General features: G+C 70.2%; 50 protein-coding genes, 1 tRNA gene and 1 pseudogene (2 of these 52 only partly in view). 21 read left to right on the top strand and 31 right to left on the bottom strand.

The genetic code is table 11. The features are described 5' to 3' along the window. The 7 genes from ACIQTP_RS23155 to ACIQTP_RS23125 all read left to right on the top strand — a co-directional run. On the top strand, nt 1-786 hold the 3' portion of the coding sequence (locus ACIQTP_RS23155) for an NAD-dependent epimerase/dehydratase family protein (protein WP_403402423.1). 39 nt of this gene lie to the left of the window's left edge; the window shows 786 of its 825 coding nt (coding positions 40-825); its start codon lies beyond the left edge, outside the window; it ends in the stop codon at nt 784-786. A 331-nt stretch (nt 787-1,117) separates the two neighbouring features. Then, on the top strand, nt 1,118-1,879 hold the full coding sequence (locus tag ACIQTP_RS23150; protein ID WP_403402421.1) for a DeoR/GlpR family DNA-binding transcription regulator: 762 nt from the start codon (nt 1,118-1,120) through the stop codon (nt 1,877-1,879). A gap of 78 nt (nt 1,880-1,957) precedes the next feature. Further along, complete coding sequence (locus tag ACIQTP_RS23145; protein ID WP_403402418.1) at nt 1,958-3,325, top strand: ABC transporter substrate-binding protein; 1,368 nt, start codon at nt 1,958-1,960, stop codon at nt 3,323-3,325. After that, complete coding sequence (locus ACIQTP_RS23140; RefSeq protein ID WP_403402415.1) at nt 3,322-4,260, top strand: carbohydrate ABC transporter permease; 939 nt, start codon at nt 3,322-3,324, stop codon at nt 4,258-4,260. Before ACIQTP_RS23145 ends, ACIQTP_RS23140 begins: the two co-directional genes overlap by 4 nt. Beyond that, complete coding sequence (locus ACIQTP_RS23135) at nt 4,257-5,108, top strand: carbohydrate ABC transporter permease (RefSeq protein ID WP_403402412.1); 852 nt, start codon at nt 4,257-4,259, stop codon at nt 5,106-5,108. Before ACIQTP_RS23140 ends, ACIQTP_RS23135 begins: the two co-directional genes overlap by 4 nt. Next, on the top strand, nt 5,105-6,094 hold the full coding sequence (locus ACIQTP_RS23130) for a zinc-dependent alcohol dehydrogenase family protein (RefSeq protein ID WP_403402409.1): 990 nt from the start codon (nt 5,105-5,107) through the stop codon (nt 6,092-6,094). The genes ACIQTP_RS23135 and ACIQTP_RS23130 overlap by 4 nt, the downstream gene beginning before the upstream one ends. Before the next feature lie 101 nt (nt 6,095-6,195). Then, on the top strand, nt 6,196-7,407 hold the full coding sequence (locus tag ACIQTP_RS23125) for a TerD family protein (RefSeq protein WP_403402755.1): 1,212 nt from the start codon (nt 6,196-6,198) through the stop codon (nt 7,405-7,407). A gap of 198 nt (nt 7,408-7,605) precedes the next feature. On the opposite strand, the gene ACIQTP_RS23120 is transcribed toward ACIQTP_RS23125, so the two are convergent. After that, entirely contained in the window at nt 7,606-8,172 is a 567-nt protein-coding gene (locus ACIQTP_RS23120; protein WP_402043143.1) for a TetR/AcrR family transcriptional regulator, read from the bottom strand. Between the two features lie 137 nt (nt 8,173-8,309). Between ACIQTP_RS23120 and ACIQTP_RS23115 the strand changes: the two genes are divergently transcribed. Beyond that, a complete protein-coding gene (locus ACIQTP_RS23115; RefSeq protein WP_403402406.1) occupies nt 8,310-9,770 on the top strand; it encodes an MFS transporter in 1,461 nt (486 codons plus the stop codon). Between the two features lie 13 nt (nt 9,771-9,783). Here ACIQTP_RS23115 and ACIQTP_RS23110 read toward each other — a convergent pair whose 3' ends face one another. From ACIQTP_RS23110 to ACIQTP_RS23085, 6 genes are all read right to left on the bottom strand, one after another. Beyond that, complete coding sequence (locus ACIQTP_RS23110) at nt 9,784-10,800, bottom strand: 1-aminocyclopropane-1-carboxylate deaminase (RefSeq protein WP_403402404.1); 1,017 nt, start codon at nt 10,798-10,800, stop codon at nt 9,784-9,786. A 13-nt stretch (nt 10,801-10,813) separates the two neighbouring features. Beyond that, a complete protein-coding gene (locus ACIQTP_RS23105; RefSeq protein ID WP_403402401.1) occupies nt 10,814-11,464 on the bottom strand; it encodes a GntR family transcriptional regulator in 651 nt (216 codons plus the stop codon). An 84-nt stretch (nt 11,465-11,548) separates the two neighbouring features. Next, nucleotides 11,549-13,129: a TROVE domain-containing protein gene (locus ACIQTP_RS23100; protein WP_403402399.1), complete on the bottom strand. Its 1,581-nt coding sequence runs from the start codon at nt 13,127-13,129 to the stop codon at nt 11,549-11,551. 368 nt (nt 13,130-13,497) lie between these two features. Then, a tRNA-Ile gene (locus ACIQTP_RS23095) sits at nt 13,498-13,567 on the bottom strand. Between the two features lie 320 nt (nt 13,568-13,887). Then, nucleotides 13,888-15,336, bottom strand: a complete 1,449-nt coding sequence (locus ACIQTP_RS23090; protein WP_403402397.1) for an alkaline phosphatase PhoX — start codon at nt 15,334-15,336, stop codon at nt 13,888-13,890. Between the two features lie 752 nt (nt 15,337-16,088). Next, nucleotides 16,089-17,513 (bottom strand): hypothetical protein, encoded by a 1,425-nt coding sequence (locus ACIQTP_RS23085; protein ID WP_403402394.1) that lies wholly within the window; start codon nt 17,511-17,513, stop codon nt 16,089-16,091. A 751-nt stretch (nt 17,514-18,264) separates the two neighbouring features. Here ACIQTP_RS23085 and ACIQTP_RS23080 point away from each other — a divergent pair. After that, entirely contained in the window at nt 18,265-20,091 is a 1,827-nt protein-coding gene (locus tag ACIQTP_RS23080; protein ID WP_403402391.1) for an endonuclease/exonuclease/phosphatase family protein, read from the top strand. A 113-nt stretch (nt 20,092-20,204) separates the two neighbouring features. On the opposite strand, the gene ACIQTP_RS23075 is transcribed toward ACIQTP_RS23080, so the two are convergent. The 4 genes from ACIQTP_RS23075 to ACIQTP_RS23060 form a co-directional block, all read right to left on the bottom strand. Beyond that, the gene (locus ACIQTP_RS23075) at nt 20,205-20,939 is read right to left on the bottom strand and encodes an SRPBCC domain-containing protein (protein ID WP_403402388.1); all 735 of its coding nucleotides are present in this window, start codon (nt 20,937-20,939) and stop codon (nt 20,205-20,207) included. Nucleotides 20,940-20,959: 20 nt separating this feature from the next. Continuing rightward, complete coding sequence (locus ACIQTP_RS23070) at nt 20,960-21,640, bottom strand: ArsR/SmtB family transcription factor (protein WP_403402385.1); 681 nt, start codon at nt 21,638-21,640, stop codon at nt 20,960-20,962. Nucleotides 21,641-21,748: 108 nt separating this feature from the next. Continuing rightward, complete coding sequence (locus tag ACIQTP_RS23065; RefSeq protein WP_403402382.1) at nt 21,749-22,417, bottom strand: hypothetical protein; 669 nt, start codon at nt 22,415-22,417, stop codon at nt 21,749-21,751. Then, nucleotides 22,414-22,548, bottom strand: coding sequence for a hypothetical protein (locus tag ACIQTP_RS23060; RefSeq protein ID WP_403402379.1), 135 nt, complete (start codon nt 22,546-22,548; stop codon nt 22,414-22,416). Before ACIQTP_RS23060 ends, ACIQTP_RS23065 begins: the two co-directional genes overlap by 4 nt. A gap of 167 nt (nt 22,549-22,715) precedes the next feature. Here ACIQTP_RS23060 and dapA point away from each other — a divergent pair, with 167 nt between their 5' ends. Beyond that, nucleotides 22,716-23,642: a 4-hydroxy-tetrahydrodipicolinate synthase gene (gene dapA, locus ACIQTP_RS23055; RefSeq protein WP_403402376.1), complete on the top strand. Its 927-nt coding sequence runs from the start codon at nt 22,716-22,718 to the stop codon at nt 23,640-23,642. Here dapA and ACIQTP_RS23050 read toward each other — a convergent pair whose 3' ends face one another. Both ACIQTP_RS23050 and ACIQTP_RS23045 read right to left on the bottom strand, forming a co-directional pair. Beyond that, entirely contained in the window at nt 23,643-24,845 is a 1,203-nt protein-coding gene (locus tag ACIQTP_RS23050) for a WD40 repeat domain-containing protein (protein WP_403402374.1), read from the bottom strand. After that, the gene (locus ACIQTP_RS23045) at nt 24,842-25,402 is read right to left on the bottom strand and encodes a SigE family RNA polymerase sigma factor (protein ID WP_403402752.1); all 561 of its coding nucleotides are present in this window, start codon (nt 25,400-25,402) and stop codon (nt 24,842-24,844) included. Before ACIQTP_RS23045 ends, ACIQTP_RS23050 begins: the two co-directional genes overlap by 4 nt. Nucleotides 25,403-26,070: 668 nt before the next feature. Between ACIQTP_RS23045 and helR the strand changes: the two genes are divergently transcribed. After that, entirely contained in the window at nt 26,071-28,242 is a 2,172-nt protein-coding gene (gene helR, locus ACIQTP_RS23040; protein ID WP_403402372.1) for an RNA polymerase recycling motor ATPase HelR, read from the top strand. 88 nt (nt 28,243-28,330) lie between these two features. Here the strand turns inward: helR and dapD are convergent, their stop codons facing one another. The 3 genes from dapD to ACIQTP_RS23025 all read right to left on the bottom strand — a co-directional run bounded on the left by dapD (nt 28,331) and on the right by ACIQTP_RS23025 (nt 30,325). Beyond that, entirely contained in the window at nt 28,331-29,320 is a 990-nt protein-coding gene (gene dapD / locus ACIQTP_RS23035; protein ID WP_402043178.1) for a 2,3,4,5-tetrahydropyridine-2,6-dicarboxylate N-succinyltransferase, read from the bottom strand. A 145-nt stretch (nt 29,321-29,465) separates the two neighbouring features. Next, complete coding sequence (locus ACIQTP_RS23030) at nt 29,466-30,005, bottom strand: TetR/AcrR family transcriptional regulator (protein ID WP_403402369.1); 540 nt, start codon at nt 30,003-30,005, stop codon at nt 29,466-29,468. Beyond that, nucleotides 30,005-30,325 (bottom strand): DMT family transporter, encoded by a 321-nt coding sequence (locus ACIQTP_RS23025; RefSeq protein ID WP_403402366.1) that lies wholly within the window; start codon nt 30,323-30,325, stop codon nt 30,005-30,007. Before ACIQTP_RS23025 ends, ACIQTP_RS23030 begins: the two co-directional genes overlap by 1 nt. A 427-nt stretch (nt 30,326-30,752) precedes the next feature. Here ACIQTP_RS23025 and ACIQTP_RS23020 point away from each other — a divergent pair, with 427 nt between their 5' ends. Continuing rightward, nucleotides 30,753-31,736 (top strand): AbfB domain-containing protein, encoded by a 984-nt coding sequence (locus tag ACIQTP_RS23020; RefSeq protein ID WP_403402363.1) that lies wholly within the window; start codon nt 30,753-30,755, stop codon nt 31,734-31,736. Nucleotides 31,737-31,805: 69 nt separating this feature from the next. Here the strand turns inward: ACIQTP_RS23020 and ACIQTP_RS23015 are convergent, their stop codons facing one another. The 8 genes from ACIQTP_RS23015 to ACIQTP_RS22980 all read right to left on the bottom strand — a co-directional run bounded on the left by ACIQTP_RS23015 (nt 31,806) and on the right by ACIQTP_RS22980 (nt 38,439). Beyond that, complete coding sequence (locus tag ACIQTP_RS23015; RefSeq protein ID WP_402043187.1) at nt 31,806-32,159, bottom strand: metal-sulfur cluster assembly factor; 354 nt, start codon at nt 32,157-32,159, stop codon at nt 31,806-31,808. Beyond that, complete coding sequence (sufU, locus tag ACIQTP_RS23010) at nt 32,156-32,620, bottom strand: Fe-S cluster assembly sulfur transfer protein SufU (protein ID WP_054235893.1); 465 nt, start codon at nt 32,618-32,620, stop codon at nt 32,156-32,158. The genes ACIQTP_RS23015 and sufU overlap by 4 nt, the downstream gene beginning before the upstream one ends. A 15-nt stretch (nt 32,621-32,635) precedes the next feature. Beyond that, nucleotides 32,636-33,892 (bottom strand): cysteine desulfurase, encoded by a 1,257-nt coding sequence (locus ACIQTP_RS23005; protein WP_403402359.1) that lies wholly within the window; start codon nt 33,890-33,892, stop codon nt 32,636-32,638. Next, nucleotides 33,889-34,671, bottom strand: coding sequence for a Fe-S cluster assembly ATPase SufC (sufC, locus tag ACIQTP_RS23000; protein ID WP_403402356.1), 783 nt, complete (start codon nt 34,669-34,671; stop codon nt 33,889-33,891). The genes ACIQTP_RS23005 and sufC overlap by 4 nt, the downstream gene beginning before the upstream one ends. A 7-nt stretch (nt 34,672-34,678) precedes the next feature. Beyond that, nucleotides 34,679-35,002 (bottom strand): bifunctional 3-phenylpropionate/cinnamic acid dioxygenase ferredoxin subunit, encoded by a 324-nt coding sequence (locus ACIQTP_RS22995; protein WP_101405822.1) that lies wholly within the window; start codon nt 35,000-35,002, stop codon nt 34,679-34,681. Continuing rightward, nucleotides 35,002-36,183 (bottom strand): Fe-S cluster assembly protein SufD, encoded by a 1,182-nt coding sequence (sufD, locus tag ACIQTP_RS22990; RefSeq protein ID WP_390928380.1) that lies wholly within the window; start codon nt 36,181-36,183, stop codon nt 35,002-35,004. The genes ACIQTP_RS22995 and sufD overlap by 1 nt, the downstream gene beginning before the upstream one ends. Before the next feature lie 91 nt (nt 36,184-36,274). After that, the gene (gene sufB, locus ACIQTP_RS22985) at nt 36,275-37,699 is read right to left on the bottom strand and encodes a Fe-S cluster assembly protein SufB (RefSeq protein WP_101405820.1); all 1,425 of its coding nucleotides are present in this window, start codon (nt 37,697-37,699) and stop codon (nt 36,275-36,277) included. Next, nucleotides 37,696-38,439 carry a metalloregulator ArsR/SmtB family transcription factor gene (locus ACIQTP_RS22980; RefSeq protein WP_168508045.1) on the bottom strand — a complete coding sequence of 248 codons (744 nt, stop codon included), beginning with the start codon at nt 38,437-38,439 and terminating at the stop codon, nt 37,696-37,698. The genes sufB and ACIQTP_RS22980 overlap by 4 nt, the downstream gene beginning before the upstream one ends. A 161-nt stretch (nt 38,440-38,600) precedes the next feature. Between ACIQTP_RS22980 and ACIQTP_RS22975 the strand changes: the two are divergent. From ACIQTP_RS22975 to ACIQTP_RS22960, 4 genes and pseudogenes are all read left to right on the top strand, one after another. Then, nucleotides 38,601-39,364: pseudogene (locus ACIQTP_RS22975) on the top strand (aminoglycoside N(3)-acetyltransferase). A gap of 46 nt (nt 39,365-39,410) precedes the next feature. After that, entirely contained in the window at nt 39,411-40,334 is a 924-nt protein-coding gene (locus tag ACIQTP_RS22970) for an ABC transporter ATP-binding protein (RefSeq protein ID WP_403402351.1), read from the top strand. 50 nt (nt 40,335-40,384) lie between these two features. Further along, complete coding sequence (locus ACIQTP_RS22965) at nt 40,385-41,101, top strand: ABC transporter permease (RefSeq protein ID WP_403402749.1); 717 nt, start codon at nt 40,385-40,387, stop codon at nt 41,099-41,101. A gap of 133 nt (nt 41,102-41,234) precedes the next feature. Beyond that, nucleotides 41,235-42,242: a heme A synthase gene (locus ACIQTP_RS22960; RefSeq protein WP_403402348.1), complete on the top strand. Its 1,008-nt coding sequence runs from the start codon at nt 41,235-41,237 to the stop codon at nt 42,240-42,242. Between the two features lie 2 nt (nt 42,243-42,244). Here the strand turns inward: ACIQTP_RS22960 and ACIQTP_RS22955 are convergent, their stop codons facing one another. The 3 genes from ACIQTP_RS22955 to ACIQTP_RS22945 form a co-directional block, all read right to left on the bottom strand. Further along, on the bottom strand, nt 42,245-43,351 hold the full coding sequence (locus ACIQTP_RS22955) for an amidohydrolase family protein (RefSeq protein ID WP_403402345.1): 1,107 nt from the start codon (nt 43,349-43,351) through the stop codon (nt 42,245-42,247). A gap of 160 nt (nt 43,352-43,511) precedes the next feature. Continuing rightward, a complete protein-coding gene (locus ACIQTP_RS22950; protein WP_402043215.1) occupies nt 43,512-43,868 on the bottom strand; it encodes a hypothetical protein in 357 nt (118 codons plus the stop codon). 105 nt (nt 43,869-43,973) lie between these two features. Further along, nucleotides 43,974-44,927 (bottom strand): heme o synthase, encoded by a 954-nt coding sequence (locus ACIQTP_RS22945; protein WP_402043631.1) that lies wholly within the window; start codon nt 44,925-44,927, stop codon nt 43,974-43,976. Nucleotides 44,928-45,306: 379 nt separating this feature from the next. Between ACIQTP_RS22945 and tkt the strand changes: the two genes are divergently transcribed. The 5 genes from tkt to pgl are packed head-to-tail and all read left to right on the top strand — an operon-like array spanning nt 45,307 to nt 51,915. Further along, a complete protein-coding gene (tkt, locus tag ACIQTP_RS22940) occupies nt 45,307-47,409 on the top strand; it encodes a transketolase (protein ID WP_403402342.1) in 2,103 nt (700 codons plus the stop codon). 34 nt (nt 47,410-47,443) lie between these two features. Continuing rightward, nucleotides 47,444-48,562 (top strand): transaldolase, encoded by a 1,119-nt coding sequence (gene tal, locus ACIQTP_RS22935; protein ID WP_403402339.1) that lies wholly within the window; start codon nt 47,444-47,446, stop codon nt 48,560-48,562. 4 nt (nt 48,563-48,566) lie between these two features. Next, entirely contained in the window at nt 48,567-50,090 is a 1,524-nt protein-coding gene (zwf, locus tag ACIQTP_RS22930; RefSeq protein WP_403402338.1) for a glucose-6-phosphate dehydrogenase, read from the top strand. Beyond that, on the top strand, nt 50,087-51,136 hold the full coding sequence (gene opcA, locus ACIQTP_RS22925) for a glucose-6-phosphate dehydrogenase assembly protein OpcA (protein ID WP_403402335.1): 1,050 nt from the start codon (nt 50,087-50,089) through the stop codon (nt 51,134-51,136). The genes zwf and opcA overlap by 4 nt, the downstream gene beginning before the upstream one ends. After that, entirely contained in the window at nt 51,133-51,915 is a 783-nt protein-coding gene (gene pgl, locus ACIQTP_RS22920; RefSeq protein ID WP_402043227.1) for a 6-phosphogluconolactonase, read from the top strand. The genes opcA and pgl overlap by 4 nt, the downstream gene beginning before the upstream one ends. A gap of 89 nt (nt 51,916-52,004) precedes the next feature. Here the strand turns inward: pgl and ACIQTP_RS22915 are convergent, their stop codons facing one another. The 4 genes from ACIQTP_RS22915 to ACIQTP_RS22900 form a co-directional block, all read right to left on the bottom strand. Beyond that, nucleotides 52,005-52,844, bottom strand: coding sequence for a carbohydrate ABC transporter permease (locus ACIQTP_RS22915; protein WP_402043230.1), 840 nt, complete (start codon nt 52,842-52,844; stop codon nt 52,005-52,007). Continuing rightward, nucleotides 52,841-54,199 (bottom strand): ABC transporter permease subunit, encoded by a 1,359-nt coding sequence (locus ACIQTP_RS22910; RefSeq protein ID WP_403402331.1) that lies wholly within the window; start codon nt 54,197-54,199, stop codon nt 52,841-52,843. The genes ACIQTP_RS22915 and ACIQTP_RS22910 overlap by 4 nt, the downstream gene beginning before the upstream one ends. A 5-nt stretch (nt 54,200-54,204) precedes the next feature. Continuing rightward, on the bottom strand, nt 54,205-55,530 hold the full coding sequence (locus ACIQTP_RS22905; protein WP_402043236.1) for an ABC transporter substrate-binding protein: 1,326 nt from the start codon (nt 55,528-55,530) through the stop codon (nt 54,205-54,207). A 69-nt stretch (nt 55,531-55,599) separates the two neighbouring features. Further along, nucleotides 55,600-56,265, bottom strand: partial view of an alpha-amylase family glycosyl hydrolase gene (locus ACIQTP_RS22900; RefSeq protein ID WP_403402327.1) — the 3' portion only. 1,008 nt of this gene lie beyond the right edge of the window; 666 of the gene's 1,674 nt are visible here — the last part of the coding sequence; the start codon falls outside the window, past its right edge; its stop codon occupies nt 55,600-55,602.

Raw genomic sequence — 56,265 nt, 5'->3', positions numbered from 1 at the left:
GGCGGACTCGGCACCCTGATGCGGGGGCTGCTGCCGGACTACGGCTATGAGCTGCGCCTCCTCGACCTGCTGCCCGTCGAGGGCGAGCCGGACGCGCTCACCGCGGACCTCGCGGACAAGGCCGCGCTGCGCGAGGCCGTGCGGGGCGTCGACGCGATCATCCACCTCGCGGGCATCTCCCTGGAAGCCTCCTTCGACAAGATCCTCAAGGCGAACATCGAGGGGACGTACAACCTGTACGAGGCGGCGCGCGAGGAGGGCGTACGACGCATCGTCTTCGCCTCCTCCAACCACGCCGTCGGCTTCACCCCGCGCCCCCGGGGCGAGGCCCCCTTCGACGACGGCGCCCTGATCCCGATCGACACCCCGCGCCGCCCGGACACCTTCTACGGGCTCTCCAAGTCCTTCGGCGAGGACCTGGCGCAGTTCTACTGGGACAAGCACGGCCTGGAGACGGTCTCGGTCCGCATCGGCTCCTGCTTCGCGGAGCCCACCAGCGTGCGCATGCTCTCCGTCTGGATGAGCCCCGAGGACGGCGCCCGCCTCTTCCACGCGGCGCTGACCGCCGAGGACGTACGGCACACGGTCGTCTACGGCTCCTCCGCCAACACCCGGCTGTGGTGGGACCTCTCGACGGCCCGGGCGCTGGGCTATGAGCCGCGGGACGACTCCGAGCCCTACGCCGAGAAGCTCATCGCCGAGCAGGGCGAGCTCGACCCCGCCAACCCGGACCACGCCCACCTGGGCGGCCACTTCACGACGCACCCGCCGATCTGGCCGTACTGACGACCGGACGGCGTAATGACGATCGGCTGGCCGCACTGACGACCGGGCGGCCGGAAGACGACCGTGCGACGAGGGCGCGAAAGAGCGGGCGGGCACCGAACGGGCCCGCCCGCCGCCGTGTTCGGGCACGAACCCTGCCCGATCCCACCCCGCCCACCGCTCCGCCCCAGGTCCGGCACGGGCGCCCACCACGCCAAACGGTCACAGCCGGGCATCATCGGTCACGCAACAGGCCTGGTCAGTGCCGCGCACCCGCTGTAGAACTTCCCCCAAGGCCCACACCGGGCCCGAACGGGCAGTACGCACAGGACGCAGGGAGCAGGTGTCGGCCATGACCGCGGAAGAACGTCAGCGGGAGATCGTCAAGGCCGCCCGCCGTACCGGCGCCGTCGACGTCACCGCGCTCGCCGCCGAACTGGGCGTCGCCAAGGAGACCGTACGGCGTGACCTGCGCGCCCTGGAGGACCACGGCCTGGTCCGCCGCACCCATGGCGGCGCCTACCCCGTGGAGAGCGCCGGGTTCGAGACGACGCTCGCCTTCCGGGCCACCAGCCATGTGCCCGAGAAGCGCCGGATCGCGAGCGCCGCGGCCGAGCTGCTCGGGGACGCCGAGACCGTGTTCATCGACGAGGGGTTCACCCCGCAGCTCATCGCCGAGGCACTCCCCAAGGACCGGCACCTGACCGTGGTCACCGCCTCCCTGGCCACGGCGGGCGCGCTCGCCGAGGCCGACCACACCAGCGTCCTGCTGCTCGGCGGCCGGGTCCGCCCCGGCACGCTCGCGACCGTGGACCACTGGACGACGAAGATGCTCGCCGGTTTCGTCATAGACCTGGCGTACATCGGCGCCAACGGCATCTCCCGCGAACACGGCCTCACCACCCCCGACCCGGCGGTCAGCGAGGTCAAGGCCCAGGCGATCAGGGCCTCCCGGCGCACGGTCTTCGCGGGCGTGCACACCAAGTTCGGGGCGGTCAGCTTCTGCCGCTTCGCGGAGATCACCGCCCTGGAAACGATCGTCACGAGCACACTGCTTCCGACGTCCGAGGCGCACCGCTACACCTTGCAAGGCCCCCAGGTCATCCGAGTCTGAAAACCCAACTCACCCACTACAAGGGCACACCCACCCCTGAGAACGCCCTTTATCTCCCTATACGTCCAGGAGCGATCCATGCGAACCCAGAGCCGACGGAGGTCGCGCGCACTCGCCGCGGCCGCCGCAGGGACGCTGCTCGCCCCGCTGCTCTCCGGCTGTTGGGTCGGAGCGGGCGGGTCGGGGTCAGGCGGCGACTCCATCAACGTCCTGATGGTCAACAACCCGCAGATGGTGGAGCTGCAGAAGCTCACCAAGGCGCACTTCACCAAGGACACCGGCATCAAGGTGAACTTCACCGTGCTGCCGGAGAACGACGTCCGCGACAAGATCAGCCAGGACTTCGCCAACCAGGCCGGCCAGTACGACGTCGCCACGCTCTCCAACTACGAGATACCGATCTACGCCCGCAACGGCTGGCTGCACGACATGGACTCCTACGTACGCCAGGACAGCGGCTACGACGAGCAGGACATCCTCGCCCCCATGCGGCAGTCCCTGACGGCCGCCGACGGCAAGCTCTACGGGCAGCCGTTCTACGGCGAGTCGTCCTTCCTGATGTACCGCAAGGACGTCTTCGCCCAGAAGGGCCTGACGATGCCCGCCCACCCCACCTGGGAGCAGGTGGGGCAGTTGGCCGCCGAGGCCGACGGCGCCCGGTCCGGCATGAAGGGCATCTGTCTGCGCGGCCTGCCCGGCTGGGGCGAGCTCATGGCACCCCTCACCACCGTCGTGAACACCTTCGGCGGCACCTGGTTCGACAAGGACTGGAAGGCCCGTCTCGACTCCCCCGAGTTCGAGAAGGCGACGAAGTTCTACGTGGACCTCGTCCGGGGGCACGGCGAGTCCGGCGCCGCCCAGTCGGGCTTCGCCGAGTGCCTCAACAACATGACCCAGGGCAAGACGGCCATGTGGTACGACGCCACCTCCGCGGCGGGCTCCCTGGAGGCGTCCGACTCCCCGGTCAAGGGCAAGATCGGCTACGTACCCGCGCCCGTCGAGAAGACCAAGTCCTCCGGCTGGCTCTACACCTGGGCCTGGGGCCTGCAGAAGGCCTCCCACAACTCCGACAAGGCCTGGAAGTTCATCTCCTGGGCCTCCAGCAAGCAGTACGAGCAGCTGGTCGGGGACACGATCGGCTGGTCCAACGTGCCGGCCGGCAAGCGCGCCTCCACCTACACGAACCCCGCGTACACCAAGGAGGCCGCCGCCTTCCAGGAGATGACCCGCGAGGCCATCGAGGGCGCCCGGCCGCGTGACCCGGGGGTGCAGCCGCGCCCCGCGCCCGGCATCCAGTTCGTCGGCATCCCCGAGTTCACCGACCTCGGCACCAAGGTCTCGCAGGAGATCAGCGCGGCCATCGCCGGACGCCAGTCCGTCGACTCGGCCCTGAAGAAGTCCCAGAAACTCGCCGAGAAGATCTCCAAGGAGTACGAGGGACGATGACCGCCACGACAACGGCCCCCGTGGCCGCCACTCCCGTACGCACCCTGGGAAAGCCGTCCAACCGGCTGCGCGCCTGGGCCACCCGCGCCCCGCTGCTCCCCGCCCTCATCTTCATGATCGCCGTGACCCAGCTCCCCTTCGTGGCCACGCTGGTGATCTCCTTCTTCGACTGGAACGCGCTCTACCCCAAGGCCCGCCACTTCACCGGCCTCTCCAACTACTCGGACGTCCTGACCGACCCCGACCTGCGCCACTCCGTCTGGACGACGATCCTCCTGACGGCGGCCGTGGTCGTCGCCAGCCTGGTCATCGGCCTGGGCCTGGCCCTGCTCCTGGACCGCGGGTTCCGCGGCCGGGGCATCGTCAGAACCCTCCTCATCGCCCCCTTCCTGGTGGTCCCGGTCGCCGCGGCCCTGCTCTGGAAGCACGTGCTCTACAACCCGGAGTACGGCCTGCTCAACGGGCTGCTGCACTACGTGGGCGGCCCCCAGCCCGACTGGATCTCGGGCACTCCGCTCCTGGCGGTCGAGGCCTCCCTGGTCTGGCAGTGGACGCCGTTCATGATGCTGATCCTCCTGGCCGGCCTGCAGAGCCGTGACCACCAGCAGATCGAGGCCGCCCGGGTGGACGGCGCGAGCGACTGGCAGGTCTTCCGCTACCTCACCCTCCCCCACCTGCGCCGCTACCTCGAACTGGGCGCCCTGCTGGGCTCGATCTACATCGTCCAGAACTTCGACGCGGTCTTCACCCTCACGTCCGGCGGCCTGGGGACGGCGAACCTCCCCTACACCGTCTACCAGAGCTTCTACCAGGCCCACGAGAACGGCCTCGCCTCCGCCGCGGGCGTCCTGGTCGTCATCGGTTCGATCATCATCGCGACCTTCGCGCTGCGCGTGGTCTCGTCCCTGTTCCGCGAGGAGGTGTCCCGCGCATGAGCGCCACCACGATCCGCGTACGACCCCGGCGTGCCCGGGGAACGGGCCTGGGCCTGTTGGCCTGGCTGCTCGGTGTGCTGTTCTTCCTGCCCATCGCGTGGATGGCCCTGACGTCCTTCCACTCGGAGTCGGACGCGGCGACCAACCCGCCGTCCTTCGGCGCCGCCCTCACCCTCGACGGCTACCGCGACTTCTTCGGCACGGGCGGCGGGGCGAGCCCCTGGCCCGCGCTGATCAACTCGACAGTGGCCTCGGTGGTCTCCACCCTCTGCGTCCTCCTGCTGGCCTTCCCGGCGGCGTACGCACTGTCCATCCGCCCGGTGAGGAAGTGGACGGACGTCCTGTTCTTCTTCCTGTCGACGAAGATGCTGCCGGTCGTGGCCGGGCTGCTCCCGATCTACCTCTTCGCGAAGAACACCGGAATGCTGGACAACATCTGGCTCCTGGTCATCCTCTACACCTCCATGAACCTGCCGATCGCGGTGTGGATGATGCAGTCGTTCCTCGCCGAGGTACCGGTGGCGGTGATCGAGGCCGCCCAGATCGACGGCGCGAAACTGCCGACGATCCTGGCCCGCGTCGTGGCCCCCATAGCCCTCCCCGGCATCGCGGCCACGGCACTGATCTGCTTCATCTTCAGCTGGAACGAACTGCTGTTCGCCCGTGTGCTGACCGGTGTGGTCGCCGAGACGGCCCCCGTCTTCCTGACCGGCTTCATCACCAGCCAGGGCCTGTTCCTGGCCAAGGTGTGCGCCGCGTCGCTCGTCATCTCCCTGCCGGTGCTCGCCGCGGGGTTCGCCGCCCAGGACAAACTGGTCCAGGGCCTGTCCTTGGGAGCCGTCAAATGAAGGCCGCCGTCATCGAGTCCGTGGGCCGCGCCGTCGTCACCGAGGTCCCGGACCCGACGCCGGGCCCCCGCGAGGTCGTCGTCGAGGTCGCCGCCTGCGGCCTGTGCGGCACGGACCTGCACATCCTCCAGGGCGAGTTCGCGCCCAAGCTGCCGATCGTGCCGGGGCACGAGTTCGCGGGCGAGGTGGTCGGGGTGGGCACGCAGGTCACGGAGATCTCGATCGGCGACCGAGTGGCGGTGGACCCCTCCCTCTACTGCTACGAGTGCCGCTACTGCCGCGCCGGCCACAACAACCTCTGCGAACGCTGGGCCGCCATCGGTGTGACCACGGCGGGCGGGGCCGCGCAGTACGCGGTGGCCCCGGTCGCGAACTGCGTGAAGCTGCCCGAGCACGTGCGCACCCAGGACGCCGCACTCGTGGAGCCGCTGTCGTGCGCGGTGCGCGGCTACGACGTGCTCCAGTCCCGCCTGGGAGCCCATGTCCTGATCTACGGCTCCGGGACGATGGGCCTGATGATGCTGGAGCTGGCCAAGCGCACGGGCGCGGCGAGCGTGGACGTGGTGGACCTGAACCCGGCCCGTCTGGAGACGGCCCGCCTGCTCGGGGTCTCGGGATCGGCGGCGAACGCGGACGAGCTGGACCGGCCGCAGGGCTGGGACGTCGTCGTCGACGCCACCGGCAACGCGGCGGCGATCCAGGACGGCCTGGACCGGGTGGCGAAGGCGGGCACGTTCCTCCAGTTCGGGGTCGCCGACTACGCGACCCGCGTGACGATCGACCCGTACCGCATCTACAACCAGGAGATCACCATCACCGGTTCGATGGCGGTGCTGCACAGCTTCGAGCGGGCGGCGGAGCTGTTCGCGAACGGCGTGCTCGACCCGGAGATCTTCATCAGCGACCGGATCGAGCTGGAGCGGTATCCGCAGGCGTTGGAGCAGTTCGCGGCGGGCGTGGGCAGGAAGATCGTGGTGGTTCCGTAGGGAATCGGAGGGATTCGGGCCGGGGGCTCGGGGTTCAGCCAATTGGCCGCTTGGTAAGGGAACGGCAAAATGGTCTCGCTCGTTCACCAGGCATGACAGCTATGACCCCCGGCTCGAACATCCCTCTCTCCGCCGCGCGCGTGACGGTGGACGTCGCCGCCCCGGTGCGGCTCGACGTATCGGGCCTGCTGCTCACCGCCGACGGCAAGGTGCGCTCCGACGACGACTTCATCTTCTACAACCAGCCGACGGGACCGGGCGTGACGTACCGTTCGGGCGGCGGTACGGCCCCCGACGCGATCACCGTCGACACCGGCGCCGTCCCCCCGGGCATCGAGAAGATCGTGGTCACCGCGAGCCCGGACGCCGCGGGCCAGACCTTCCAGGGCATCGAACCGACGGCCACGATCCGCGACGCGGACGACAACAGCGTCCTGGGCACGTTCACGCCCCCGCAACTCGGCACCGAGACGGCGCTGGTGGTCGTGGAGATCTATCTGCGCAACGGCGCCTGGAAGGCCCGCGCGGTCGGCCAGGGATACGCCAACGGCCTCGCGGGCATCGCCACGGACTTCGGCGTCTCGGTGGAGGAACCGGCCCCGGCGCCGGCCCCTGTCGCCGCGCCCGCCCCGCCGGTGCAGGCCCCGGTGGCACCTGCGGCCCCGCCGGTCGCGGTGACTCCCGCACCGCCCGCCGCACCCCCGGCCCCGCCCGCCGCACCGCCGATCGGCGCCGGAAAGATCAACCTCGACAAGGGCCGCGTCAGCCTCCAGAAGAACCAGACGGTGTCCCTGGTCAAGGGCGGCCGCCCGTTCCTCTCCCAGGTCAAGATGGGCCTCGGCTGGGAGCCCGCGTTCCGCGGCAAGGACATCGACCTGGACGCCTCGGTCATCGCCTACGGCCCGCAGCGCAACCACATCGACAGCTGCTACTTCGGCAAGCTGTCCATCCTGAACGGCGCGATCAAGCACTCCGGCGACAACCTCACGGGCGAGGGCGGCGGTGACGACGAGGTGATCGTGGTCGACCTCGGCCGCCTCCCCCAGGAGGCGACCGGCCTCGTCTTCACGGTCAACTCCTTCTCCGGCCAGAAGTTCACCGAGGTCGCCAAGGCGTACTGCCGCCTCCTGGACGCCTCGACCGGCGAGGAACTCGTCCGCTTCGACCTCACCGGCGCCGAGCCGCAGACGGGCGTGATGATGGCGAAACTGATCAAGCAGTTCTCCGGCGAGTGGGAGATGACGGCGATGGGCGACTTCGTGAAGTCGCGTACGGTCCGCGGCATGGTGAAGCCCGCGGCCCAGTCCCTCTGACCCGCGGCCGCCCACCCTCCGAAGGGGCCGTGGCGGTACGTCGCAAGCCCGTCGCTCACGTTCGGATCGAGCAGCGGCTCCCTTGCCCGGCCCACGTCCGATCCAGCGGCGACGGGCTCGACGTACCGGCACGGCCCCGCCCCACCACAGCCGGACGGCGCGGCACCAGACAACACACCGCCGGACAGCACCCCGCCGCTACGGCCGCAGCCCGTCCGTCAGCAGGGAGAGATACCGGCGGATCTGCTTGCCCTGGCCGTTCGCCAGCTCCGAGGCCGTGGAAACCCCGTGGGCCAGCCTCAGGACCTCGATCGGCTCGATGTCCTGCCGCAGGGTTCCCTCCCGCTGCGCCGCCTCGACCAGCCGCGCCGCCGCCCCCTTCATGGACGTGCCACAGGCCGTGAGCGCGGCCTTGCTGCCGTCCGTGACGGCCGAGCCCAACAAGGCCTTCATCCCGCGTACCTGGATCGTGCCGACGCACAGCTCGTAGAGCCACTCCGCCAGCGCCTCGCCCGGAGGCAGCTCCTTCGCGATCTCGTCGGCCCGCGCCCCGAGCGCCTCGATCCGGTCGACGTAAGCCGCCTCCAACAGCGCCTGCCGCGTGGGGAAGTGGCGGTACAGCGTGCCCGACCCGACGCCCGCCCGCTTGGCGATGTCGTCGAGCGACGCGCCTTCCCCGTGCTCGGCGAACGCCTCGGCCGCCACCTTCAGCAACCGCTCATAGTTGCGCCGAGCGTCCGCGCGCATGGGCTTGACCTGCGTCATTCAGATACTCCTTGCGAACCGGGGACCCTCTCCGTATCTTAGCGAGGGTTAAACGGAGACAGTCCCCGCTTATTTCGCGGGCAGTCCGTGCTGCCCGTGTGCACCTTCGTCCGGGGACACCAGACCGGGAGAACACCGTGTCCACCTCGTCTACCCCGTCCGCACCGTCCACCACCAGTACCACCACCGACGCTCTCTCCGCACCACCCCAACCCGCCAGGCTCGGCGCCGTCCTGTTCGTCATCGTCACCGCCTACCTGATGGTCGGCGTGGACTCCACCGTCGTCAATGTCGCACTGCCCGACATCCAGAAGAACCTGCACTTCAGCCCGACCGGCCTGTCCTGGGTGCTCAACGCGTACACCCTCACCTTCGGCGGCCTGCTCCTCCTCGGCGGCCGGGTCGGCGACATCGCGGGCCGCCGCCGCACCCTGACCATCGGCGTCCTGCTCTTCGCCGGCTCCTCCCTGCTCGGCGGTCTCGCCACCGAAAGCGCCTGGCTGCTCACCGCCCGCGCCCTCCAGGGCGTCGGCGCCGCCCTCACCGCGCCCAGCACCCTCGCGCTGATCACCACGAACTTCCCCGACGGCCCGCGCCGCCACCACGCCCTGGGCATCTACGCGTCGATGGCGGGCATCGGCGCCTCCATCGGCCTGGTCCTCGGCGGCATGCTCACCTCCTGGGCGTCCTGGCGCTGGGCCCTGCTGATCAACGTACCGATCGGCATCGCGGTCGCCGTCGCCCTGCCCCGCTTCGTCACCGAGACCCCGCGCCACGCGGGCCGGTTCGACGCGGCGGGGGCACTCGCCGGCACGGCCGGGATGACCTCGCTGGTGTACGCGTTCATCCGGGTCTCGGAGGAGGGCTGGACCGACACCCAGGCGCTGCTGGGCTTCAGCTCGGCGGCGGCCCTGCTGGTGGGCTTCACGTTGATCGAGTCCCGCGCGGACCAGCCGATCATGCCGCTGCACCTGTTCGCGAACCGCAACCGCGCGGGCGGCTACGCGGGCGTACTGCTGCTGCCCGCGGGCATGTTCGGCGCGTTCTACTTCCTCACCCTGATCTGCCAGCAGGTCCTGGGGTACAGCCCGCTCCGCGCGGGATTCGCCTTCCTGCCCATGACCCTGGCGATGTTCACGGTCGTACGTTTCGTGCCCCGGCTGCTCGCGCGGCTCGGCGCCAAGCCGGTGCTTCTCACCGGTATGGCCCTGCTCGTCGTCGCGGCCGCGTGGCTGTGGCGGCTGCGACCCGACGACGGCTACCTCACCGGCCTGTTCGGCCCGCTGGTGCTGATGGGCGTGGGCGTCGGCCTGAGTTTCATGCCGCTCAACGCGACGATCCTCGCGGGCATCGAGCCACGGGAGGCGGGCGCCGCCTCCGGCCTGCTGCAGACCCTGCAGTGGCTCGGCGGCACCCTCGGCCTCTCCATCCTGGTCACCGTCTTCGGCACGGCGGCCCGGCACGCGCACGGCTCCCCGTCCGAGGTCCTCACCGAGGGTGCGGCCCGCGCGTTCGGCATCGGCTCACTGATCGCGCTGACCGCCCTGCTGGTGTCGGCGTTCGTGATCACCGACACCAGGCCGAAGCACACCACCTGAAGAAACCCACCACCTAGAACAACGCGCTGTACGCGTTCAGCGCCGGCTGTCCGCCCAGGTGGGCATAGAGCACGGTGGACTCCCGCCCGATCTCTCCCCGCGCCACCAGATCCACCATCCCGGCCATCGACTTGCCCTCGTAGACGGGGTCGGTGACCATCCCCTCGGTGCGCGCCACGAGCCGCATCGCCTCCAGCGTGGCCTCGTCCGGAATCCCGTACGTGCCCGCGTGGTACCGCTCGTCCAGCTCGACGTCCGCCTCCGTCAACTCCTTCCGTACGCCGATGAGCTGCCCGGTGCCGTGTGCGATCCGCGCGATCTGCTCCCGGGTGCGGGCGGGCGCCGCCGACGCGTCGATCCCGAGGACGCGCCGCGACCGCCCGCCCGCCTCCTCCAGGGCCGCGAACCCGGCGACCATGCCCGCCTGGGTCGACCCGGTCACCGAGCACACCACGACGGTGTCGAAGAAGACGCCCGACTCCGCCTCCTGCTCGGCCACTTCATAGGCCCACCCGGCGAAACCCAGGCCCCCCAGCGGATGGTCCGACGCCCCCGCCGGAATGGCGTACGGCTTGCCGCCGCCCTCCTCGACCTCCCGCAGCGCCTGCTCCCAGCTCTCCTTGAAACCGATCCCGAACCCGGCCCGCACGAGTCGTACGTCGGCCCCGGCGAGGCGGCTGATGAGGATGTTGCCGACCTTGTCGTACACGGAGTCGGGCCACTCCACCCAACTCTCCTGCACAAGCACGCACTTGAGTCCGGCGCGGGCGGCGACGGCCGCGACCTGGCGGGTGTGGTTGGACTGCACACCACCGATCGAGACGAGGGTGTCGCAGCCCTGGGCGAGCGCGTCGGCGACGAGGTACTCCAGCTTGCGGGTCTTGTTCCCGCCGTACGCGACACCGGAGTTGCAGTCCTCCCGCTTGGCCCAGAGCGAGGCTCCACCGAGGTGCTTCGTCAGCCGCTCCAGCGGATGCACGGGCGAGGGCCCGAAGAGCAGGGGGTAACGCTCGTACGAGGAAAGGGACATGGGTCCTCCCGCATCAGGGTTCGACATCGGCCAGGTCTTCGAGCGCGCCCCAGATCTCCGCGGTGACGCGGACGGCGGCGGCCACGTCCCGTTCGGCACAGGCGTAGATCAGCTCGTCGTGCAGGCCCGCCGAACGGCAGTTGCCGCCCTCACCGAAGCGGCGCCGTTCCAAACGGCGGATCAGCGGGGTGTAGCGGGCGACGGTGGCGGCGGCGGCACGATTGCCGCTCACCCGCACCAGTACGCCGTGCAACTCGTCGTCGGCCATCAGGGCGGCGTCCACGTCACCGGCGCGAACAGCGTCCGCGAAGCGCACGTTGGCCTCGCGCATGACCTCGATGTGCGGCGCTTCGAGCCGGGGCACCGCCGTGCGCGCGGCCAGCCCGTGCATGGCCCCGACCACGGCCGCCGCGTCCCTTACATCAGCGGTCACCAGGGGAGTCACCCGCGTGTAGCTCTGCGGCTTGGACTCCAGCAGCCCCTCGTCGACCAGCCGGGAGAAGGCCTCGCGCACCGGCGCCCGCGACAGCCCGAGCAGCTCGGCGAGCCCGGCGTCGCGCACCACCGCGCCCGGTGCGAGCTCACCGGCCACGATGGCGTCCCGTATCGCTTCGTACGCGCGGTCCCTCAGCAGGGTCCGGCGCACGGGTCGTATCGCCTCCATGAACTGAAATGTTAGATATCAGTTACTGTTCCGCACAAGAGTGCGGCCCGTACCGAAGTACGGGCCGCACTCACGCGCGATCGGCTATCCGGCCCACGGCCAGTCGGCGTCCCGCGCCGACTCCAGCAGGGGAACCATCCGGAACGCCGCGTCGGAAAGGCCCCCGAAGGTGTGCCTGTTCGCCTTCCCGGAGGGGCCGTGGCCCGCCCGGTAACCGGCCAGGTTCCAGGTGTAGACCGGGACGTGCGCCGGGACCTGCTCGGTCGGGTCGCCGTAGTGGCTGTAGGTGGCCTGCTCGTCGGTGACGATGAGCACCCGGTCGTGCTTCCTGTAGTGCGCGCGCACCGCCTCGCTCGTGTTGGTGCCGCCGAGGTCTCCGAAGCGCTCCAGCACCTTCAGTACCGACTCGCCCCTCTTGAACTCCACCCGGTTGCTGCTGGTGCCGAACTCGACGAGATCCGCGTCCGCCGCCCGCAGCGCGAGCGCCGTGCCGAAGATCGCCGCCGCGTCGGCCCGGTTGAGCTCCGAGCGCTCCGACAGCCGCGAGTAGAACATCGAGCCGGAGCGGTCGACCAGCACGAGAGTGCGTCCGGGCAACGCGGGCACGTTCACCAGCGAGTGGCCGAGCGCCTGCTCCAGCGGGTACGACCAGCGCAGCGAGGGCGCGTGCTGGTACGCGGCGAGGTAGCGGAAGGGGAACTGCCGCGAGCGCGCCACCTCCGCCGGGTCACTGATCCTGGCGGCGACCTGAGCCGCCACCTCGTCACTGACCCCCGCCTCGTCGAAGTTCCGCAGATTCCGTGCGAGCGCCATCACGCCCATGGACGGGATGACGGCCTCCCAGGCCGCCTTGTCCATCGGGCCCTGAAGCCAGCCGGCCAGTGCCTCCCAGGTCATCCCCGCGTCCGCGAGGCGCCGCGCGCCGTGCGCGCCGGTCACGACCTTGCGCCGCTTGGCGGGCCGCAGCGCCATCAGGTCGCGGTGGGCCATCACGACGGGCAGCGACTTGGGCACCACGGCCGTGTCCGGGTGGTGCCGCCGGTCGAGGGCGTACTGGAACAGGTCGCCCTGCCACGGCTTCGCCGGATCGGGCGCAGCGTGCACCAGGTTGAGGACGTCACCGAAGCGGTAGCCCTTGCCCGCCGTGTCGTACTTCAGCAGCGACTTCTCGCCGTAGAGCCGGCGTACGGCGTCGGCGATGCCCCGCTTGACGGGCTTGGGCACGTTGCGGCCGTACCGGGAGGTCCAGTAGGCGAGCAGCTCGCCGGGCTCGTCCGGGCGGCGCAGCACGGAGGCGATGACCTGGCGGTTGGCCGGGCCGTCGGTCGCGCCCGCGTCGAGGCGTGCCTTCACGTACTCGGCGGCGCCGACGAGCGAGGCCGTCCGCAGGTTGCCCTCGCCGCGCAGCCAGCCGAGCAGGGCGGCCGTCCACGAGGGGTCGGCGACGGCGAGCTCGCGCACGAGCGCGGCGAACCGGTCGTCGCGGTCGGTACGCGTCTCGTAGAACGTGTCCGCGAGGAAGTGCGCTACCGCCAGCAGGAAGAGCTCGGAGCGCGCGTCGCGCTCCTGTCCGCGGCCGCCCTGGTGGGTGCGCAGCACGCGGCCGGTGGACGTCACGCGAGAGGTCGGCTGTGCCTTCGCCGCACGGGTGTTGAAGCGTGCCATGGTGAATTCCCCCGAATTCATGAGTATTTCGGAGGGAGGCACAGCAAATGGAGAGTGTCCGAGATCAGGAGTCGGCGACGGTTCCTATTCACCCGGCGCGTCTACCAGTTCCGCCACATCGACCCGGAGTCGATGACGGGATTCGAACCCGCAACATACCGTGTCCCGAAGTATCCGCTGCCTGCGCACCGGGCACCCACCATGAGCTGCGCCTCCCGAGGTCAAGTCGGCGGCGGCGTGGATTCTTTGAAAGAGAAGTAGCCGCAGCCCGCGCACCGGGAGGTGCATGAAGTTGTGGTGTCCAGAGTTCAAGGCCGGCGGAACCGACGTAGGTGCTCTAACCCCTGAGCTACACCGGCGCGTTGTGCCGGTGGCGGGACTCGAACCCGCGGCCGCCCCATTATCAGTGGAAGTAGGTCCTGCCTTCGCACCTGGACATGCATCACTTTAAGTGGGCGGCCGCGAGCCGGGCGAGCGAATTTATCTCCGGCGCATTCGGCAGGAGTTCAACCGCTTCTGCCGCTTCCGGGGCCCCTAGGCCCTGTCGTCAAATTCCCTCCCCCAGCCTTCGGCCGGGGAGGTGCCCCCAGCCCCGCGACGCCATGCACGCACTCTCGCTGCCCTCTCAGCAGGACCAAGGCTTGGCGTAGCCGCCAGTCCGGGCTGCCGTCCTCCCTGGTTCCGCTGAGGGCGCCGCTCCACCGATCCGCAACGGAGGCACGGAGTGGGCGCTCCACGCCGCACAATGACGCGCCGTTCTATCGCTTCTGCCGCTTCCAGGGCCCTGTGATGGCGAGCATGATGCCCGGTTCCTGGATGTTGGCGAAGAGGGTCCTGCCGTCGGGCGAGAAGGTGACGCCGGTGAACTCGCTGTAGGCCGGCTCGGCTTCGGTCCCGATGTTCAGTTCGTTGCGGGCGATCGGGTAGGTACGCCCGCTGTCGGTGGCACCGAAGAGGTGCTGGACGCCCTCGCCGTCCTCGGCGATGACGAGGCCGCCGTAGGGCGAGACGGTGATGTTGTCGGGGCCGTCGAAGGCGCCGTCCTTGGACGGGTCGGGGTTCACGCCGAGCAGGACCTTGAGGGTCAGGGTGCGGCGCTTGGGGTCGTAGAACCAGACGGCGCCGTCGTGCTGGACGGGGCTCTCCTCGCGGGCGTACGAGGAGACGATGTACGTGCCGCCGTCGCCCCACCACATGCCTTCGAGCTTGCGGGCGCGGGTGACCTGGCCGTCGGTGAACTGCTTGCGGACGGAGACGGTCTTCGCGTCACGGTCCGGGACGTCGACCCAGTCCACGCCGTACACCGTGCCGGTCTTGGTGGCGCGGGAGAGGTCGTCGATGAACCGGCCGCCGGAGTCGAAGCACTTGAAGGCCTGGAGGGCGCCGGCGTCGTCGGCGAGGGTGGCGAGCTGTCCGTGGCCGTGTTCGAAGCCCTGCGGGGGCGTCCAGCGGTAGAGGAGGCCGTTGGGGCCCGAGGCGTCCTCGGTGAGGTAGAGGCGGCCACGCTTGGGGTCGACGACGACGGCCTCGTGGGCGTACCGGCCGAGTGCCTTGATCGGCTTGGGGTTCCGGTTGCGGCGGCGGTCGACGGGGTCGACCTCGAAGACGTAGCCGTGGTCCTTGGTCATGCCGTTCTGGCCGGCCTTGTCCTCGGTCTCCTCGCAGGTGAGCCAGGTGCCCCAGGGGGTGTTGCCGCCCGCACAGTTGGTGGAGGTGCCCGCGACGCCGACCCACTCGGCGACCTTGTCATGGCGCACCTCGACGACCGTGCAGCCGCCGGACGCGGCCGGGTCGTAGACCAGGCCCTCGGTGAGCGGCACCGGGTACTTCCAGCTGGCGCGGGGGCCCTTGAGCTCGTGGTTGTTGACAAGGAGGGTGGCGCCGCGCGGCCCGTCGAAGGTGGAGGTGCCGTCGTGGTTGGACGGCGTGAACTCACCCGAGTCCAGCTTGGTACGGCCGCTGTAGGTGATGACGCGGTAGGAGAATCCGGCAGGCAGCGCGAGCAGGCCCCTCGGGTCGGGGACCAGCGGTCCGTAGCCGACTCCGCCGTGCCGGTCCGTCGGCTTGCCGTCCTCCCCCACGCTCTCGGTGTCGGTGGACGCGAGGGCGTTCGGAGCGGTGGCGAGGGCGCCGACACTGCCGGTCAGGACGATACCGGCGCCGGTCAGCGCGGATCGACCGGCGAAGTCCCTGCGGGTGAGCGACATGGGTGTCTCCCGTGACGGTGGAGGATGACCGTGGAGGGTGGCCGAGGGCATTGCGGCCACACCGTCCCGCCCACGCCTGAACGACAGTTGAACACCGGGCGACTTCACCGCACTCGGTTCCATGAATCCGTAAGGACTCGGCCACAGCCACCAAAAGTCCTCCGGACCGGGGAACGGGCGAAGCCCTCCGGGAACGGGAACGAGCGCCACTGCCGAGGCCGGGGGACGAGGGAAGCCCCCCAGGCCGAGGAACGCGCGCCCCTCCCGGGACCGAGGGACCGGGAACGGGCGAAGACCTCCGGGACCGGGGGACGGGGAACGGGGAACGGGCAAAGCCTTCCGGGACCGAGGGACGGGGAACGGGCAAAGCCTTCCGGGACCGAGGAACGGGCGCCCCCTCGGGACCGGGGAACGAGCGACACCCCGCCGGGGCGAGGAATGGGCGAAGCCCCCCACGGCCGGAGAAGCGCCCCTCCCGGGGCCGGGATCGGACGAAGCCCCCCAAGGCCATCGAACGGGCGCCCCCCACCAGGGCCGAGGAATAGGCGACACCCCACCGGGGCCGGGGAGGCGTCCCTCCCGGGGCTGGAGAACGGGTGGAGCCCACCGGGTCGAGGAATGCGTGAAGCCCGCCCGGGGTCGAGGAACGAGCCCCCCGGAGCCGGGGCATGGGCGAAGCCCACCGGGGCCGAGGAACGGGCGCCCCTCGGGGCCGGGGGCAAGGGAAGCCCCTGCGACCGGCTCCGGCCCGCTCAACCCCCTTGCTGCGAGCGCGCCTTGAACGCGGCCTTGCGGGCCTCCTTGGCGACCTTCTTGTCGGGGTGGAGGCGGCCCATCGCCTCCAGGACGTCCGGGGTGGCCGGGTGGTCGACGCGCCAGGCCGTGGCGAAGAAGCCGCCGTGCTGCTGGGCGAGGCCCTCGACCAGTCCCTGCAGCTCGGCGGAGTTGCCCTCGGCAGCGAGCTGCGCGGCGATCGTGTCGATGGTGAGCCAGAAGATCATCGCCTCGGACGGCGGAGGCACGTCGGGGGCGCCGTGTTCGGAGAGCCAGACCCGGGCGAGTCCGCCCAGTTCGGCGTCGTCGAGGACCTCGCGCAGCGCGGGCTCGGCCTCCAGCCCGACGAGCGAGAGCGCCTGCTGACAGCGCAGCCGCCGCAGCGGCGCCCCGGCATCGCCGCCGCGCGCCGCGGCGAGCAACTCTCGTGCGGCGGGCAGGGGTTCACGCCGGGCGAGCCACTGCTCGGTCTCGGCCCGGGCGGCGGTCGGCGGGAAGGTTGCGGTGCCGTCCAGCAGCGCGTCCGCGCCCTTGTCCGCGAGGTCGCCCACCGCGGGGGCGGTGAGGCCGGACTCCAGCAGCCGCGCCCGCAGCCCGTACAGGCCGAGCGGTGTCAGCCGTACCATCCCGTACCGCGACACGTCGTCGTCGGCTGCGGCCGAGGACTCCTCGTCACTGTCCGCCATCAGAGTCTCGTCGACCGGCTGGAAGTCGACGAGGCCGACGGGTTCGAGGAGCCGGAACTGGTCGTCGAGCCGCATCATCGCGTCCGACACCTGCTCCAGTACGTCGTTGGTGGGCTCCCCCATGTCGTCGGGCACGATCATGGACGCGGCGAGGGCCGGCAGCGGTACCGGACCTTCGCCCGCCCCGCCCTCGCTCACGGTCAGCAGGTACAGATTGCCGAGCACTCCGTCCAGGAACTCGGCCTCGGCCTCGGGGTCCCAGTCCAGCGAGGACAGGTCGACCTCCCCGCCGCCGTCCATCGCGTCGACGAGCTCGTCGAGGTCGGGCACGCTCGCGTCGGCCAGTACGGTCTCCAGGGCGGTGAGCCACACCCCGAGGACGTCCTGCGGCGCTCCGGAGGTGAGCAGCGCGAGGTCCGCGCCCGCGGCGACCGTGCCCTCCTCCTCGTCCACGATCTCGACGAGCCCGGTGTCGACGGCCACCCGCCAGGCCTCGCCGGCCGTCGCCGCCGCGTCGTCGCCGGTGAGCCCGAGCGCGTCGGCCGCGCCGGGCAGCTCTTCCTCGACGAGTTCGCCCCCGGCACCGACCCGCGTGTCCGGGCCGGCCCAGCGGGCCAGCCGTGCGGCGCGGGAGAGCAGCGGCGTGGCGAGCGCGTCCCGCGCCAGCTCCGCTTCGGAAATCAGCCGCACCGGCGGCAAGGGGGAGCTCTCTGACATCGGCTGGGTTCTCCTCCGAACAATCAGGACCCGAACAGCGGGATCGAACGGCCCGAACGAGCGGAACCGGGCGACCCGACCGGCGGGACCGACCAAGCATGACAAGCGGGAAACGCAGTACAAGCAGAACAAGCATGACGAGCGGAACAAGCGTGACACTCACCGGGGTCCGGCAGCACACCTGCCGGGGCCCGACAGCAGACCCCCGGACCCGGCGGATCACCCACCGAGCGGCGGATCACCCCACCAAGACCCGACGGCACACCCCGAACCCGGCGAGACACCCACCAGGGCCCGGCGACGCGTCGCCCAGCCCCGGCAAGGACTCCCACCAGGACCCGGCAGCGCATCCGCCTGCCCCAGCAGTACGTCCACCGAGTCCGGCGGCGTCCACCCGGCCCGGCGGGCCGCCCACCGAGTCCGTAAGGACATCGTCCCGCAGGACATCCGGCGCGCCCCCGTGGACCGCCCCCGGACCCGAGGGTCCGGACGCCACACGGAAAGCCGCGTCGACGGCTCAGCCTAGACGGATTTCCACCCATGCCGCCCGGTTCATGTCCCTGTCAGGAGTTGTACATCACTCCATCCTTGACAACTCCCCATCCCACACACGAGATTGACGCGCGTAGAAGTTCAAAGGGGCACCCGTCTCACCAGCTTCTACGCGCGTCACCGGCCCGCACACAGGTCGCGCTCCCCCCACACGCTCCACCCTCGTCCCGGCGTTCATGTAGTCCCCGGAGGGATTCCCTTGCCGAGCAAGAGAACCGCGCGCATCGGCGCGCTGACCGTAGCCGCGGTCTGTTCCACCGTCTCCGCCGTGGTGCTGACCGCACCCGCCCACGCGGACACCGTCCACATCCACGACATCCAGGGCACCACCCGGACGTCCCCCTACGCGGGCCAGAAGGTCACGGACGTGGCGGGCATCGTCACGGCCCTGCGGACCTACGGTTCGTCCCGGGGTTTCTGGATCCAGGACCCGAACCCGGACAACAACCCGGCCACCAGTGAGGGCGTCTTCGTCTTCACCAGCTCCGCCCCCAAGGTCGCCGTCGGCGACTCGGTCACCGTCACCGGCACCGTCTCGGAGTACGTGCCCGGCGGCGTCTCCACCGGCAACCAGTCGGTGACGGAGATCACCAAGCCGACGATCACGGTGCTGTCGTCCGGCAACGCGGTCCCCGCGCCCACGGTCATCAACAGCCGTTCCGTGCCGTCCGCCTACGCCCCCGCCGGTGACACGGCCGCGAGCGGCTCGATCAACGCGCTCACCCTGGAGCCGACGAAGTACGCCCTGGACTACTACGAGTCCCTCGAGGGCATGAACGTCCAGGTCGCCGACACCCGCGTGGTCACCGCCACGGACCCGTACAGCGAGCTGTGGGTCACGGTGAAGCCGCACGAGAACGCCACCCGCCGCGGCGGCACGATCTACGGCGCGTACACCTCGCAGAACACCGGACGCCTGCAGATCCAGTCCCTCGGCGCGACCGCCGACTTCCCCGTCGCGAACGTCGGCGACAAGCTCGCCGGCACCACCGCGGGCCCGCTCGACTACAACCAGTTCGGCGGCTACACGCTCGTCGCGAGCCAGTTGGGCACCCTGGAGAAGGGCGACCTGAAGCGCGAGACGACCCGCAAGCAGTCGCGGAGCGAGCTGGCCGTGGCGACGTACAACGTCCAGAACCTGGACCCGGGTGACGGCACGTTCGCCGCCCACGCGGCCGCGATCGTGAACAACCTCCAGTCGCCCGACATCGTGTCCCTGGAGGAGATCCAGGACAACAACGGCGCCACGGACGACGGCACGGTCGCCGCCGACCAGACGGTGAACAAGCTGATCGACGCGATCGTCGCGGCGGGCGGCCCGAAGTACGACTGGCGTTCCATAGACCCGGTCAACGACAAGGACGGCGGCGAGCCCGGCGGCAACATCCGCCAGGTCTTCCTCTTCAACCCGGAGCGGGTCTCCTTCACCGACCGCGCGGGCGGCGACTCGACGACCGCCGTCGGTGTCACCAACGTGCACGGCAAGGCCCAGCTGACGGCCTCCCCCGGCCGCATCGACCCGGCCAACACGGCCTGGACGTCCAGCCGCAAGCCGCTGGCCGGCGAGTTCGTCTTCCGTGGCAAGACGGTCTTCGTGATCGCCAACCACCTCAACTCCAAGGGCGGTGACCAGGGGCTGACCGCGCAGTACCAGCCCCCGGCCCGCAGCTCGGAGACCCAGCGTCATCTGCAGGCGACGGCGGTGAACTCCTTCGTCAACGAGATCCTCAAGGCGCAGAAGAACGCCGACGTGCTCGCCCTCGGCGACATGAACGACTTCGAGTTCTCGGACACCACCAAGATCCTCGAGGGTGACGGCGAGCTCTGGTCGGCGATCAAGTCGCTGCCGAAGAGCGAGCGTTACACGTACGACTACCAGGGCAACCAGCAGGTCCTCGACCAGATCCTGGTCAGCCCGTCGATTCGCAAGGACTGCGACTTCGACTACGACAGCGTGCACATCAACTCGGAGTTCTCCGACCAGATCAGCGACCACGACCCGCAGGTACTGCGGTTCCGGCCGTAGGCCTGTAGGGGCTGTGGATGAGGCCACAGCCCTGAAAAGGGAAGAGCCCGGCCCCGTCGTCCGGGGGGCCGGGCTCTTCCCTTGCTTGGTGTCGGGCGGCGAACTGCTTGGTGTCAGGCGGCGAACGCCTCGTTCAGCCAGCCCTTCCAGGCGGTCTCGTTGTGCTGGGCGTCGGCGTCGGACGCGAAGTCGTGGACGCTCATGCCGACCGGGGCGCCCCAGTGGTTGCGCCCGAAGAAGCGGATGAGGGCGTTGTCGGTGCGCAGCCCGATGAAGTACGGGTTGCGGTAGTCGACCACGGCGTCGAGGAGCTTCCCCTCGGGCCCCCTGGCCTGCACCCGCGCACCCTCGGCCGTGTCGTCCGCGAGGCCGAGTGCCCGCCCGACGGCGGCGAAGGCGTCGGACGCCGTGGACGCGCCGGGCCCGTCGAAGGTGGCGAAGGCGACCGGGCGCCCCGCGAAGTGCGTCACGTACTCGCGCAGGGTGTGCAGATAGAAGTCCGTGTGCTTGCTCGCGCCGTCGTACTGGTTGTCCCAGTCGTCGACGAAGATGCCGCTGTGCACGTACCGCACCCACGACCGGCGGCCGTCGTCACGCGGCTCGATGGTCTCGTCGATCTGGTTGAGGATCTGCTGGCTGATGCCCTCGACGTCCTCGACCAGGCTGGTGAGGCGGTGCGGCGGGTCCCAGTTGGTGAGCGTGGAACCGAAGGGCCCGGTGCCGCCTTGGCGCGGCTCGAACTCCATCGGCCACAGCCAGCCGCCGGTACCGGTGGTGATCGCCTCCCACATCTGCTCCGGGGTGGCGTCGACCTCGAACTCGCGGGCGATCTCGAATTCCTTGGACATGGTGCTGGTTCTCCTGTGGGTCAGTCCTGGTCGGGCGGGGTCGGGGCCGCCGCGAGGACGGTCTCCGGCGTTGCGGCGACCGCCGGCTTGACGGTGGCTTCCGGTTTGACGGTGGCTTCCGGTTTGAGCGTCGGGTGGACGGCGAGGACGATCCGGTGGTCACGCCCGCCCTCCGCGCTCCCGTCGTGGTACTTGCGGATGAGCGCGCCGACCCCTTGCGTCAGCTCCTCGATGAACGCGGCGCGGTCGGCGGCGGAGGCGAAGGTCACCTCACCGTCGAGCGCGTAGGTGGCGAGCCGCTTGCGGGCCTTCGCCGCGCCGGTGATCAGCGAACCGACGTCCCGGACCAGCCGGGCACCGACGGCGAGCAGCCAGCGGGCCGAGAGCTGGTCCCGGAAGCGGTCCGGGTCGGGCTGCACGGCGGCGAGGGCGAGCGGCGAGATGACGTACGACGCCGCCGTCGCGCGCATCAGCCGCTCGGTGACATTCCCCTTGCGGCGCTCGCCCGCGAGCTCGACCAGTCCGTGCCGCTCCAGCGCCTTCAGGTGGTAGTTCACCTTCTGCCGCGGCAGCCCGACCTTTCCGGCCAGCATGGCGGCCGACGCGGGCCCGGCGGCGAGCTCGGCCAGCAGCCGGGCCCGTATGGGGTCCAGCGAGACGGCGGCTGCCTCGGCATCCTCGATCACGGTCACGTCCAACATGGCTCCACCGTCTCACCGAAAACTTTTTTTGTCCAGACGGGTCAAGTTGTCGGAGAAAGGGCCACGAGGACTCATTGGCTAGCGCGAGGACCCGTCGGCCGCCGCGCGTCAGCCCTGCGGGCCGCCCTCGTCGAGACGTGCCAGTTGGGTCTGGAACCAGTCCAGCCGGGCCTGCAACAGTGCCGCCTCGGCGACGAGTTCGGACACCCCGAGCCCGGCGGGCAGATCCCCGACCACGGCCCCGCTCCCGGCGCGGACCCGCAGCCCGTCACCGGCCAGCCGCGCGAACCCCGCCAATGACAGGGACGTACGACCGCGTACGCAGCCCGCGCAGGCCGCGGCGAGGGCACGCCAGCCGGGGCGCCCCCAGCCCGCGTCCGCGAGCGCGACGGCCGCCGCGCCGCACGCGCAGGGGCCGGCCGTCGCGCTCCGCACCCGCTGGCGGGCGTAGCGGAAGCCCTGTTCGAAGCGGATGTAGGCGCCGAGGACGGAGACCTCCAGGAGGACGGCCGCCCGGTGCTCGGCGGTGCAGAGCATGGCCTCGGCGGTGGCCGTGTCGTGCACGCAGTGGAAGCCGCAGTCGCAGCGGCGGTGCGGCGCCCGGTGCCGCAGCCCGTAGACGCAGCGCGCCTCGTCCAGCACTCCGTACGGCACCGCGCCGCCCAGCGAGACGCCGGTGAACCCGGCCCGGGTGCCGTCCTGGGACAGCACCGGGTGGGCGATCTTGTATCCGGTCGGCGGCTCCGTCGGGCGTTCCTCGGGGAGCCGCAGCCTCATCGGGCGACCGGGACCTCTTCGGGCACGGACGCCTCCAGCTCCTCGATTTCCTCGGGAAGCCGGGGATTGTCTTCGTCCGCGCGCGTCCGCTCTTCCGCGACTCCGGTGGCGAGTGCCTTGCCCAGCCTCATGGCGCCTCCCGCGATCTGCCGTCGACTTCCGTCCTCGCCATGGTGACGCATGAGGGGCGGGGTTGGCATCAGGGCCTCGCGAAAGCGGCAACCTGGTAGCAATGCTTTCCTTTACCTCGAAGAAAAATTAAGTGGAGCTTCACAGTGGAGCTGCCGAGACTACTCGCATGACGACCTCAGCCCGCTCCGCCCCTCCCTCCGCTTCTTCCCCCACTCCTCCCTTCGGCCGTGCGCTCTGCGCGATGGTCACGCCCTTCACCGAGGCGGGCGCGCTCGACCTCGACGGGGCGGGGCGGCTCGCCGACCGGCTGGTCCGCGCGGGCTGCGACGGCCTGGTCCTGTCCGGCACCACGGGCGAGTCCCCGACCACGACGGACGCCGAGAAGTCCGCGCTCGTACGCGCGGTGCGCGAGGCGGTCGGCGACCGGGCCGCGATCGTCGCGGGCGTCGGCACCGCCGACACGCGGCACACCGTCGAACTGGCCCTGGCGGCCGAAAAGTCGGGAGCCGACGGTCTGTTGGTCGTGACGCCGTACTACAGCAGGCCTCCGCAGGACGCCGTCGAGGCCCACTTCCGGGAGATCGCCGACGCCACCGGACTGCCGCTCACGCTGTACGACATTCCCGGCCGCACCGGCACCCGTATCGAGCCCGACACCCTGATCCGGCTCGCCGAGCACCCCCGGATCGTGGCCGTCAAGGACTGCGCGTACGACCTCCTCGGCACCCAGAAGGTGCTGGCCCGCACGGAGTTGGCGTACTACGCGGGCTGTGACGAGCAGGTGCTCGCGCTGCGGGCGGTCGGCGGGGCCGGGTACATCAGCACGGTGGCGAACGCCGCCCCGGGCCCCTTCCGCGCGATTCTCGACGCGTTCGAGGCGGGAGACACGGCGCAGGCGGCCCGTCGGCAGCAACGCGCCGTCCCGCTCATCGAGTTGATGATGTCGTCGGGCCTGCCCGGCACGGTCACGGCCAAGGCCCTGCTCGGCCGGCTCGGCCTGCCCGCGGGTCCGGTCCGCGCGCCGCTGCGGCCCGCCGGCCGCGAGGTGACCGACGGACTGCTTGCGGCGTACGAGGAGTTGGCGGCCGCCTGATCAGCGCCTGGCGAAGACCGGTGTCCAGCGCCCGGCGGCGCCGTCCTGGCCGCCGCGGAAGCCGCTCAGCGGTACCTCCTTGCCGCTGCCCAGGGCGACGACCACGAGCCGGTTGTGGAACTCGTTCGAGCCCGGCGTGATGTCCCAGGCGATCAGGCGCTTGTTGTCGACCCAGGCGAGCAGTTGCTGCCCGCGTACGGTCGTGATCCGCCTGCCGGTGACGGGGTCCAGGATCGCGGAGGCGGTGTTCTCCGCGCCGCCCGCGAAGTCGCCCGCGGCGTGCCTGCCGTCCGGGGACAGCCGCGCGCCGACGTACCAGGTCAGGTGCTTCTCGTTCGCGGGTGCCTGAACCTGGTGGCCCCGGAAGTCGTAGAAGTACTGGCCCGGTGTCGTGGTGAACCCCGTGTAGACCAGCTTGCCGTCGTGGCTGAAGCCGAAGTCCTGGCGGTCGTTGAGGCCGCTCCCGTCGCCGGGCGACACCTCGTTCCAGGACGCCGCCCTACCGGAAGCGACATCGACGACGTAGAAGCCGGTCCGGCCCGGCTCCTGGAAGTTCGGCCAGGGGCTGCCCTGGTCGTCCTTCGGCGTGACATGCAGATCGGGGTTCTTCTTGTAGGTCGTCGCGGCGAGTTTGCGGCCGTCGGGCGAGAACGCGACCGCTCCGACGGTGTGGTCGACCGGAATCCAGCGTTCCACCTTGCCGGTGAGCAGGTTGAGCAGACCGATCCGCTGGGCGGGCAGTGTCCGCTCCAGGACGGCGGCGGTCCGCAGCCCGGGGGCGACCGCCACGAACGACCACTTCGTCTTCTCGTACGTACGGGTGCGCGCGTCGAGGAGCCAGTACGTGCGGACGTCGACGTGGTGCGTGGCCGACAGCTTGACGTTCGTCTGCGTGTAGTACGCGGCCAGCGCGACTCCCCCGGCCGCGATCAGGTCGCGCGGTGGGGTCTGGCCGGGGTGGGCGATGATGTCGTTGTCGTTCAGGACGTTCGCCGGGCGCACGTCGTCCTTGCCGGTGCCGAGCACGGGCACCGCGACGGCGACGGCGATCGCGGCGGCGGTGGCCACGGCGGCGGACGCGATCGTACGGGTCCGGCGGCGCCGTCGGACGGCCAGTACCCGGTCGGCGAAGTCCACGGGCGGCGCGGCGAGATCCGCGACCTGCTCGTGGAAGGAGTCTCGGACGAGGTCGTCGACGTTCACGGGCGCACCTCCAGCGGCGAGAAGTCACGGGACGACGGCTGCTCGCCGTCGCCCCGGCCGAGTGCGGCCAGTTCGGGGGCGACGGTGCGCAGCCGGGCGAGTGAGCGGTGGGTGGTGGACCGTACGGTTCCGACGGAGCAGCCGAGGAGGCGGGCCACGTCGGCCTCGGGCAGATCCTCGAAGTACCGCAGGACGAGCACGGTGCGCTGCCGGGCGGTGAGCCGGGCCAGCGCGCCCCGCATCACGACCCGCAACTCCGCGGCGGACGAGGCGTCCGCGTCGTCGAACCCGCCCTCGGGCGGCTCGGCGACGCTCAGCTCGCGCCGGGGCCACTTCAGCCGCCAGCGGCTCACCTGCTGGCGGTACAGGACCTGCCGTACGTACGCCTCGGGTTCGTCGATCCGGTGCCACCGCCCCGCGGCCTTGATCAGGGCGTTCTGCAGCAGGTCCTCGGCTGCGTGCCGGTCGCCGCCGCTGAGCAGCACGGCCGTCTTCAACAGCGTGGCCGACCGATTCGCCACGAACTCCCGGAAGCTCTTCTGCGCTTCGGCATCCATCGTCACCTACGTCTTCCCCGAGGGTCTGCTCCGACGGCCCTGACGGCCCGCCCCTGTACCCACTTGTGACGCGTGTGACCGCCCGCCGCTATGCCCCGGGGCCACGATCGATTCCACAGCGGGCGACAGAAGACGACGGCAAAAGACAAAGGCAAGGAGGTAACCCACTCCTTGCCACTCTCAACATATAGCGCACCGGGGGGCTTGCGGCAAGGCCCCCCTCGTGCCGCAGAATCACCGGCCGAAGCCGGAATCCGCGGGAAACGGGGAGTCGCGAAGTGCGTGTGCTGTTGTCGACGTGGGGATCGCGCGGGACGTCGAACCGCCGGCGGGACGCGCGGTGCGGTCCGCGGGAACTCGGCGCGGAGGTGCGGGTGTGCGCGCCGCCGGACGAGGAGTTCGTGGCGCTGCCGGCTCGGGTCGGCGTGCCGCTGGTGCCGCTCGAGCGACCGCCGTGGCCGCCACGATCCGCACCGACGGGACGACGGTGGCCGCGAGGCTTCTCCTCGGCATGATCAGCCGGGAAGCGCCGCGCGTGTCCGTATGAACCACACGGGACGGTCCAGCCGGGACCCCGAACACGAGAACCGGCACGCGCCGGTCCGGACGCCTTGCCGCGCGCAAGGGTCACGAGCGACCTCACCTTCGGAATATTCGGAGCCAACGACGTGAACCCCCTGACCACCAGCGCGTTCGACCTTCCCGACCGCCTCTCCGCCAAGGCCGACCCGACGCTGATCGCCGGCGACGAACAGCACTTCGCGGCCATCGCGGAGTGCCTCGAACAGTCGATCGCCGAGCTGACCGACCTCCTCGATGCCGAGCGCAGGGCGCCCGGCGGCGCGGGCCGGCAGGCGATGGACCGGGACGCGGAGATCCACCGGCTGTCCGCTCGCCTGCGCGCACTGCGTCGCTTCGGTCTGGATCTGTGCCTCGGACACATGGTCGGCGCGGACGACCCCGAGCCCGTGTACGTCGGACGACTCGGCCTCACGGACAGCACGGGTCGTCGGCTGCTGCTCGACTGGCGCTCCCCCGCGGCCGAGCCGTTCTTCGGAGCCACCCACGCCAACCCGATGGGTCTGGCGAGCCGCCGCAGGTATCGCTGGGCCCTGGGCCGGATCGGCGACTACTGGGACGAGGTGTTCACCTCGGACGGGTTCGCCGGCCACGCCGCGCTCGACGACCAGTCCGCCTTCATCGCCAGCCTGGGCGGCAACCGGTCGCCACGGATGCGCGACGTGCTCGGCACCATCCAGGCCGACCAGGACGCCATCATCCGCGCGGGGTCCCGCGGCGCTCTCGTCGTCGACGGCGGTCCGGGTACGGGCAAGACGGTCGTCGCTCTGCACCGCTCCGCCTACCTCCTCTACGCCGACCCCCGTCTCGGTCACCGCCGGGGCGGCGTGCTGTTCGTCGGTCCGCACCGGCCCTACCTGGCCTACGTCGCCGACGTCCTGCCCAGCCTCGGAGAGGAGGGCGTGCAGACCTGCACCCTGCGGGACCTCGTCGCCGAGGGAGCCGCCGCGACGACCGAGGCCGACCCGGACGTGGCCCGCCTGAAGTCGTCCACGAACCTGGTGAAGGCCATCGAGACGGCCGTCAGGTTCTACGAGGAGCCACCCACCAAGGGGATGACGGTCACGACCCACTGGTCCGACATCTGGCTGAGCGCCGACGACTGGGCCATGGCGTTCGAAGCGGCGGAGCCCGGTACTCCGCACAACGAGGCGCGCGATCAGGTCTGGGAGGAGCTGCTCACGATCCTGGTGGACAAGCACGACGACGCCTCGGCGCCTGACGACGACGTCTCGGCCGACCTGCTCCGCAAGTCGCTGCTGCAAAACAGGGAGCTGCTCACGGCCTTCCACCGCGCGTGGCCGCTGCTCGAAGCGGCCGACCTCGTCTCGGACCTGTGGTCGGTACCCGCCTACCTGCGCAAGTGCGCACCCTGGCTCGGCCCCGACGAGGTGCGCAGGCTGCAGCGCGCGGACGCCCAGGCCTGGACGGTGTCCGACCTGCCGCTCCTGGACGCGGCACGGCAGCGGCTCGGCGACCCGGAGGCGGCGCGGCGCAAGCGCCGTAACGAAGCCGCCGTCGCCGCCGAACGCGCGAGCAGGGCCGACGCCATCGACAGCCTGCTGCAGAACATCGTGATCGACGAGAGCGAAGGCGCGCTGGGGATGCTGCACGGACGGGACCTGCGGGACACCCTGGTCGACGAGACCGTGCTGCCCGGCACCGAACCGGACCTGCTCGCGGGCCCGTTCGCGCACATCGTCGTGGACGAGGCGCAGGAGCTGACCGACGCGCAGTGGCAGATGCTGCTGCTCCGGTGCCCGTCCCGGAGCTTCACCATCGTCGGGGACCGTGCCCAGGCCAGGCACGGGTTCACGGAGTCCTGGCGGGAACGGCTCGAGCGGATCGGGCTCGACCGGATCGAGTCGGCCTCCCTGAGCATCAACTACCGGACGCCGGAGGAAATCATGGCGGAGGCCGAGCCGGTCATCCGGGCCGTGCTCCCGGACGCCAACGTGCCGACCTCCATCCGCAGCGGCGGCGTTCCCGTCGTACACGGATCCACCGCGGATCTGAGCTCGATCCTCGACAGCTGGCTCGCCGCGCACGCCGACGGGATCGCCTGTGTCATCGGCGATCCCACCTTCCGGGCGACGTCCCGCGTCCGTTCACTGACCCCGGAGCTGTCGAAGGGGCTCGAGTTCGACCTGGTCGTCCTCGTCGACCCGGAGGCGTTCGGCGAGGGCGTCGAAGGAGCGGTCGACCGCTATGTCGCGATGACCCGAGCGACCCAGCGACTCGTCATCCTCACGAGCTCCTGAAGCGGTTCCCCGCGCCCCGGATGGGGCGCGAGGCACCGCCGCGTGGGCGCGACCCGCCACGAACAGCCCACGGCCGATGGAGAACCCCTCAGTTGTGGCTGTGCAGAACCTCGTTCAGGCCGCCCCACACCGCGTTGTTCGGCCGCGCCTCGACGGTTCCGGTCACCGAGTTGCGGCGGAAGAGGATGTTCGACGCCCCGGACAGTTCACGGGCCTTGATGATCTGCCCGTCGGGCATGGTCACGCGGGTGCCCGCGGTGACGTACAGCCCCGCCTCGACCACGCACTCGTCGCCGAGGGCGATACCGACGCCCGCCTCGGCGCCGATCAGGCAGCGCTCGCCGATGGTGATGCGGACGTTGCCGCCGCCGGACAGGGTGCCCATGGTGGAGGCGCCGCCGCCGATGTCGGAGCCGTCACCGACCACGACGCCGGCCGAGATGCGGCCCTCGACCATCGACGTGCCGAGCGTGCCCGCGTTGAAGTTCACGAAGCCCTCGTGCATGACGGTGGTGCCCTCGGCGAGGTGCGCGCCGAGCCGGACGCGGTCGGCGTCGGCGATCCGGACGCCCTTGGGGGCGACGTAGTCCGTCATGCGCGGGAACTTGTCGATGGACGTCACCTGGAGGTACAGGCCCTCGGCGCGGGCGTTGAGGCGCGCCTTCTCGACGTCGTCCACGGCGACCGGGCCGAGCGAGGTCCAGGCGACGTTGGCGAGGTGCCCGAAGATGCCGTCCAGGCTCTGGCCGTGCGGCTGTACGAGGCGGTGCGAGAGCAGGTGCAGGCGCAGGTAGGTGTCGTGCGCGTCGATCGGCTTCTCGTCCAGTGAGGCGATGACCGTGCGGACCGCGACCACTTCGACGCCCCGGCGGGCGTCGGGCCCGATGGCTTTGGCGGCGCCTTCGCCGAGCAGCTCGACGGCACGCTCGGCGGACAGCCGCTCGGTGCCGGCCGGGCCGGGCTCGGCGGACAGCTCGGGCGCGGGGAACCAGGTGTCGAGGACGGTGCCGTCGGCCGTGAGGGTGGCGAGGCCGGCGGCGACGGCGCCGGTGGTGCGAGTAGCAGTCGTGTCGGTCATGGGTGAAACCTAACGCGGCCCGGGGCGCACGAGCGAACCGGTACACCCGCCATCTCACGTGCCGGGCGCCCCGTACGCCCCCCTGCGGGGCGCCCGGCGGGCTCCGTTCTCCCCTCCCCCGTCCCCCGCACCGAACCCTCCCCCCTCAACCGATCACCCGCCCCAACACCTCCCGCGCATACCCCTCGTCGTACGACACCCCCGTCAGCAGCACCTGCAGACAGATTCCGTCCACCAGCGCCACCAGCGCCCTCGCGGTGACGGGGTCGGTACGGCGGGCGAGGGGTTCGGCGAGGTCCTGGACCCATTCGGCGGCGACGGGGCGCAGGGCGGGCCGGCGCAGCGCCGCGAGGTAGAGCTCGTACTCCAGCTCCACCCCCGTACGGTCGCCCGCGAGCCACTCGCCCATCAGCCCGGCGAGTTCGCCGGCGAGGTCGGCCCGGGGGTCCTCCAGCGCGCCGCGCGCGGCGATCACCTTGGCGAAGCCCTCGTTCGTCTGGCGCAGCGCGGCGACCATGAGCTCGTCGAGGGTCTTGAAGTGGTACGTGGTGGAGCCGAGCGGCACATCGGCCTCGGCGGCGACGGTGCGGTGGCTCAGCCCGGCGAGTCCCTTGGCGCCCACGACCCGGATCGCCGCGTCGATGATCCGCTGCCGCCGCTCGGGGTCGTAGCGGCGCGCCGCCATCAGTGGGCCCCGCCGAGGTTCAGCACCACGACCCCGCCGATGATGAGCAGTATCCCGGCGACCTTGGTGAGGCTGAGCGCCTCGCCGAGGAACACCATGCCGATCGCGGCGATCACGGCGGTGCCGGCGCCGGCCCAGATCGCGTAGGCCGTGCCGACCTGGACGGTCTTCAGGCACTGCGCGAGCAGCACGAAGGCGATGACGTATCCGAGGACGGTCACCAGCGAGGGCCAGAGCCTGCTGAAGCCCTCGCTGTACTTCATGGCGGTCGTGGCGGCCACCTCGGAGGCGATGGCTCCGGCGAGCAGTACGTAACCCATGTGTACGAGTGTACGCATTGATGCGTACGCACGTACACAAAGGGGGCGGACGGCTCCGACGAGTTCGTAGCCGTACGAGGTCAGCCGCTCGCCCAATACAGCCTCGCGCAGCCACATTTGAGGGAGCGTCAGCCTGTTGGTCCGGGAGCTCGCCGGGAGGTGTCCAGCGCGCCGTGGATAGCCGGGAGCGAGAATGCCATGCGAAGCCACCACGCCCATGAACGCGCATGAACCCCCATGAATCCCCGTGGGGGCACGCGATCACTGGAGGAAACGACTGCTCAGAAGTCACCAAGTCCACTACTGTTTCACCAGTCGCGCACCGGGTCTCCACGGCTACCGCCGTTCCGTGTGCCTGCGCCCCCCTCTTGTGCTGAGACCAGTAGACGAATCCGCGTGCGCCTTGGGCGACGCTGGAGGAACACGCATGCCAGAAACAACGCCAGAGCCCGAACCCGAGCCCGGGGCCGACCGGCCCGTGCCCACTTCGGAGGAACCCGCCTGGCGCCCCACCCCCCGAGGCACCCCCTATCCGGCGGAACTGCCCCCCTTCGTCGAGCCGCCGGTGCCCTGGGAGTCCGGGGAGTTCCCGGACGAGGGACGGCTGCCCGGAACCCGACGGCTGTGGATGGCCGGCGGACTCGCGGTGGCGGTACTCATCGCCACCGCGACCGCGATCGCCGTACTGGACAGCAACACTGACGCCGCGTCGAAGAACCGGGCGAACCACACCGCCTCCGACACGGACGTCCCGTTCATACCCGGCGTCTCCGCCTCGGCCGACGGCGGCACCACGGCCCCGGCAGGCAAGAACGCCCTGTCCTCCCCGCGGCACTCCGGTTCCAGCTCCACCGCGTCGGACTCGGCCTCGCCGGGGCCCTCGGAACAGGGGTCGGACGACAAGCCCGTCGCCGGCACCACCGAGCCGTCGAGGACCGCCTCGTCCAGCAGGCCTCCCGAGTCCAAGCCCGTCTCCTCGCGGACGTCGCTCCAGTCGGTCAACTACCCGAACCGCTACTGGCATCTGAGCGACGGCTTCGTACGGCTCGATCCGGTGGACTCCGGCAGCTCGGGCTCGACCAAGCGGGACGCCAGCTTCAAGGTGGTGGCGGGACTAGGCAACTCCAACTGCTACTCCTTCACCACCGCCGACGGCTCCTATCTGCGCCACCGCAACTTCTCTCTGCGCGCCGACCGCGACGACGGCTCCGACCTCTTCCGCAAGGACGCCACCTTCTGCCCCCGGACGTCCCCGTACACCGGCGCCGTCATGCTGGAGTCGATCAACTACCCGGGCCGCTATCTGCGCCACCGCAACTTCCAGCTCCGCCTGGACAGACTGGACAGAGACGACAACGGTCAGCTCTTCGGCGCGGACTCGGCGTTCCGTTTGGTGAACGGCTGGTCCTGACCGCAGAAACACCTGTGGCCCCCGGCGAGCTGCCGGGGGCCACGGACGTGTGCGAAGGAGTGCGCGGACTCAGACGTTGAACCCGAGCGCCCGAAGCTGCTCACGTCCGTCGTCGGTGATCTTGTCCGGGCCCCACGGCGGCATCCAGACCCAGTTGATGCGCAGTTCGTTGACGATGCCGTCCGTGGCGGACTTGGCCTGGTCCTCGATGACGTCGGTGAGCGGGCAGGCCGCGGACGTCAGGGTCATGTCGATCGTCGCGATGTTCGCGTCGTCGATGTGGATGCCGTAGATCAGGCCGAGGTTGACGACGTCGATGCCCAGCTCGGGGTCGACGACGTCGTACAGCGCCTCACGGAGTTCTTCCTCCGAGGCCGGCTTCGTCGTCAGGCCCTCTTCCGATGTCACAGTGTTCTCGCTCATGCCGTCTTCCTCTCGGCGCTCTCGCCCAGAGCCTGGGCCGTCGCGTCCTTCCACGCCATCCAGCTCAGGAGGGCGCACTTGACCCGGGCCGGGTACTTGGAGACACCGGCGAACGCGACCGCGTCCTCCAGCACCTCCTCCATCGCGTCGTCGGGCTCGATCCTGCCCTTGGACTGCATCAGCTCCAGGAAGGTCTCCTGGATCTTCTGCGCCTCGGACACGTCCTTGCCGACGAGGAGCTCGTTCAGCACGGACGCCGAGGCCTGGCTGATGGAGCAGCCCTGGCCCTCGTACGAGATGTCCGCGATCTGCTCGCCGTCGTACTTCACGCGCAGCGTGATCTCGTCGCCGCACGTCGGGTTGACGTGGTGCACCTCGGCGTCGCCATCCCGCAAGCCTCGCCCATGGGGGTGCTTGTAGTGGTCCAGGATGACTTCCTGGTACATCGAATCAAGCTTCACGTCTCAGCCAGCCCCTCAGCCGAAGAAGTTCCGGACGTGCTCCAGGCCGTCCACCAGTGCGTCGATCTCGGTCGGCGTGGAGTACAGATAGAACGACGCTCGCGTGGTCGCAGGAATTCCGTACCGCAGGCAGACCGGGCGTGCGCAGTGGTGACCGACCCGGACCGCGATGCCCTGCTCGTCCAGGACCTGGCCCACGTCGTGCGGGTGGATGTCACCCAGGGTGAACGAGATCGCGGCGCCGCGGTCCTCGGCCGTGGTCGGGCCGATGATCCGCAGGTCGGGGACCTCGCCGAGCCGCTTCACCGCGTACTCGGTGAGCGCGTGCTCATGGGCGAGGATCTTGTCCATGCCGATCGCGTTCAGGTAGTCGATCGCCGCGCCGAGGCCGACCGCCTGCGCGATCGGCGGGGTGCCCGCCTCGAACTTGTGCGGGGCCGGGGCGTACGTCGAGGAGTGCATCGACACCGTCTCGATCATCTCGCCGCCGCCGAGGAACGGGGGCAGGTCCTCCAGGAGCTCCTGGCGGCCCCACAGCACGCCGATGCCCGTCGGGCCGCACATCTTGTGGCCGGTGAAGGCCACGAAGTCGGCCTGGAGGGCCTGGACGTCCAGCGGCATGTGCGGCGCGGCCTGCGAGGCGTCGATGCAGACCAGCGCGCCGACCTCCTGGGCGCGGCGGACTATGGCCTCGACCGGGTTCACGGTGCCCAGGATGTTCGACACCAGCACGAAGGAGACGATCTTCGTCTTCTCGGTGATGATCTCGTTGATGTTCGACAGGTCGAGGCGGCCGTCGTCGGTGAGACCGAACCACTTCAGCTTCGCGCCCGTGCGCTGCGCCAGCAGCTGCCACGGCACGATGTTGGAGTGGTGCTCCATCTCGGTGATGACGATCTCGGTCTCGTGGTCGACCCGGTAGGGCTCGTCGGCCCAGCCGAGCATGTTGGCCACGAGGTTGAGCGACTCGGAGGCGTTCTTGGTGAAGATCACCTCGTCGCGGCTCGGCGCGTTGATGAACGCGGCGACCTTGTCGCGCGCGCCCTCGTACAGCGCCGTGGCCTCCTCGGCGAGCACATGCACACCGCGGTGGACGTTGGCGTTGTAGCGCTCGTAGTACTCACTCAGGGCGTCCAGCACCTGGCGCGGCTTCTGCGAGGTCGCCGCGTTGTCCAGGTACACGAGCTTCCTGCCGTCGTGGACCTGACGGTCCAGGATGGGGAAGTCCTTGCGGATCGCCTCGGTGTCGAGGAGGCCCGGCAGCTGTGTCACGCGGATGCGCCACCCTTCGTGTCGACTTCGTGCTTCGCGTAAGCCTCGTAGCCCTCGTTCTCCAGCTTGTCGGCGAGCTCGGCGCCGCCGGATTCGACGATGCGGCCGGCGGAGAAGACGTGGACGAAGTCGGGCTTGATGTAGCGCAGGATGCGCGTGTAGTGCGTGATCAGCAGGGTGCCGACCTCGCCGGTCTCGCGGACGCGGTTGACACCCTCGGAGACGACGCGCAGGGCGTCGACGTCCAGGCCGGAGTCGGTCTCGTCGAGGATCGCGATCTTCGGCTTGAGCAGCTCCAACTGGAGGATCTCGTGGCGCTTCTTCTCACCGCCGGAGAAGCCCTCGTTCACGTTGCGCTCGGCGAAGGCGGGGTCCATGGAGAGGCGCTCCATGGTCTCCTTGACCTCCTTCACCCAGGTGCGCAGCTTGGGGGCCTCGCCGCGGACGGCCGTGGCGGAGGTGCGCAGGAAGTTGGAGACGGAGACACCGGGGATCTCGACCGGGTACTGCATCGCCAGGAACAGGCCCGCGCGGGCGCGCTCGTCGACGGACATCTCCAGGACGTCCTCGCCGTCGAGGGTGACGGTGCCGCGGGTGATCGTGTACTTGGGGTGGCCCGCGAGGGAGTAGGCGAGGGTCGACTTGCCGGAGCCGTTGGGGCCCATGATGGCGTGCGTCTCGCCCTGCTTCACGGTCAGGTCGACGCCCTTGAGGATCTCCTTCGTGGCGTTGTCGGCCTCGACGGTGACGTGCAGGTCGTGGATTTCAAGCGTTGCCATGGGTTCCTCAGGACTCCTGGGTGAGGGAGACGAGTACGTCGTCCCCTTCGATCTTTACGGGGTATACGGGGACGGGGCGCGTCGCGGGAAGACCGGACGGCTTGCCGGTGCGCAGGTCGAACGCGGAGCCGTGCAGCCAGCACTCGATCTGGCAGTCCTCCACCTCGCCCTCGGAGAGCGAGACGTTCGCGTGCGAGCAGATGTCGTTGATCGCGAACACCTCCCCCTCGGTCTTCACGACCGAGACCGGCGTGCCGTCGAGTTCCACCCGCTTCGGGGTGTCCTCCTCCAGCTCGCTCAGCCCACAGGCGCGTACGAAGGTGCTGGTCATCAGACCGACGCCTCCAGCTCCTCGTCGATCTTCACGAGAAGGCGCTGCTCGATGTCGTCGACACCGATCTGCTGGACCAGCTCGGCGAAGAACCCGCGGACCACCAGTCGGCGGGCCTCGTCGGCGGGGATGCCGCGGGCCATCAGGTAGAAGAGCTGCTCGTCGTCGAAGCGGCCGGTCGCGGAGGCGTGTCCGGCGCCGACGATCTCGCCGGTCTCGATCTCCAGGTTCGGCACGGAGTCGACGCGGGCGCCGTCGGTCAGAACCAGGTTGCGGTTCATCTCGTACGTGTCCGTGCCCTCGGCCTTGGCCTCGATGAGGACGTCACCGATCCACACGGCGTGCGCGCCGTCGCCCTGGAGCGCGCCCTTGTAGGCGACGTTCGACTTGCAGTGCGGGGTGTTGTGGTCGACCAGCAGACGGTGCTCCTGGTGCTGGCCCGCGTCCGTGAAGTACAGACCGAACAGCTCGGCCTCGCCGCCGGTGCCGGCGTAGGCCACGCGCGGGTGCAGGCGCACGAGGTCGCCGCCGAAGGTGACCACGAAGGACTTGAACGTGGCGTCCCGGCCGATCAGCGCGTTGTGCTGGCCCACGTGCACGGCCTTGTCGTCCCAGTCCTGGACGGAGACGACGGTGAGCTTGGCGCCGTCGCCCAGGATGTAGTCGACGTTGGCGGCGAGCACGGCGTCACCGGTGTGGTCGATGACGACGACGGCCTCGGCGAAGGCTCCGAGCTCCACGACCTGGTGGCCGTAGGCGACCCCGCCCTCGCCGTGCACCGCGACGCGGATGGGCTCGGTGAGCACCGTCTCCTTGGGGACGGTGATCACGCCGGCCTTCTCGAACGCGGAGTACGCCTGGGCGGCGACGCGGTCCACCGGGGTGCCCGCCCGGCCGAGGCGCGCGTCGTCACGGCCGACGGTCTCCACGACGACGCCCGCGGGCGCCTCCACGTCGACCTTCAGGCCGTCGCCGGTCGCGACCGCGGTCCCGTCGTGCAGCCCGCGCAGGCGCTCCAGCGGGGTGAACCGCCACTCCTCCTCGCGGCCGTGGGGGACCGGGAAGTCCGCCACGTCGAAGGACGGGGGCGCGCTCATGCGCGTGGCGACGGTCGACTCGGCGGCCACCGCGATCTGGCCGGCGGTGGTGGAACCCACCGGAATGTTCTGAGCCTCAGCCATGGCTGTCGGTCTGCTCTCTTTCCTGCGTCGGTTGAGATCCTGGGGCCCGCCGGAAGGGGCGGGCCACCAGCTGTTTTCCGGGCGGCGGGTCCTAGCCGACCGCGCCTTCCATCTGCAGCTCGATCAGCCGGTTGAGTTCAAGCGCGTACTCCATGGGCAGCTCCTTGGCGATCGGCTCGACGAAGCCGCGCACGATCATCGCCATCGCCTCGAACTCCGTCAGACCGCGGCTCATCAGGTAGAAGAGCTGGTCCTCGGAGACCTTGGAGACGGTCGCCTCGTGGCCCATGGACACGTCGTCCTCACGGACGTCGACGTACGGGTAGGTGTCGGAGCGGGAAATGGTGTCGACGAGCAGCGCGTCGCACAGCACGTTCGACTTCGAGCCGTGGGCACCCTCGCCGATCTCGACCAGACCGCGGTAGGACGTACGACCGCCACCGCGCGCCACGGACTTCGACACGATGTTCGACGACGTGTTCGGCGCCATGTGGACCATCTTGGAGCCGGCGTCCTGGTGCTGGCCCTCGCCCGCGAAGGCGATGGAGAGGGTCTCGCCCTTGGCGTGCTCGCCCATCAGGTAGACGGCCGGGTACTTCATGGTGACCTTGGAGCCGATGTTGCCGTCGATCCACTCCATGGTCGCGCCCTCGTACGCCACGGCGCGCTTGGTGACCAGGTTGTAGACGTTGTTCGACCAGTTCTGGATGGTCGTGTAGCGGCAGCGGGCGCCCTTCTTCACGATGATCTCGACCACCGCGGAGTGCAGGGAGTCCGACTTGTAGATCGGCGCCGTACAGCCCTCGACGTAGTGGACGTAGGCGTCCTCGTCGACGATGATCAGCGTCCGCTCGAACTGGCCCATGTTCTCCGTGTTGATACGGAAGTAGGCCTGCAGCGGGATCTCGACGTGCACGCCCTTCGGCACGTAGATGAAGGAGCCACCGGACCACACGGCGGTGTTCAGCGACGCGAACTTGTTGTCGCCGACCGGGATGACGGTGCCGAAGTACTCCTTGAAGAGCTCCGGGTGCTCCTTGAGGGCGGTGTCGGTGTCGAGGAAGATGACGCCCTGCTCCTCCAGGTCCTCACGGATCTGGTGGTAGACGACCTCGGACTCGTACTGGGCCGCGACACCGGCGACGAGGCGCTGCTTCTCCGCTTCGGGGATGCCGAGCTTGTCGTACGTGTTCTTGATGTCCTCGGGCAGGTCCTCCCAGGACTCCGCCTGCTTCTCCGTGGAGCGCACGAAGTACTTGATGTTGTCGAAGTCGATCCCGGACAGGTCCGAGCCCCAGTTGGGCATGGGCTTCTTCTCGAAGAGGCGCAGGCCCTTGAGGCGGAGCTTGGTCATCCACTCCGGCTCGTTCTTCTTCGCGGAGATGTCGCGGACGACGTCCTCGTTGATACCGCGCTTGGCAGAGGCACCGGCCACGTCGGAGTCGGCCCAGCCGTATTCGTACGTACCCAGACCCTCGAGCTCAGGGTGGGCAGTCTCCTCGATGGGGAGCGTCATGCGGGGTTCCTCCCGGCGGTACTTGCAGATGCGTTATGGGTGGATTCGGAAATCTTGGGGATGAACGTGGTGCACACACCGTCGCCGTGGGCGATGGTGGCCAGCCGCTGAACATGGGTGCCGAGCAGCTGGGAGAAGATCTCGGTCTCCGCCTCGCACAGCTGCGGGAACTGCTCGGCGACATGAGCGACCGGGCAGTGGTGCTGGCAGAGCTGCTCGCCGACCGGTGCGCTACGCGCTGCAGCAGCGTACCCGTCCACGCTCAGGGCCTTGGCCAACGCTTCGGTGCGCTGCTCCGGCGCGGCGGCCTCTACGGCCTTGCGGTACGCCTCGGCCTGGGCGGCCATCCGGGCGCGGGCGAAGGCGACGACCGCCTCGTCCCCGCCCTCGCGCGCCGCGATCCAGCGCATCGCGTCCGCGGCGAGCTTGTCGTAGGACTGGTCGAAGGCGTCCCGGCCGCAGTCGGTCAGGGCGAACACCTTGGCGGGGCGGCCGCGCGTACGCGCTCCGTAGACCCGCTGTTCCCGTGCTTCCACGACGTCGTCGGCGACCAGCGCGTCGAGATGACGGCGCACGGCGGCCTGGGTCAGGCCCAGTCGCCCCGCGAGGTCGGCCACGGTCGACGGGCCGTGGTCCAGGATGGACCGCGCGACACGGTTGCGCGTCGAGCGCTCACCGGTCGCGAGTTCCTCCTGAGGGGCCCCCGTGGGGGTCTCCCGAGCCTCGCCAACGTTTTTCACAACGCCATTGTTGCGTAATTCCTCAGAGCCTGACAAGCCGCACCCCCGGAGGCGGGCGGTGCGCTGCATCACTTAGGTATACCTAAGGTGACCTGCGGAAACGATCTTTGATCGATCAATTCACTGGCTTCGGGACCGGCTCTCCGCAAGACTCGGCAACCATGTCGGCACCCCCTCCGACCGGCCCACTCGTCACTCGGGACGCCCTCGCCGCACAGCTTCTGGAGCTGGGCGTCCAGCCCGGAGAAGCGCTTCTCGCGCACTCCTCCCCGAGCTCCCTCGGCTGGGTCGACGGCGGCGCCGTCGCCGTCGTCCAGGGACTGCTCGACGCCCTCGGTCCCGACGACACCCTGCTGGTCCCACCCAGTCCGGGGACCTCTCCGACCCCGCGCTGTGAAGCAATCCGCCCGTACCCGAGGAGTGGTGGTCGCCCATTCGGGCGACGATGCCCGCGTACGACCCCCTCGTGACGCCCAGCCACGGGTCGGTCGTCGAGGGGCACGCCCCCGACTGCCGGCTCGGCTGGGGGTCGCCCCACGCCCTTAAGGCAGTGGGGGAGCAGTCCGCTGGCCGCCTGGAGGCCCTCGGCGCCCGGGTGCTCCTGCTCGGCGCGGGCTACGACACGTGCACCAGCTTCCACCTCGCCGAATACCGCATACCGTCCCCGCGCGTCGAGGTGGGACGCCCGGTGCGCGCCCCGCAGGGGGCGACCCGCTGGGAGGTCGTCACGGAGGTCTCCGTCGACTCCGACCGCTTCGACGAACTGGGCTCCGACTTCGAACGGGACCGTCCCGTCGTACGGGGCCGGGTGGGCGCGGCCGACGTACGCCTGTTCCCGGTGGCCGACGCGGTGGCGTACGCGGAGCGCTGGCCGGCGCCGCACCGCCCCCGCGAGGAATGGGTCATGCCCAGGGCCTCCTCCTGAACCCCGCCCACCCGATCACCCGACCGGCTCCCTAGACTTGCGCCTCATGCGAAGCGAGCCCGTGGTCCAGGTCCAGGCCCTGGTGAAGCGGTACGGCGACAAGACCGCGGTGGACGGCCTCGACCTGGTGGCCGAGGCGGGCATCACCGCAGTACTGGGCCCCAACGGGGCGGGCAAGACGACCACGGTCGAGACCTGCGAGGGGTACCGGAAGCCGGATTCCGGCACGGTACGCGTCCTGGGCCTCGACCCGGTGAGACAGTCCGGGGAACTGCGCTCCCGCATCGGCGTGATGCTCCAGTCCGGCGGGGTCTACTCCGGTGCCCGCGCCGACGAGATGCTCCGCCATGTGGCGAAGCTGCACGCCCACCCGCTGGACGTGGACGCGCTCATCGAACGGCTCGGCCTCGACAGCTGCGGCCGCACGACCTACCGGCGGCTCTCGGGCGGCCAGCAGCAGCGTCTCGCGCTCGCGATGGCCGTGGTCGGCCGCCCCGAACTGGTCTTCCTCGACGAGCCGACCGCGGGCCTCGACCCGCAGGCCCGCCGCGCGACCTGGGACCTTGTCCGCGACCTGCGCGCCGACGGCGTCTCGGTCGTCCTCACCACGCACTACATGGACGAGGCCGAGCAGCTCGCCGACGACGTCACGATCATCGACGCGGGCAGGGTCATCGCGCAGGGCTCCCCCGAGGAGCTGTGCCGCGGCGGCGCCGAGAACACCCTGCGGTTCACCGGCCGCCCGGGGCTCGACGTCGGCTCCCTGCTGAAGGCCCTGCCGGCCGACTGCACGGCCGCGGAGCTGACGCCCGGCTCGTACCGGGTGGGCGGCAAGGTCGACCCGCAGCTGCTGGCCACCGTCACGTCCTGGTGCGCGCAGCACGGTGTGATGCCGGAGAAGATCTCCGTCGAACGCCACACCCTGGAAGACGTGTTCTTGGAACTGACCGGCAAGGAGCTGCGTTCGTGACCACCGCCGGTACCTACACCCCGAGGCCGGGGGCGGCCCCGCTGCCCCGGATGATCGGCGCGCAGGCCGCGCTCGAGACGAGGATGCTGCTCCGCAACGGAGAGCAGCTCCTCCTCACGGTGATCATCCCCACGCTCCTGCTGGTCCTGTTCAGCTCGGTCGACATCATCGACACCGGCAAGGGCAAGTCGGTCGACTTCCTGGCCCCCGGCATCCTGGCGCTCGCCGTGATGTCGACGGCGTTCACCGGGCAGGCCATCGCCACCGGCTTCGAGCGGCGCTACGGGGTCCTGAAGCGGCTCGCCGCCTCCCCGCTGCCCCGCTGGGGCCTGATGACCGCGAAGACGGCGTCCGTCCTGGTCACGGAGGTCCTCCAGGTCGTCCTGCTGACGGTGATCGCCTTCTCGCTCGGCTGGTCGCCGCACGGCAACCCGCTCGCCGTCCTGCTCCTGCTGATCCTGGGCACGGCCGCCTTCTCGGGCCTGGGCCTGCTGATGGCCGGCACGCTGAAGGCGGAGGCGACGCTCGCCGCCGCGAACCTGGTCTTCCTGCTGCTCCTCGTGGGCGGCGGCGTGATCGTCCCGATGGACAAGTTCCCGGCGGGCGCCCAGGACGCACTCGGTCTGCTGCCGATCTCGGCGCTCTCGGACGGGCTGCGGGACGTGCTCGAGCACGGGGCGGGCATGCCGTGGGGCGACCTCGGGATCCTGGCCGTGTGGGCGGTCGTGGGCCTGGGAGCGGCGGGCAGGTTCTTCCGCTGGGAGTAACTCCCGGGGCAACGTCCCAAGGTGTCCCCCCGCTGGGAACAACTCCGGGTGCGCAGGCCTCCGAGCCGCGCCGAGGTGGCGATTTGCGTAGGTGCGGGGGCCTCGTGAAGGCGTGCACAAGCGGCCGCCTACGATGGGACGCGTGCCAAACGTGACCCGAGCCGACGCCGTAGCCTTCGCGCGCAACCCGCTCGCCCTCATCGCCGAACGCTGGACCCCGACCTCCCGGACGGTGCGACGAGCGGCCCTCGCCGCGCTCGTCATGTCGGTGGTCATCGTGGTCACCGGCGGCGCCGTACGACTGACCGGCTCGGGCCTCGGCTGCCCGACCTGGCCCAAGTGCACCGACGACTCGCTCACCACGACGAGCGCGATGGGCTTCCACGGAGTCATCGAGTTCACCAACCGCATGCTGACCTACGTGCTGTGCGCGGCGGTCGGCTGGGCGATCATCGCCGCGCGCTCCGAGAAGCCGTGGCGGCGCGACCTCACCCGGCTCGGCTGGGCGCAGTTCTGGATCGTCATGAGCAACGCGATCCTGGGCGGCATCGTCGTCCTGGTCGGCCTCAACCCCTACACGGTCGCCGCCCACTTCCTGCTCTCCGCGGCGCTCATCACGGTGGCCACGGTGATGTGGCAGCGCACACGCGAGGGCTCCGCCGAACCGCGCCCGCTGGTCGGCAAGGCGGTGCAGCAGCTCGTGTGGTGCCTGGTCGCCGCCGCCGTCCTGCTGATCGCGGTCGGCACGGTGGTCACCGGCGCGGGTCCGCACGCGGGCGACTCCAGCGAGGTCGAACGCATGGCCGTGAACTGGGAGACCGTCGCCAAGCTGCACGCCGTGCTGGCCTGGATCGTGGTCACGCTGACCTTCGCCCTGTGGTTCGTCCTCAAGGCCGTCGACGCCCCCAAGGGTCCGCTCGACCGCACGCGTGAACTGTTCCTGATCCTGCTGGGCCAGGGCGTCATCGGCTACGTCCAGTACTTCACGGACCTCCCCGAGGCCCTGGTCGGCCTCCACATGTTCGGCTCCTGCCTGGTGTGGATCGGCGTCCTGCGGGTCCTGCTGTCGCTGCGCGAACGCCCTGGGGCCGCGGCGGAACTGCCGGGGCCAGCCGCGGAATCGGCGCTCACGCGCGCGTAGGCTCACTCCACCCCGTACACCCGCCGCGCGTTCCCCGCCGCGATCAGTCCCGCCACCCGTTGCGCGTCCACCAGCGACCAGGCGCCCTCGGCGACCCAGGTGCCCAGCACCCGGGAGAGCGCCTCGCGGAACAGGCGCGCGCCGACGACGTGCAGTTCGGGCAGGCCGTGTGCCCCGCTGGAGAACAGGAGCTTGCCGAAGGGGGCCAGCTCCAGGATCTCGGAGAGGACGGCCGCCGCCCTGGCTCCCGTACGCACCAGCGCGGCACCCAGGTCGGCGTAGACGTGCGGGAAGACCCCGGCGAGGTGCGCCGCGTGGCGGTGGTACGGGTAGCCGTGCAGAAGGACGAGATCCGTGCCGAGCCCGGCCGTGGCACGGGCGAAGTCGGTGAGCAGGACGGGGTCGGTGCGGTCGATGCGCAGACCGGGTTCGCCCAGACCGGCGTGGAGTTGGAGGGGCAGCCCCGAGGCGACCGCGATCCACAGGAGGTGGCGCAGCAGGACCGGGTCGCTCAGCGCCCCGCCCACCCGGCGGCCCGCGAGCCAGCGGCCCGCCGCGCCCCGTACCTCTCCCGGTCCTGGCGGCTCGGGCGCGAGCGCCAGACCGTGCCGTCCCCCCGCGACCGACGTGAAGGCGACGGCGTTCGCGGCGGCTCCGTGGACGGACTCGGCGAGATTGGCGAGGAAGGACTCGACGGTGCCCGAGGTGTCCGCGACCTGTTCCGCCAGCAGCTCCAGGCGGACGATCTCATGGGCGTGGGCCGCGCCGGTCGAGGCCATCTCGCCCGGTCCCGTCAGGTCCCCGGGCAGCCCCGTGTCGACGAGGTACGTCGTGATGCCGCTGCCGCGCAGGAGTCTGCGCCCCGACTCCAGGACGCCTAGTTCGCGGCGCCTGGCCAGATAGCGGGCGGGCGGACAGTGCGGTTCCAGGCCGAGCAGGGGCGGGCACCAACGGCGTACCGCGAAGCCGGTCTGGGTGTCGAAGAAGGTGGTGCCGGGGGCCGGGGGGCCCTCGGTTCTGGCGAGGTGGGCCTCGAAGGTGCCGAGGCCCAGCTCTGTCCTCAGTACGCCGTGGCAGTACTGGTCCACCAGGGACGGCGTTTCGATCATCCGGACTCCCCGCGACTGGACCGTTGCGTTCTTCAGGTCCTAACGGGTGAGGCGGGCGTCAGGTGTTGGTGAAGCGCAAGCCGTACACCAGCTGACGGATATCGGATGACAGATATCGGATGACGGATATCAACTATCAGGTGACAGATAACAGATACTGTCAGCCGTTACTCGGCGCCCCGAGCTGGATCCCCGCCATCCTCTTCCACTCGTACGGCCCCGTCCTGACCTTCGCCGCGAACTCACCGTCGAACGTCTCGTGAACAGTGATCCCGGCCTTCTTCACGGCCTCTTCGGCAATCGTGTAGGTGGGCGCCACCACGTCCCCCCAGGCACCGTCCGCGCCGACGAGGACGATCCGGGCGCCGCGCTGTCCGATGTACTCGACGTGCCCCTCGGTCCCGCCGTGCTCCTTGGCGAAGGCGTTGATCCGCTGGGCGAGCTTGGCCGCCTTGCGCTCGGCCTTGACGTCCTGGGCGGCGCCGGTGGTCTCGTCAACCTGCTGCGTGTCTGCCATGACCAGGATGCTACCGACGGGTAGATCAAACGGCGACGGGCGGGGTACGTGGCTTGGACCACGTACCCCGCCCGTGAGGAATCCGCCGGAACGGCCCGACAGGACCTAGCGCAGGAAGGGGTCCACCGCGACCGCCACGAACAGGAGCGACACATAGGTGATGGACCAGTGGAACAGCCGCATCTCCTTGAGCTTCCCGCCGGTCACCTCGGCCTTGGCGCGGTTCTGCAGACCGTGCGCCTCCCACAGCCAGAACCCGCCCGCGCCGAGCGCGACCAGGGTGTAGAACCAGCCCGTGTAGCCGAGCGGGGTGAGTAGCAGCGAGACCGCGACCATCACCCAGCTGTAGATGACGATCTGGCGGGCGACCACCTTGTTGGAGGCGACGACCGGGAGCATCGGCACGCCCACGCGCGCGTAGTCGTCCTTCACCTTCATGGACAGCGGCCAGTAGTGCGGCGGCGTCCAGAAGAACATGACGAGGAAGAGGATGACCGGCGCCCACGACATGGAGTCGGTGACGGACGACCAGCCGATGAGCACCGGGAGGCAGCCGGCGATGCCACCCCAGACGATGTTCTGGGAGGTGCGCCGCTTGAGGATCATCGTGTAAACGACGACGTAGAAAAGGAGCGCTCCGAGTGACAGCCAGGCGGACAGCCAGTTGACGGTCAGCCCGAACAGCAGGGTCGAGACGACCGCCAGCGTGATCCCGAAGGCCAGGCACTCGCGCGGGCTGACCATGCCGGTGACCAGCGGGCGCTGCGAGGTCCGCTCCATCAGGGCGTCGATGTCGCGGTCGATGTACATGTTCAGCGCGTTGGCGCCGCCCGCCGACAGAAAACCGCCGAGGCAGGTGAGCAGGACCAGCTTGAGGTCGGGTACCCCCTGCTGGGCCAGGAACATCACCGGAACGGTGGTGATCAGCAGCAGTTCGATGATTCGTGGCTTGGTCAGCGCCACGAACGCCTTGACACGGGCCCCGAACGGCCGGTGGCTTGGGCTGCTGCTCGTCCCGAGCACCCCCGCTGGACGGGATTCGACGGCCGTCACGCACACCCCTGACAGAGACATCCCAGCAAGCCCCGGGGTGTGAACTCCCCGTAAAGGCTCGCGCGTACCACGCCACTGTAGACGTTGCCTATACCTCGGCCTTCGCGGGGGTGGGGTCGTGTTGGGAGCGGCCGCACCAGGGACGGAAGAGGGCCTGCGCAACGGGCGTGACGGAGCTCGATTGAGCACTCTTCCGAGCGGCTCCGTATTCACTTGCCGAACACGGAACGGACCAGTCGGGAGGCGGATCCCGGAGAGTCCCGGCAGTCTGGAATGACTCGAAAAAACGCACGTACCTACGGGGGTAGGCTCGACAACGGCCGGTGGGCGCCCAGTGCACCGGCATTCGACATGCGTGACATGTGGAGAGGAGCCCTGACCCAGGGTGAGCACCAAGCCGACCACCACAGACCTCGAGTGGACCGAGTTGGACCAGCGGGCCGTCGACACCGCCCGCGTCCTGGCCGCCGATGCCGTACAGAAGGTCGGAAACGGCCATCCCGGTACGGCCATGAGTCTGGCGCCTGCCGCGTACACCCTCTTTCAGAAGGTGATGCGGCACGACCCGGCGGATCCCGACTGGACCGGACGTGACCGCTTCGTGCTGTCCGCGGGCCACTCGTCCCTGACCCTCTACACGCAGCTCTACCTGGCCGGGTTCGGCCTGGAGCTGGACGATCTGGAGTCCTTCCGGACGTGGGGCTCCCGCACGCCGGGCCACCCCGAGTACGGGCACACCCCGGGTGTGGAGACCACGACCGGCCCGCTCGGGCAGGGTGTCGCCAACGCGGTGGGCATGGCGATGGCGGCCCGCTACGAGCGCGGTCTGTTCGACCCGGACGCTGCGCAGGGCGAGTCCCCCTTCGACCACTTCATCTACGCGATCGCCGGTGACGGCTGCCTCCAGGAGGGCATCTCGCACGAGGCGTCCTCCCTGGCCGGTCATCAGAAGCTCGGCAACCTCGTCCTGCTGTGGGACGACAACCACATCTCGATCGAGGGCGACACCGAGACGGCGGTCTCCGAGGACACCGTCAAGCGGTACGAGGCGTACGGCTGGCACGTGCAGCGCGTCGCCCCGAAGCCGGACGGCGACCTCGACCCGTACGCCATCTACAACGCCATCGAGGCCGCGAAGAAGGTGACGGACAAGCCGTCGTTCATCGCGATGCGCTCGATCATCGCCTGGCCCGCCCCGCACGCGCAGAACACCGAGGCCGCGCACGGCTCGGCGCTCGGCGAGGACGAGGTCGCGGCCACCAAGCGCGTTCTCGGCTTCGACCCGGAGAAGTCGTTCGAGGTCGCGGACGAGGTCCTCGCGCACACCCGCCAGGCTCTCGACCGCGGCCGTGAGGCGAAGGCCGAGTGGGAGAAGGGCTTCCAGGAGTGGCGCGCCGCTCAGCCCGAGCGTGCCGCCGAGTTCGACCGGATCGCCGCGTGCGAGCTGCCGGCCGGCTGGGAGGAGAAGCTCCCGGCGTTCGAGGCGGGCAAGGGTGTCGCCACCCGCGCCGCGTCCGGCAAGGTGCTGCAGGCTCTCGGTGCGGTCATCCCCGAACTGTGGGGCGGCTCCGCCGACCTCGCGGGCTCGAACAACACGACGATCGACCCGAACTCCTCGTTCCTGCCGGCCGACAACCCGCTGCCGGGCGCGAACCCGTACGGCCGCACGATCCACTTCGGCATCCGCGAGCACTCCATGGCCGCGGAGATGAACGGCATCACGCTGCACGGCAACACCCGTGTCTACGGCGGCACCTTCCTGGTGTTCTCCGACTACATGCGCAACGCCGTGCGTCTGTCCGCGCTGATGCACCTGCCGGTGACGTACGTGTGGACGCACGACTCCATCGGTCTCGGTGAGGACGGCCCGACCCACCAGCCGGTGGAGCACCTGGCCTCGCTGCGCGCCATCCCCGGCCTCAACGTCGTCCGTCCCGCGGACGCCAACGAGACCGCGATCGCCTGGCGCGAGATCCTCAAGCGCTACACGAAGGTCTTCGGCAAGGGCGCCCCGCACGGCCTCGCGCTGACCCGTCAGGGTGTGCCGACGTACGAGGCCGACGAGAACACGGTCAAGGGCGGTTACGTCCGCTTCGAGGCCGAAGGGCCCGGCGGGCAGAGCGCGGAGCCGGAGGTCATCCTCATCGCCACCGGTTCCGAGGTCCACGTGGCGGTGGAGGCGCGCGAGCAGCTCCAGGCCGCGGGCGTCCCGACGCGGGTCGTGTCCATGCCGTGCGTGGAGTGGTTCGAGGAGCAGGACCAGGGGTACCGGGACAGCGTCCTGCCGCCGTCGGTGAAGGCGCGCGTCTCGATCGAGGCCGGTATCGGTCTGACCTGGCACCGGTTCGTCGGAGACGCGGGACGCATTGTCTCGCTGGAACACTTCGGTGCTTCGGCCGACGGCAAGGTCCTCTTCCGTGAATTCGGCTTCACTGCCGAGAACGTCGCCAACGCCGCCCGGGAATCGATCGCCGCAGCCCAGCGCTGACGCCGATATACGACACGTAGGAGATGCAATTTCCATGACAGACGCACTCAAGCGCCTCTCCGAGGAAGGCGTCGCGATCTGGCTGGACGACCTGTCGCGCAAGCGGATCACGTCCGGCAATCTCGCCGAACTGATCGACCAGCAGCACGTCGTGGGCGTCACCACCAACCCGTCGATCTTCCAGAAGGCGATCAGCAGCGGCGACGGCTACGAGCAGCAGCTCGCCGATCTCGCCGCCCGCAAGGTCACCGTCGACGAGGCCATCCGCATGATCACGACGGCGGACGTCCGTGACGCCGCCGACATCCTGCGCCCGGTCTTCGACGCGACGCAGGGCCAGGACGGCCGGGTCTCCATCGAGGTCGACCCGCGCCTGGCCCACAACACCGGCGCGACCATCGCCGAGGCCAAGCAACTGGCCTGGCTGGTGGACCGCCCGAACACGCTCATCAAGATCCCGGCCACCAAGGCGGGTCTGCCCGCGATCACCGAGGTCATCGGCAGGGGCATCAGCGTCAACGTCACGCTGATCTTCTCGCTGGAGCGCTACCGCGAGGTCATGGACGCCTACCTGGCGGGTCTGGAGAAGGCGAAGGCCGCGGGCCTGGACCTCTCCAAGATCCACTCGGTGGCGTCCTTCTTCGTGTCCCGTGTGGACACCGAGATCGACAAGCGGCTCGACGCCCTGGGCACCCCCGAGGCCAAGGCCGCCCGCGGCAAGGCGGCTCTCGCCAACGCCCGGCTCGCCTACCAGGCGTACGAGGAGGTCTTCTCCTCCGACCGCTGGGCCGCCCTCGACAAGGCGCAGGCCAACAAGCAGCGCCCGCTGTGGGCGTCGACCGGCGTCAAGGACCCCGCGTACAAGGACACCCTGTACGTCGACGAGCTGGTGGCGCCCAACACGGTGAACACCATGCCGGAGGCCACCCTGCAGGCCACCGAGGACCACGGCGACATCACCGGCAACACCATCGCCGGTACGTACGAGCAGTCCCGCGCCGAACTCGACGCGATCGAGAAGCTCGGGATCTCGTACGACGACGTGGTCCAGCTCCTGGAGGACGAGGGCGTCGAGAAGTTCGCGGCGTCCTGGAACGACCTGCTCAAGTCCACAGAGGCGGAGCTCAAGCGCCTCGCCCCTTCGGAGGGCTGAAACCTTGTCAAGCAGCAACCCGCTGCGTGACCCCGCAGACCGACGGCTCCCGCGTATCGCGGGGCCGTCGGGCCTGGTCATCTTCGGCGTCACGGGCGATTTGTCACGCAAAAAGCTGATGCCTGCCGTGTACGACCTCGCCAACCGCGGGCTGCTGCCGCCGGGCTTCTCGCTCGTCGGCTTCGCCCGCCGCGAGTGGAAGAACGAGGACTTCGCCCAGGTAGTCCACGACGCCGTCAAGGAACACGCCCGTACGGAGTTCCGCGAGGAGGTCTGGCAGCAGCTCATCCAGGGGATGCGCTTCGTCCAGGGCACCTTCGACGACGACGACTCGTTCGAGCGGCTGCGCGCCACGATCGACGAGCTGGACAAGGCACAGGGCACGGGCGGCAACTTCGCCTTCTACCTCTCCGTGCCGCCCTCCGCCTTCCCGGTGGTCATCCAGCAGCTGAAGAAGCATCACCTGGCCGACCAGTCGAACGGCTCCTGGCGGCGCGCGGTCATCGAGAAGCCCTTCGGCCACGACCTGAAGTCGGCCGAGGAACTCAACGCGATCGTGCACGAGGTCTTCTCCTCGGACCAGGTCTTCCGCATCGACCACTACCTGGGTAAGGAGACCGTCCAGAACATCCTGGCGCTCCGCTTCGCCAACACGATGTTCGAGCCGATCTGGAACCGGTCCTTCGTCGACCACGTGCAGATCACCATGGCCGAGGACATCGGCATCGGCGGCCGGGCGGGCTACTACGACGGCATCGGCGCGGCCCGCGACGTCATCCAGAACCACCTGCTCCAGCTGATGGCCCTGACGGCCATGGAGGAGCCCTCGTCGTTCGACGCCGACGCGCTCGCCGCCGAGAAGACCAAGGTGCTCAGCGCGGTGCGGATCCCGAAGGACCTGGGCCGCGACACCGTCCGCGGGCAGTACGCGGCCGGCTGGCAGGGCGGCGAGAAGGCGGTCGGCTACCTCCAGGAAGACGGTATCGACCCCAAGTCGAAGACCGACACCTACGCCGCGATCAAGGTGGAGGTCGACAACCGCCGCTGGGCGGGGGTCCCCTTCTATCTGCGCACCGGCAAGCGGCTGGGCCGCCGCGTCACCGAGATCGCGGTGGTCTTCCAGCGCGCCCCGCACTCCCCCTTCGACCACACGGCGACGGAGGAGCTGGGCCAGAACGCGATCGTCTTCCGCGTCCAGCCCGATGAGGGCGTCACGGTCCGCTTCGGCTCCAAGGTACCCGGCACCTCCATGGAGATCCGGGACGTCTCGATGGACTTCGCCTACGGCGAGTCGTTCACCGAGTCCAGCCCGGAGGCGTACGAGCGACTGATCCTGGACGTCCTGCTCGGCGACTCGAACCTCTTCCCGCGTACGGAGGAGGTCGAGCTGTCCTGGAAGATCCTCGACCCGATCGAGCAGTACTGGGACAAGCACGGCAAGCCCGCGCAGTACCCCTCGGGCACGTGGGGCCCCGTCGAGGCCGACGAAATGCTCGAGCGAGACGGACGGAGCTGGCGTCGCCCATGAAGATAGACCTCACGGACACCACGGCCGGCAAGATCAACAAGGCGCTGGTGCAGGGCCGCCGCGCCATCGGCACCCCCGCCGTCGGCATGGTGCTCACCCTCGTCATCGTCACCGACGAGGAGAACGCCTACGACGCCCTGAAGGCCGCCAACGAGGCGTCCCGAGAGCACCCCTCGCGCACCCTCGTGGTCATCAAGCGCGTCTCCCGCTCGCCCCGCGACCGCACCAAGTCCCGCATCGACGCCGAGGTGCGGGTCGGCGCGGACGCCGGCACCGGCGAGACGGTCGTGCTGCGGCTGTACGGCGAGGTCGCCGACCACGCCGACTCGGTCGTCCTGCCGCTGCTGCTGCCGGACGCGCCGGTCGTCGTCTGGTGGCCGGTGAGCGCGCCGCTCGACCCGGCCAACGATCCGCTCGGAAAGCTGGCCCAGCGCCGCGTCACCGACACCTACGCCGCCGAGGCGCCCGTACGCGAGCTCAACGCTCGCGCCGACGCCTACACCCCCGGGGACACCGACCTCTCCTGGACCCGCATCACGCCCTGGCGCTCGATGCTGGCCGCCGCCCTCGACCAGGTCATCTGTGACGTGAACGCGGTCGAGGTGGAGGGCGAGGAGTTCAACCCGAGCGTGGAGCTGCTCGCCATGTGGCTCGCGGACCGGCTCGACGTCCCCGTCAAGCGGTCCAAGTCCTCCGGCCCCGGCCTCACCGCCGTCCGCATGGAAACGAGCTGCGGCCCGATCGCCCTGGACCGCGCCGACGGCACCCTGGCGACCCTCTCCATCGAGGGCCAGCCCGACCGTGCGGTGGCGCTCAAGCGCCGAGACACCTCGGAGCTGATCGCGGAGGAGCTGCGCCGGCTCGACCCGGACGACACCTACGCGTCGGCGCTGCGGTACGGGGTGGACCGGCTGAACGGGGCGGCGGCCGAGGCCGTCGAGGAGGAGCCGGCCACCGCGAAGGCGGCCGCCAACACCGCCGCCGCCAAGGAACCCGCGAAGAAGGCCGCCGCGAAGCGCCCCGCGAAGAAGGCGGCCGCCAAGTGAACACTCCGCAGCTCGTCGTGCACCGCGACAAGGAGCTGATGGCCCAGGCCGCCGCGGCCCGGCTGATCACCAAGGTCGTGGACGCGCAGGCTTCGCGCGGCTACGCCTCGGTGGTCCTCACCGGCGGGCGCAACGGCAACGGGCTCCTCGCGGCGCTCGCGGCCGCGCCCGCCCGGGACGCCATCGACTGGGGCCGTATCGACCTGTGGTGGGGTGACGAGCGGTTCCTGCCCGAGGGCGATGGGGACCGCAACGACACCCAGGCCCGTGCGGCGCTGCTGGACTCGGTGCCGGTGGACCCCGCGCGGGTGCATCCGATGCCCGCGTCCGACGGTCCCTACGGTGCCGACGTGGACGCGGCGGCGGATGCGTACGCCGCGGAGCTCGCCAAGGCCGCGGGGCCCGAGAACCACGGGTCCGTGCCCACGTTCGACGTCCTGATGCTGGGCGTCGGCCCGGACACCCACGTGGCCTCGCTCTTCCCGGAGCTGCCCGCGGTCCGTGAGACGGAGCGGACGGTGGTGGGCGTGCACGGCGCCCCCAAACCCCCGCCGACCCGGGTCACGCTCACCCTGCCCGCGATCCGCTCCGCCCGTGAGGTCTGGCTGCTGGCGGCCGGCGAGGACAAGGCGCAGGCCGCGGCGATCGCCCTCTCGGGCGCGGGCGAGGTGCAGGCCCCGGCGGCCGGCGCCCACGGCCGCTCCCGCACCCTGTGGCTCCTGGACGCGGCGGCGGCCTCCCAACTGCCCCGCTCGCTGTACCCGCCGGCTTCGGCCTGAGCCCCGTTCGCGCGGTTCCCCGCGCCCCTGAAACGGGGCGCGGGGAACCGCGCGGTCTTTTGGCGGGGGTCTGGGGGCGAGAAAGCCCCTCACTTCACCGACCCGGCCATCACCCCCTGCACAAAGTGCCGCTGGAACGCGAAGAACACCGCCACCGGAACGATCAGCGACAGAAACGCCCCCGGCGCCAGCACATCGATGTTGCTGCCGAACTGCCGTATCTGGGACTGGAGTTCGACTGTCAACGGCTGCGAGGAGCTGTCGGCGAACAGCAGGGCGACCAGCATGTCGTTCCACACCCACAGGAACTGGAAGATGGCCAGGCTCGCGATGGCCGGACGTCCGACCGGCAGCACCAGCCGGGTGAAGATGCGCCACTCGCTGCCTCCGTCCATCCGGGCGGCCTCCAGCATCTCCTTCGGCATCTCCGCGAAGTAGTTGCGCAGCAGGAAGATGGCGAACGGCAGCCCGTAGGAGACGTGGAAGAGCACGACACCGGGAATCGTGCCGAACAGCCCCAGCGCACCGAAGAGTTTGGCGACCGGCAGCAGCCCGATCTGAACCGGAACCACCAACAACGCCACCACGACAAGGAAGATCGTGTCCCGGAAGGGGAACTCCAGCCAGGCGAAGGCGTATCCGGCGAGCGCCGCGATCACCACGACGAGGACGGTGGCCGGCACGGAGATCAGCACGGTGTTCCAGAACGCCCGTGTCATCCCCGCATTGCCCAGGAGAGCGGAGTAGTTGTCGAAGGAGAGCTGACCGGGGCTGGTCAGCGCCGTCCACCAGCCTCCCTTGGCGGTGTCCTGCGCCGAGCGCATCGAGGAGAGGAAGAGCCCTGCGAGCGGGGTGACCCAGACCAGGCCGACCACCACCAGGAACGCCTGCACCAGGCCGTTGCCGAGCCCCCGCCTGAGCGCGTTCATCGTTGACTCCTTCGGAAGCGGCGGACGTTGAAGACCATCGCGGGGACGACCAGGAGCAGGAGGAGCACACCGAGCGCGCTGCCCAGGCCCTGGTTGTTGCCACCGCCAAAGGACACCAGCCACATCTGGGTGGCGAGCACGGTGGCGTCCTCCTGCACGGGGCCGGGCGCGATGATGTAGACGAGGTCGAAGACCTTCATCACGTTGATCACGAGCGTGACGAAGACCACGGTGAGCACGGGTGCCAGCAGCGGCACGGTGATCCGGCGGAAGATCTGCCACTCGTTGGCGCCGTCCATCCGGGCCGCCTCCAGCGCGTCGCGCGGCAGGGCGGCGAGTCCGGCGCCGATCAGCACCATGGCGAAGCCGGTCCAGATCCACAGGTACGCGCCGATGATGGCCGGGGTGACCAGTGCCGGACCGAGCCAGGACACACCCTCGTACGGCGGGCTGAAGTTCGACGCGGGCAGCCGCACGGTGTACGAGCCGGTGTCCAGTCCGGCGAAGCGGAAGGAGCCGTCGGCCGCGGTGGTCGTACTCGCGACCGTCTTCCCATCGCGCGCCGCCTCGACCTTCATCCCGGGCAGCCCGCTCTCCCCGCGGTCGACCTGGCCCTGTCTCCCTCCCCCGCCGGGTGTGAAGTCCAGGTAGACGACACCGCGCAGCTCGTCCCTGGCCGCCTTCTGTCCTGCGGCCGCGTAGGCGGGCTCCGCGTCCTTCGGCAGGTCCTTGGGGAGGACGCCGACGAGCCCGAGGCCGACCGTGTGGCCGGGCGAGGCGGAGGCGGTCGTGCGGTACGAACCGTCGGCGCCCTTGGTGAGGCCCCGGCCGTCGCGGGCGCGGGCGGTCGGATAGGACGAGGTTCCCTCGAACGCGTCGTGGACACCGACCACGGCGGCGTTCAGGACACCCTTGTCGGGGTCCTCGTCGTACGCGAGCCGGAAGATGATGCCGGCGGCCAGGAAGGAGACCGCCATGGGCATGAACAGCAGCAGCTTGAACGCGGTGGCCCAGCGGATCTTCTCGACCAGGACGGCGAGCACCAGGCCGAGCCCGGTGAGCAGCGTCGGCGCGACGACGACCCAGATGGCGCTGTTGCGTACGGCCTTGAGCGTGGCCGGGTCACGGAACATCTCGGTGTAGTTGCCGCCGCCCACGAACCGGCTGCCGGAGGCGTCGAAGAAGCTGCGGCCCACGGAGAAGACGACGGGGTAGACGACGAGTGCGCCGAGCAGGAGCAGGGCGGGGAGGACGAAGATCAGGGCGACGATCCGGCCGCGGCGCCTGGCGCGCCGTCTGCGGTCGGCCATGTTCACGGCCGGAGGGCTCGCCTCTTTCACGAGGGTGGCGGTCATGACGATCAGCCCTGGTACGCCTTGGCCGCGGCCTTCTCCAGCTCGGCCGCGGTCGCCTTCGGGTTCGAGGGGTCGCGCAGGAAGTCCTGGAGGATCTTCCACTCGCCGGCGCCCTTGGTGCCGCCGAACGCGGCGGGGGCCTGGTCGGACATGTCGAAGCGGACCGAATCCCCGGCCCCGACCAGGGACTTGGCGGTCTCGCGGGTGATGTCGTCGCCGTAGGAGGCGAGGTCGAGCTTCTTGTTCGGGGAGAGGAAGCCGCCCGCCCCGGCCCAGACGGCGGCCGCTTCGGGGGTCGCCAGGTACTCCAGGAACGTCATGGCGGCCTTCTGGTTCTTGCCGTCCTTGAGGACCACGGCCGCGTCGCCGCCGCTGACCACCGGCGCCTTGCCGCCGTCGACCGCGGGGAAGGGGAAGAAGTTGGCGTCCTGGCCGATCTTCCTGCCGAACTGGTCCTTGGCGACCCCGGCGACGAAGTCGCCCTCGTAGACCATGCCCGCCTCGGGCTTGGGTCCGAAGACCTTCTCGACGGAGCCGGGGAAGTCCGTGTTCAGGGCCCCCTTCTGGCCGCCGGCCATCAGTTGCTTGTCCTTGAAGAGCTTGCCGAGGGTGGTGAGCGCCCTGACCACGGTCGGGTCGGTCCACTTCAGCCGGTGGGCGGCCAGGGCGTCGTACTTCTCGGGTCCCGCCTGGGAGAGGTAGATGTTCTCGAACCAGTCGGTGAGCGTCCAGCCGTCCTGTCCGGCGACGGAGAAGGCGGCGAGGCCCGAGTCGGAGACGGTGTGTCCGGCCTTCAGCATGGCGTCGTACGTGGTCGGCGGCTTGACACCCGCCTGGTCGAGCGCGTCGGGGCTGTACCAGACGGTCGACTTGTGGGCGGCCTTGAAGTACAGGCCGTAGAAGGTGTCGCCGACGCTGCCGTACTTCTTCCAGACGCTCGCGTAGTTGGTGTCGACGGACTGTTCGGTGGTCTTGGAGAGCGGCTTGAGCCAGCCCTCCTTCGCGAACTGCTGGAGGACGCCGACCTGCGGGACCATCACCACGTCGGGGGCGTTGCCGCCCTCGATCTTGCTGCCGACGACCGTGGAGACGTTGTCGCCGGTGGAGACGAACTGGGTCTTGGCGCCCGTCTTCTCGGTGAAGGCGTCCAGGACCTTCTGGAAGTTCTTCTGCTCGCTGCCGGACCAGACACCGGCCACGGTGATCGTCTGGCCGCTGAGCGACTTACCGCCGCCTCCGGCGGCTACGGGGCCGCCTCCGCAGGCGGTGGCGCCGAGGGCCAGGGCGAGGGCGGTGCAGCTCGCGAGCAGGGTCGTACGTCGTCGCATCATCGTTGATGTCCCTTTCAGGGCAGGGGAATTGACGGAAACCAGAGGAACGGGAACCAGAGGAGGGGACGGTCAGGGGTTCGTGCAGTCGCTGATCCACCAGGCGGTCGTCGAGCCGGGCAGCACGCCGGCCGGGCAGGGGCCGCTGGACAGCAAGGGGGTGCCGGAGACCGGCGCGGGCGTCGGGGCCGTACCGAAGTTGACGGCGCACACCAGGCCGTCGCCGCGGACGAAGGCGAGAACGCCGGGCGGCGCCTGAAGCCAGCGCAACGCGCCCTCGCCCAGCTGCGGCAGTCCGGCGCGCAGTTGGAGCCCGTCGCGGTAGAGGTGCCAGAAGGAGCGGGTGTCGGCGAGCGCGCGGTCGGTGGCGTACTCGGCGAAGTAGGCGGGCTGCGGCAGCCACGGCTTGGCGCTCTCCGCGCCCGAGGTGAAGCCGAACGGCGAGGCGTGCCCGGACCAGGGCAGCGGCACCCGGCAGCCGTCACGGATACGGGCGCGGCTTCCCGTGCGGCGGAAGATCGGGTCCGTCAGCACGTCGTCGGGCAGATCGACGACCTCGGGCAGCCCGAGCTCCTCGCCCTGGTAGATGTACGCGGCTCCGGGCAGCGCCAGCATCAGCAGTGCGGCGGCGCGGGCACGGGCCGTACCGAGGCCGCTGCCCTCGGTGCCGAGCTCGCCGTAGCGGGTGACGGTGCGGACCTGGTCGTGGTTGTTGAGGACCCAGGTGACCGTCGATCC

Source organism: Streptomyces sp. NPDC090798 (assembly GCF_044768965.1).
Classification (GTDB): Bacteria; Actinomycetota; Actinomycetes; order Streptomycetales; family Streptomycetaceae; genus Streptomyces.
The sequence above is the reverse complement of the archived record's forward strand: the minus strand, read 5'-3'. Positions and strand labels throughout refer to the sequence as shown.

Bases quoted from the DNA above. Each gene is read 5' to 3' on its own strand.
- tal (WP_403402339.1), top strand. From the start codon at position 47,444: ATGACAGACGCACTCAAGCGCCTCTCCGAGGAAGGCGTCGCGATCTGG.
- dapA (WP_403402376.1), top strand. From the start codon at position 22,716: ATGACGACCTCAGCCCGCTCCGCCCCTCCCTCCGCTTCTTCCCCCACT.
- ACIQTP_RS23060 (WP_403402379.1), bottom strand. From the start codon at position 22,548: ATGAGGCTGGGCAAGGCACTCGCCACCGGAGTCGCGGAAGAGCGGACG.
- ACIQTP_RS23020 (WP_403402363.1), top strand. From the start codon at position 30,753: ATGCCAGAAACAACGCCAGAGCCCGAACCCGAGCCCGGGGCCGACCGG.
- ACIQTP_RS22995 (WP_101405822.1), bottom strand. From the start codon at position 35,002: ATGACCAGCACCTTCGTACGCGCCTGTGGGCTGAGCGAGCTGGAGGAG.
- ACIQTP_RS23085 (WP_403402394.1), bottom strand. From the start codon at position 17,513: ATGTCAGAGAGCTCCCCCTTGCCGCCGGTGCGGCTGATTTCCGAAGCG.
- ACIQTP_RS23030 (WP_403402369.1), bottom strand. From the start codon at position 30,005: ATGGCGGCGCGCCGCTACGACCCCGAGCGGCGGCAGCGGATCATCGAC.
- ACIQTP_RS23075 (WP_403402388.1), bottom strand. From the start codon at position 20,939: ATGTCCAAGGAATTCGAGATCGCCCGCGAGTTCGAGGTCGACGCCACC.
- ACIQTP_RS23025 (WP_403402366.1), bottom strand. From the start codon at position 30,325: ATGGGTTACGTACTGCTCGCCGGAGCCATCGCCTCCGAGGTGGCCGCC.
- ACIQTP_RS23070 (WP_403402385.1), bottom strand. From the start codon at position 21,640: ATGTTGGACGTGACCGTGATCGAGGATGCCGAGGCAGCCGCCGTCTCG.
- ACIQTP_RS22955 (WP_403402345.1), bottom strand. From the start codon at position 43,351: ATGATCGAAACGCCGTCCCTGGTGGACCAGTACTGCCACGGCGTACTG.
- ACIQTP_RS23140 (WP_403402415.1), top strand. From the start codon at position 3,322: ATGACCGCCACGACAACGGCCCCCGTGGCCGCCACTCCCGTACGCACC.
- ACIQTP_RS22910 (WP_403402331.1), bottom strand. From the start codon at position 54,199: ATGACCGCCACCCTCGTGAAAGAGGCGAGCCCTCCGGCCGTGAACATG.
- ACIQTP_RS22965 (WP_403402749.1), top strand. From the start codon at position 40,385: ATGATCGGCGCGCAGGCCGCGCTCGAGACGAGGATGCTGCTCCGCAAC.
- sufC (WP_403402356.1), bottom strand. From the start codon at position 34,671: ATGGCAACGCTTGAAATCCACGACCTGCACGTCACCGTCGAGGCCGAC.
- ACIQTP_RS23145 (WP_403402418.1), top strand. From the start codon at position 1,958: ATGCGAACCCAGAGCCGACGGAGGTCGCGCGCACTCGCCGCGGCCGCC.
- ACIQTP_RS23090 (WP_403402397.1), bottom strand. From the start codon at position 15,336: ATGTCGCTCACCCGCAGGGACTTCGCCGGTCGATCCGCGCTGACCGGC.
- sufD (WP_390928380.1), bottom strand. From the start codon at position 36,183: ATGGCTGAGGCTCAGAACATTCCGGTGGGTTCCACCACCGCCGGCCAG.
- ACIQTP_RS23015 (WP_402043187.1), bottom strand. From the start codon at position 32,159: ATGAGCGAGAACACTGTGACATCGGAAGAGGGCCTGACGACGAAGCCG.
- ACIQTP_RS23105 (WP_403402401.1), bottom strand. From the start codon at position 11,464: ATGGAGGCGATACGACCCGTGCGCCGGACCCTGCTGAGGGACCGCGCG.
- dapD (WP_402043178.1), bottom strand. From the start codon at position 29,320: ATGACCGACACGACTGCTACTCGCACCACCGGCGCCGTCGCCGCCGGC.
- sufB (WP_101405820.1), bottom strand. From the start codon at position 37,699: ATGACGCTCCCCATCGAGGAGACTGCCCACCCTGAGCTCGAGGGTCTG.
- ACIQTP_RS23130 (WP_403402409.1), top strand. From the start codon at position 5,105: ATGAAGGCCGCCGTCATCGAGTCCGTGGGCCGCGCCGTCGTCACCGAG.
- ACIQTP_RS22915 (WP_402043230.1), bottom strand. From the start codon at position 52,844: ATGAACGCGCTCAGGCGGGGGCTCGGCAACGGCCTGGTGCAGGCGTTC.
- ACIQTP_RS22905 (WP_402043236.1), bottom strand. From the start codon at position 55,530: ATGATGCGACGACGTACGACCCTGCTCGCGAGCTGCACCGCCCTCGCC.
- ACIQTP_RS23100 (WP_403402399.1), bottom strand. From the start codon at position 13,129: ATGGCACGCTTCAACACCCGTGCGGCGAAGGCACAGCCGACCTCTCGC.
- ACIQTP_RS22960 (WP_403402348.1), top strand. From the start codon at position 41,235: ATGGGACGCGTGCCAAACGTGACCCGAGCCGACGCCGTAGCCTTCGCG.
- ACIQTP_RS23065 (WP_403402382.1), bottom strand. From the start codon at position 22,417: ATGAGGCTGCGGCTCCCCGAGGAACGCCCGACGGAGCCGCCGACCGGA.
- ACIQTP_RS23150 (WP_403402421.1), top strand. From the start codon at position 1,118: ATGACCGCGGAAGAACGTCAGCGGGAGATCGTCAAGGCCGCCCGCCGT.
- ACIQTP_RS23045 (WP_403402752.1), bottom strand. From the start codon at position 25,402: ATGGATGCCGAAGCGCAGAAGAGCTTCCGGGAGTTCGTGGCGAATCGG.
- ACIQTP_RS22950 (WP_402043215.1), bottom strand. From the start codon at position 43,868: ATGGCAGACACGCAGCAGGTTGACGAGACCACCGGCGCCGCCCAGGAC.
- ACIQTP_RS23120 (WP_402043143.1), bottom strand. From the start codon at position 8,172: ATGACGCAGGTCAAGCCCATGCGCGCGGACGCTCGGCGCAACTATGAG.
- ACIQTP_RS23110 (WP_403402404.1), bottom strand. From the start codon at position 10,800: ATGTCCCTTTCCTCGTACGAGCGTTACCCCCTGCTCTTCGGGCCCTCG.
- ACIQTP_RS23135 (WP_403402412.1), top strand. From the start codon at position 4,257: ATGAGCGCCACCACGATCCGCGTACGACCCCGGCGTGCCCGGGGAACG.
- ACIQTP_RS22970 (WP_403402351.1), top strand. From the start codon at position 39,411: ATGCGAAGCGAGCCCGTGGTCCAGGTCCAGGCCCTGGTGAAGCGGTAC.
- ACIQTP_RS23125 (WP_403402755.1), top strand. From the start codon at position 6,196: ATGACCCCCGGCTCGAACATCCCTCTCTCCGCCGCGCGCGTGACGGTG.
- opcA (WP_403402335.1), top strand. From the start codon at position 50,087: ATGAAGATAGACCTCACGGACACCACGGCCGGCAAGATCAACAAGGCG.